The 57,076-nt window shown below is 40.4% G+C and carries 64 protein-coding genes, 5 tRNA genes, 1 rRNA gene and 1 pseudogene (2 of these 71 running past the window's edge); 17 read left to right on the top strand and 54 right to left on the bottom strand.

Features of this window, described 5'->3' with window-relative positions:
- Together ACZ449_RS03260 and ACZ449_RS03255 are read right to left on the bottom strand one after the other, a co-directional pair.
- A protein-coding gene (locus ACZ449_RS03260) for a EutN/CcmL family microcompartment protein (RefSeq protein ID WP_094605010.1) crosses the window boundary here: on the bottom strand, positions 1-146 show its beginning. The gene continues 157 nt to the left of window position 1, outside the view; only the first 146 of its 303 coding nucleotides appear in the window; its start codon is at positions 144-146; its stop codon lies off the left edge, out of view.
- Between the two features lie 158 nt (positions 147-304).
- Complete coding sequence (locus tag ACZ449_RS03255; protein ID WP_464259633.1) at positions 305-1,474, bottom strand: CdaR family transcriptional regulator; 1,170 nt, start codon at positions 1,472-1,474, stop codon at positions 305-307.
- Positions 1,475-1,672: 198 nt separating this feature from the next.
- Between ACZ449_RS03255 and ACZ449_RS03250 the strand changes: the two genes are divergently transcribed.
- Entirely contained in the window at positions 1,673-2,815 is a 1,143-nt protein-coding gene (locus ACZ449_RS03250) for a glycerate kinase (RefSeq protein ID WP_464259632.1), read from the top strand.
- Between the two features lie 54 nt (positions 2,816-2,869).
- On the opposite strand, the gene ACZ449_RS03245 is transcribed toward ACZ449_RS03250, so the two are convergent.
- Both ACZ449_RS03245 and budA read right to left on the bottom strand, forming a co-directional pair.
- The gene (locus tag ACZ449_RS03245; protein ID WP_464259631.1) at positions 2,870-3,007 is read right to left on the bottom strand and encodes a hypothetical protein; all 138 of its coding nucleotides are present in this window, start codon (positions 3,005-3,007) and stop codon (positions 2,870-2,872) included.
- Between the two features lie 104 nt (positions 3,008-3,111).
- Positions 3,112-3,873: an acetolactate decarboxylase gene (budA, locus tag ACZ449_RS03240; RefSeq protein ID WP_464259630.1), complete on the bottom strand. Its 762-nt coding sequence runs from the start codon at positions 3,871-3,873 to the stop codon at positions 3,112-3,114.
- Positions 3,874-4,150: 277 nt separating this feature from the next.
- Between budA and ACZ449_RS03235 the strand changes: the two genes are divergently transcribed.
- Entirely contained in the window at positions 4,151-7,228 is a 3,078-nt protein-coding gene (locus tag ACZ449_RS03235; RefSeq protein ID WP_464259629.1) for a bifunctional diguanylate cyclase/phosphodiesterase, read from the top strand.
- Positions 7,229-7,255: 27 nt separating this feature from the next.
- Positions 7,256-8,278 (top strand): TRAP transporter substrate-binding protein, encoded by a 1,023-nt coding sequence (locus ACZ449_RS03230; protein ID WP_464259628.1) that lies wholly within the window; start codon positions 7,256-7,258, stop codon positions 8,276-8,278.
- A 122-nt stretch (positions 8,279-8,400) separates the two neighbouring features.
- Here ACZ449_RS03230 and ACZ449_RS03225 read toward each other — a convergent pair whose 3' ends face one another.
- On the bottom strand, positions 8,401-8,538 hold the full coding sequence (locus tag ACZ449_RS03225; protein WP_464259627.1) for a hypothetical protein: 138 nt from the start codon (positions 8,536-8,538) through the stop codon (positions 8,401-8,403).
- 268 nt (positions 8,539-8,806) lie between these two features.
- Between ACZ449_RS03225 and ACZ449_RS03220 the strand changes: the two genes are divergently transcribed.
- Complete coding sequence (locus tag ACZ449_RS03220; RefSeq protein ID WP_464259626.1) at positions 8,807-9,073, top strand: hypothetical protein; 267 nt, start codon at positions 8,807-8,809, stop codon at positions 9,071-9,073.
- 314 nt (positions 9,074-9,387) lie between these two features.
- On the opposite strand, the gene ACZ449_RS03215 is transcribed toward ACZ449_RS03220, so the two are convergent.
- The gene (locus ACZ449_RS03215) at positions 9,388-9,921 is read right to left on the bottom strand and encodes a CBO0543 family protein (RefSeq protein WP_464259625.1); all 534 of its coding nucleotides are present in this window, start codon (positions 9,919-9,921) and stop codon (positions 9,388-9,390) included.
- A 373-nt stretch (positions 9,922-10,294) separates the two neighbouring features.
- Between ACZ449_RS03215 and ACZ449_RS03210 the strand changes: the two genes are divergently transcribed.
- From ACZ449_RS03210 to ACZ449_RS03200, 3 genes are all read left to right on the top strand, one after another.
- The gene (locus tag ACZ449_RS03210; protein ID WP_464259624.1) at positions 10,295-11,353 is read left to right on the top strand and encodes a DMT family transporter; all 1,059 of its coding nucleotides are present in this window, start codon (positions 10,295-10,297) and stop codon (positions 11,351-11,353) included.
- 40 nt (positions 11,354-11,393) lie between these two features.
- Entirely contained in the window at positions 11,394-11,840 is a 447-nt protein-coding gene (locus tag ACZ449_RS03205) for a DUF3795 domain-containing protein (RefSeq protein WP_464259623.1), read from the top strand.
- Positions 11,841-12,208: 368 nt separating this feature from the next.
- Positions 12,209-12,592, top strand: coding sequence for a hypothetical protein (locus tag ACZ449_RS03200; RefSeq protein ID WP_464259622.1), 384 nt, complete (start codon positions 12,209-12,211; stop codon positions 12,590-12,592).
- Between the two features lie 236 nt (positions 12,593-12,828).
- On the opposite strand, the gene ACZ449_RS03195 is transcribed toward ACZ449_RS03200, so the two are convergent.
- The 3 genes from ACZ449_RS03195 to ACZ449_RS03185 all read right to left on the bottom strand — a co-directional run bounded on the left by ACZ449_RS03195 (position 12,829) and on the right by ACZ449_RS03185 (position 15,710).
- Complete coding sequence (locus ACZ449_RS03195; protein ID WP_464259621.1) at positions 12,829-14,226, bottom strand: amino acid permease; 1,398 nt, start codon at positions 14,224-14,226, stop codon at positions 12,829-12,831.
- Between the two features lie 408 nt (positions 14,227-14,634).
- On the bottom strand, positions 14,635-14,943 hold the full coding sequence (locus tag ACZ449_RS03190) for an AzlD domain-containing protein (protein WP_464259620.1): 309 nt from the start codon (positions 14,941-14,943) through the stop codon (positions 14,635-14,637).
- Positions 14,940-15,710 (bottom strand): AzlC family ABC transporter permease, encoded by a 771-nt coding sequence (locus tag ACZ449_RS03185; protein WP_464259619.1) that lies wholly within the window; start codon positions 15,708-15,710, stop codon positions 14,940-14,942. The genes ACZ449_RS03190 and ACZ449_RS03185 overlap by 4 nt, the downstream gene beginning before the upstream one ends.
- A gap of 107 nt (positions 15,711-15,817) precedes the next feature.
- Between ACZ449_RS03185 and ACZ449_RS03180 the strand changes: the two genes are divergently transcribed.
- Entirely contained in the window at positions 15,818-16,678 is an 861-nt protein-coding gene (locus ACZ449_RS03180; RefSeq protein WP_464259618.1) for a LysR family transcriptional regulator, read from the top strand.
- Positions 16,679-16,735: 57 nt separating this feature from the next.
- On the opposite strand, the gene ACZ449_RS03175 is transcribed toward ACZ449_RS03180, so the two are convergent.
- The 4 genes from ACZ449_RS03175 to ACZ449_RS03160 form a co-directional block, all read right to left on the bottom strand.
- Positions 16,736-17,548, bottom strand: coding sequence for a nucleotidyltransferase domain-containing protein (locus ACZ449_RS03175; RefSeq protein WP_464259617.1), 813 nt, complete (start codon positions 17,546-17,548; stop codon positions 16,736-16,738).
- Positions 17,549-17,815: 267 nt separating this feature from the next.
- Positions 17,816-18,037 (bottom strand): HPP family protein, encoded by a 222-nt coding sequence (locus ACZ449_RS03170; protein WP_464259616.1) that lies wholly within the window; start codon positions 18,035-18,037, stop codon positions 17,816-17,818.
- A 594-nt stretch (positions 18,038-18,631) separates the two neighbouring features.
- Positions 18,632-19,213 (bottom strand): DUF6036 family nucleotidyltransferase, encoded by a 582-nt coding sequence (locus ACZ449_RS03165; RefSeq protein ID WP_464259615.1) that lies wholly within the window; start codon positions 19,211-19,213, stop codon positions 18,632-18,634.
- Positions 19,201-19,428 carry a hypothetical protein gene (locus ACZ449_RS03160; protein ID WP_464259614.1) on the bottom strand — a complete coding sequence of 76 codons (228 nt, stop codon included), beginning with the start codon at positions 19,426-19,428 and terminating at the stop codon, positions 19,201-19,203. Before ACZ449_RS03160 ends, ACZ449_RS03165 begins: the two co-directional genes overlap by 13 nt.
- A 786-nt stretch (positions 19,429-20,214) precedes the next feature.
- Here ACZ449_RS03160 and ACZ449_RS03155 point away from each other — a divergent pair.
- Positions 20,215-20,400: pseudogene (locus ACZ449_RS03155) on the top strand (DDE-type integrase/transposase/recombinase); the annotation flags it as partial.
- A gap of 83 nt (positions 20,401-20,483) precedes the next feature.
- Here the strand turns inward: ACZ449_RS03155 and ACZ449_RS03150 are convergent.
- From ACZ449_RS03150 to tnpA, 22 genes are all read right to left on the bottom strand, one after another.
- Positions 20,484-20,639, bottom strand: coding sequence for a hypothetical protein (locus ACZ449_RS03150; protein WP_464259613.1), 156 nt, complete (start codon positions 20,637-20,639; stop codon positions 20,484-20,486).
- Between the two features lie 485 nt (positions 20,640-21,124).
- The gene (locus ACZ449_RS03145; protein WP_464259612.1) at positions 21,125-21,760 is read right to left on the bottom strand and encodes a cyclodeaminase/cyclohydrolase family protein; all 636 of its coding nucleotides are present in this window, start codon (positions 21,758-21,760) and stop codon (positions 21,125-21,127) included.
- 347 nt (positions 21,761-22,107) lie between these two features.
- Positions 22,108-22,485, bottom strand: a complete 378-nt coding sequence (locus ACZ449_RS03140; RefSeq protein ID WP_464259611.1) for a desulfoferrodoxin — start codon at positions 22,483-22,485, stop codon at positions 22,108-22,110.
- Between the two features lie 225 nt (positions 22,486-22,710).
- Positions 22,711-23,133 (bottom strand): PPC domain-containing DNA-binding protein, encoded by a 423-nt coding sequence (locus tag ACZ449_RS03135; RefSeq protein ID WP_464259610.1) that lies wholly within the window; start codon positions 23,131-23,133, stop codon positions 22,711-22,713.
- A gap of 37 nt (positions 23,134-23,170) precedes the next feature.
- Positions 23,171-23,737 (bottom strand): NADPH-dependent FMN reductase, encoded by a 567-nt coding sequence (locus ACZ449_RS03130; protein ID WP_464259609.1) that lies wholly within the window; start codon positions 23,735-23,737, stop codon positions 23,171-23,173.
- 382 nt (positions 23,738-24,119) lie between these two features.
- Positions 24,120-24,674, bottom strand: a complete 555-nt coding sequence (locus tag ACZ449_RS03125; protein WP_464259608.1) for a hypothetical protein — start codon at positions 24,672-24,674, stop codon at positions 24,120-24,122.
- Positions 24,675-24,813: 139 nt separating this feature from the next.
- Positions 24,814-25,470, bottom strand: a complete 657-nt coding sequence (locus ACZ449_RS03120; protein ID WP_464259607.1) for a hypothetical protein — start codon at positions 25,468-25,470, stop codon at positions 24,814-24,816.
- A gap of 71 nt (positions 25,471-25,541) precedes the next feature.
- On the bottom strand, positions 25,542-26,354 hold the full coding sequence (locus ACZ449_RS03115) for a hypothetical protein (RefSeq protein WP_464259606.1): 813 nt from the start codon (positions 26,352-26,354) through the stop codon (positions 25,542-25,544).
- Between the two features lie 35 nt (positions 26,355-26,389).
- Positions 26,390-26,866, bottom strand: a complete 477-nt coding sequence (locus tag ACZ449_RS03110; protein ID WP_464259605.1) for a hypothetical protein — start codon at positions 26,864-26,866, stop codon at positions 26,390-26,392.
- A 168-nt stretch (positions 26,867-27,034) separates the two neighbouring features.
- Entirely contained in the window at positions 27,035-28,036 is a 1,002-nt protein-coding gene (locus ACZ449_RS03105; protein ID WP_464259604.1) for a tetratricopeptide repeat protein, read from the bottom strand.
- A 214-nt stretch (positions 28,037-28,250) separates the two neighbouring features.
- Positions 28,251-28,796, bottom strand: coding sequence for a hypothetical protein (locus ACZ449_RS03100; RefSeq protein WP_464259603.1), 546 nt, complete (start codon positions 28,794-28,796; stop codon positions 28,251-28,253).
- Between the two features lie 34 nt (positions 28,797-28,830).
- Positions 28,831-29,382, bottom strand: a complete 552-nt coding sequence (locus ACZ449_RS03095) for a hypothetical protein (RefSeq protein ID WP_464259602.1) — start codon at positions 29,380-29,382, stop codon at positions 28,831-28,833.
- Between the two features lie 44 nt (positions 29,383-29,426).
- Complete coding sequence (locus ACZ449_RS03090; RefSeq protein ID WP_464259601.1) at positions 29,427-29,801, bottom strand: hypothetical protein; 375 nt, start codon at positions 29,799-29,801, stop codon at positions 29,427-29,429.
- A gap of 149 nt (positions 29,802-29,950) precedes the next feature.
- On the bottom strand, positions 29,951-30,367 hold the full coding sequence (locus ACZ449_RS03085; protein ID WP_464259600.1) for a hypothetical protein: 417 nt from the start codon (positions 30,365-30,367) through the stop codon (positions 29,951-29,953).
- A 34-nt stretch (positions 30,368-30,401) separates the two neighbouring features.
- Positions 30,402-30,533, bottom strand: coding sequence for a hypothetical protein (locus tag ACZ449_RS03080; RefSeq protein ID WP_464259599.1), 132 nt, complete (start codon positions 30,531-30,533; stop codon positions 30,402-30,404).
- Between the two features lie 83 nt (positions 30,534-30,616).
- Positions 30,617-31,168: a hypothetical protein gene (locus tag ACZ449_RS03075; protein ID WP_464259598.1), complete on the bottom strand. Its 552-nt coding sequence runs from the start codon at positions 31,166-31,168 to the stop codon at positions 30,617-30,619.
- 114 nt (positions 31,169-31,282) lie between these two features.
- A complete protein-coding gene (locus ACZ449_RS03070; protein ID WP_464259597.1) occupies positions 31,283-31,582 on the bottom strand; it encodes a hypothetical protein in 300 nt (99 codons plus the stop codon).
- Positions 31,583-31,669: 87 nt separating this feature from the next.
- On the bottom strand, positions 31,670-32,149 hold the full coding sequence (locus ACZ449_RS03065; RefSeq protein WP_464259596.1) for a hypothetical protein: 480 nt from the start codon (positions 32,147-32,149) through the stop codon (positions 31,670-31,672).
- A gap of 83 nt (positions 32,150-32,232) precedes the next feature.
- Positions 32,233-33,360: a tetratricopeptide repeat protein gene (locus tag ACZ449_RS03060; protein WP_464259595.1), complete on the bottom strand. Its 1,128-nt coding sequence runs from the start codon at positions 33,358-33,360 to the stop codon at positions 32,233-32,235.
- 568 nt (positions 33,361-33,928) lie between these two features.
- Positions 33,929-35,512: an IS66 family transposase gene (gene tnpC, locus ACZ449_RS03055; RefSeq protein WP_464259594.1), complete on the bottom strand. Its 1,584-nt coding sequence runs from the start codon at positions 35,510-35,512 to the stop codon at positions 33,929-33,931.
- Between the two features lie 89 nt (positions 35,513-35,601).
- The gene (tnpB, locus tag ACZ449_RS03050) at positions 35,602-35,958 is read right to left on the bottom strand and encodes an IS66 family insertion sequence element accessory protein TnpB (protein WP_464256741.1); all 357 of its coding nucleotides are present in this window, start codon (positions 35,956-35,958) and stop codon (positions 35,602-35,604) included.
- Positions 35,952-36,320, bottom strand: a complete 369-nt coding sequence (tnpA, locus tag ACZ449_RS03045; RefSeq protein ID WP_464256740.1) for an IS66 family insertion sequence element accessory protein TnpA — start codon at positions 36,318-36,320, stop codon at positions 35,952-35,954. The genes tnpB and tnpA overlap by 7 nt, the downstream gene beginning before the upstream one ends.
- A gap of 102 nt (positions 36,321-36,422) precedes the next feature.
- Here tnpA and ACZ449_RS03040 point away from each other — a divergent pair, with 102 nt between their 5' ends.
- The 8 genes from ACZ449_RS03040 (at position 36,423) to ACZ449_RS03005 (ending at position 42,565) form a co-directional block, all read left to right on the top strand.
- The gene (locus tag ACZ449_RS03040) at positions 36,423-36,728 is read left to right on the top strand and encodes a hypothetical protein (RefSeq protein WP_464259593.1); all 306 of its coding nucleotides are present in this window, start codon (positions 36,423-36,425) and stop codon (positions 36,726-36,728) included.
- A 122-nt stretch (positions 36,729-36,850) separates the two neighbouring features.
- Positions 36,851-37,840: a DUF4145 domain-containing protein gene (locus tag ACZ449_RS03035; RefSeq protein WP_464259592.1), complete on the top strand. Its 990-nt coding sequence runs from the start codon at positions 36,851-36,853 to the stop codon at positions 37,838-37,840.
- Between the two features lie 76 nt (positions 37,841-37,916).
- Positions 37,917-38,363 carry a DUF3795 domain-containing protein gene (locus ACZ449_RS03030; protein ID WP_464259591.1) on the top strand — a complete coding sequence of 149 codons (447 nt, stop codon included), beginning with the start codon at positions 37,917-37,919 and terminating at the stop codon, positions 38,361-38,363.
- A 168-nt stretch (positions 38,364-38,531) separates the two neighbouring features.
- Positions 38,532-39,125, top strand: coding sequence for a hypothetical protein (locus ACZ449_RS03025; RefSeq protein WP_464259590.1), 594 nt, complete (start codon positions 38,532-38,534; stop codon positions 39,123-39,125).
- Positions 39,126-40,049: 924 nt separating this feature from the next.
- The gene (locus ACZ449_RS03020) at positions 40,050-40,826 is read left to right on the top strand and encodes a YdcF family protein (RefSeq protein ID WP_464259589.1); all 777 of its coding nucleotides are present in this window, start codon (positions 40,050-40,052) and stop codon (positions 40,824-40,826) included.
- Positions 40,827-40,828: 2 nt separating this feature from the next.
- Positions 40,829-41,257, top strand: coding sequence for a CPCC family cysteine-rich protein (locus ACZ449_RS03015; protein WP_464259588.1), 429 nt, complete (start codon positions 40,829-40,831; stop codon positions 41,255-41,257).
- Positions 41,258-41,401: 144 nt separating this feature from the next.
- Complete coding sequence (locus ACZ449_RS03010; RefSeq protein WP_464259587.1) at positions 41,402-41,698, top strand: hypothetical protein; 297 nt, start codon at positions 41,402-41,404, stop codon at positions 41,696-41,698.
- A 36-nt stretch (positions 41,699-41,734) separates the two neighbouring features.
- Complete coding sequence (locus tag ACZ449_RS03005) at positions 41,735-42,565, top strand: hypothetical protein (RefSeq protein WP_464259586.1); 831 nt, start codon at positions 41,735-41,737, stop codon at positions 42,563-42,565.
- Positions 42,566-42,721: 156 nt separating this feature from the next.
- Here ACZ449_RS03005 and ACZ449_RS03000 read toward each other — a convergent pair.
- The 19 genes from ACZ449_RS03000 to ACZ449_RS02910 form a co-directional block, all read right to left on the bottom strand.
- Positions 42,722-42,797 (bottom strand) — tRNA-Arg (locus ACZ449_RS03000).
- A 21-nt stretch (positions 42,798-42,818) separates the two neighbouring features.
- Positions 42,819-42,892 (bottom strand) — tRNA-Gly (locus ACZ449_RS02995).
- A 27-nt stretch (positions 42,893-42,919) separates the two neighbouring features.
- Positions 42,920-42,996 (bottom strand) — tRNA-Pro (locus ACZ449_RS02990).
- A 108-nt stretch (positions 42,997-43,104) separates the two neighbouring features.
- Positions 43,105-43,668, bottom strand: a complete 564-nt coding sequence (locus ACZ449_RS02985) for a Fe-S-containing hydro-lyase (protein WP_464259585.1) — start codon at positions 43,666-43,668, stop codon at positions 43,105-43,107.
- A 13-nt stretch (positions 43,669-43,681) separates the two neighbouring features.
- On the bottom strand, positions 43,682-44,527 hold the full coding sequence (locus ACZ449_RS02980) for a fumarate hydratase (RefSeq protein WP_464259584.1): 846 nt from the start codon (positions 44,525-44,527) through the stop codon (positions 43,682-43,684).
- 14 nt (positions 44,528-44,541) lie between these two features.
- Entirely contained in the window at positions 44,542-45,771 is a 1,230-nt protein-coding gene (locus ACZ449_RS02975) for an NAD(P)-dependent malic enzyme (RefSeq protein ID WP_464259583.1), read from the bottom strand.
- Between the two features lie 107 nt (positions 45,772-45,878).
- Positions 45,879-46,925, bottom strand: a complete 1,047-nt coding sequence (citC, locus tag ACZ449_RS02970; protein ID WP_464259582.1) for a [citrate (pro-3S)-lyase] ligase — start codon at positions 46,923-46,925, stop codon at positions 45,879-45,881.
- 126 nt (positions 46,926-47,051) lie between these two features.
- Positions 47,052-48,599 carry a citrate lyase subunit alpha gene (citF, locus tag ACZ449_RS02965; protein ID WP_464259581.1) on the bottom strand — a complete coding sequence of 516 codons (1,548 nt, stop codon included), beginning with the start codon at positions 48,597-48,599 and terminating at the stop codon, positions 47,052-47,054.
- Between the two features lies 1 nt (position 48,600).
- Positions 48,601-49,470 carry an HpcH/HpaI aldolase/citrate lyase family protein gene (locus ACZ449_RS02960; protein WP_464259580.1) on the bottom strand — a complete coding sequence of 290 codons (870 nt, stop codon included), beginning with the start codon at positions 49,468-49,470 and terminating at the stop codon, positions 48,601-48,603.
- Entirely contained in the window at positions 49,470-49,760 is a 291-nt protein-coding gene (citD, locus tag ACZ449_RS02955; protein WP_464259579.1) for a citrate lyase acyl carrier protein, read from the bottom strand. The genes ACZ449_RS02960 and citD overlap by 1 nt, the downstream gene beginning before the upstream one ends.
- 55 nt (positions 49,761-49,815) lie before the next feature.
- The gene (locus ACZ449_RS02950; RefSeq protein WP_464259578.1) at positions 49,816-50,757 is read right to left on the bottom strand and encodes an alanine-tRNA synthetase second additional domain-containing protein; all 942 of its coding nucleotides are present in this window, start codon (positions 50,755-50,757) and stop codon (positions 49,816-49,818) included.
- A 25-nt stretch (positions 50,758-50,782) separates the two neighbouring features.
- Positions 50,783-52,027: a methylaspartate ammonia-lyase gene (locus tag ACZ449_RS02945; protein WP_464259577.1), complete on the bottom strand. Its 1,245-nt coding sequence runs from the start codon at positions 52,025-52,027 to the stop codon at positions 50,783-50,785.
- 133 nt (positions 52,028-52,160) lie between these two features.
- Entirely contained in the window at positions 52,161-53,612 is a 1,452-nt protein-coding gene (locus tag ACZ449_RS02940) for a methylaspartate mutase subunit E (RefSeq protein ID WP_464259576.1), read from the bottom strand.
- Positions 53,613-53,635: 23 nt separating this feature from the next.
- The gene (gene glmL / locus ACZ449_RS02935) at positions 53,636-55,018 is read right to left on the bottom strand and encodes a methylaspartate mutase accessory protein GlmL (protein ID WP_464259575.1); all 1,383 of its coding nucleotides are present in this window, start codon (positions 55,016-55,018) and stop codon (positions 53,636-53,638) included.
- Positions 55,019-55,033: 15 nt separating this feature from the next.
- Positions 55,034-55,444 carry a methylaspartate mutase subunit S gene (gene glmS / locus ACZ449_RS02930; protein WP_464259574.1) on the bottom strand — a complete coding sequence of 137 codons (411 nt, stop codon included), beginning with the start codon at positions 55,442-55,444 and terminating at the stop codon, positions 55,034-55,036.
- A gap of 5 nt (positions 55,445-55,449) precedes the next feature.
- The gene (locus ACZ449_RS02925) at positions 55,450-56,427 is read right to left on the bottom strand and encodes a GntR family transcriptional regulator (RefSeq protein ID WP_464259573.1); all 978 of its coding nucleotides are present in this window, start codon (positions 56,425-56,427) and stop codon (positions 55,450-55,452) included.
- A 263-nt stretch (positions 56,428-56,690) separates the two neighbouring features.
- Positions 56,691-56,767: transfer RNA gene (locus tag ACZ449_RS02920), tRNA-Met, on the bottom strand.
- A gap of 57 nt (positions 56,768-56,824) precedes the next feature.
- A tRNA-Asn gene (locus tag ACZ449_RS02915) sits at positions 56,825-56,900 on the bottom strand.
- Between the two features lie 107 nt (positions 56,901-57,007).
- A 23S ribosomal RNA gene (locus tag ACZ449_RS02910) occupies positions 57,008-57,076 on the bottom strand; it runs 2,848 nt beyond the window's last position.

The raw sequence follows: 57,076 nt of genomic DNA, 5'->3' as shown, positions 1-57,076 counted from the left end.
GCACCAACAGTATCAACCGCAACCTGGAGACTAATTGTATTCATACCATCGAGATTTAGCGGTTGCACAATCAAGAGTTTACTCCCAATAAGTGTATCATTCTTTGTAGGCGCAACAACAGTTCCAACTACTTTACCAAGCCACATAAAAATCATCTCCTCTGGACAAATTAATTAACTTATACTCTTTGACCAAACCTTACCTATTTCCTATGTGTTTTTTTGTGCTGAAATAGTGGATTATTGCCACGCAAAAAAAAGATGATTTGTAAGTACCGTGCTACAAATCATCTTTGCTTCATTATTTAACCGCTAAACACTATTCTACACAGCATAGCATGATTCAGCGATTGATCCGGACACAGTCCTGTCAATTCCTTTAACTTTCCCAAACGAAAGACCAAAGTATTACGATGAATAAATAAAGCTTTGGCCGTACTAGATACGTTAAGATTAGTATCCAGGAGTGTATTTACAGTATTTTTCATGTCATATTTAAAGTCCAGCTTATGTATTGTTTCTTTTAATCTTTGTAAAGCTAAACAGGTGTGTAGTGCCCCTTGTTCCTTGACCAGAAAAAAAATCAGTGTATCAAAATCATAAATAGAAGCAACGATTGTATTACTACCAGTATGGTTCACTTGGGAAAATAGTGCTTCTCTATAGGATTGCCGCAGCTCAGCTGGCAAAATAGTCAAACTACCTAGCCCCAGACATAAAGCCTTGTGCTCTTGCTCGTGACCAAGCAGTTGGAGTACCTCTAAGCCCCATTGACGAAATTCAGCAGTAGCTGTCCCTAATGGAAAGTGCTTTAAGATAACTAACTCGTCTTCCATAAAAATGAATAGGTCTGTGTGCTCTATAAGAGGAGACGATACGAGCAATTGGGTAAGAGTTTCCCTGGTTCTAGAAGCTACCAGGTCATACGCTCCGTATTGACTGACAGCCGCCTGCAAAATTGCGCCTACATGGACAACCGCGACAAGACGTGGTGCGTTCAGATTAAAGCTTAGCAATTTAGCTGTTTTTTCAAGCTGTGCTGCATTTTCCTGATAATTCCCGGTAAGCAGCAACTGGATAAATTGCGCTCGTAGCTGCAGGTTGGCCTTGAACTCTTCAATAAGATTTTCCCTCTCCAAAATCAATTCTGTTACCATTTTTACCAATTTTGCCGTATTGCGAACACTATCAGGATGTCCTGATATCCCCACTACACCAACCACTTGTTTACCAAGCACAATCGGCCAATTGAGTCCCGGCTGCGCACCTGGAAAACGCTCCAGCTCCTCAGGAAAGATTTCAACCATCTGTCCACTTGTTATCGCCTTGATGGCCCCCTGGTGATAGGTATTAAGGCGATTCTGTTGCCCTGACCCAATAATTAACCCCGAACTATCCATAATATTTATATTTTGCTGAACCAATGGTACGATATTATCAACAATATGCTGGGCTAATGCTGCCGTAATAATCATAGTACCTCCAAGCAAAGTATTTGTTTATATTATACATAGTTACGTCTATTAATAGCAAAATCCCTTTATATTATTGTGCAATTTTACTATTTTTCAAGCTAACATGCAGCTGTTTGTTAGTGATTTCCGCTAATTGAAAAATCCAACAATTACTAGTAAACTGGAGGTAAGAATGTTTACTTTTAGGGGGAAATCGTTATGCGTATTGTTGTAGCACCAGACTCTTACAAAGGCAGCCTATCAGCGGTAGCTGTTGCTGCTGCTATGGAAAAGGGGATACTCTCGGTTTTTCCCCATGCCACAGTAGTCAAGGTACCTATTGCCGACGGTGGCGAAGGAACGGTCGAAGCCTTGGTAACAGCCACAAATGGTCGTATCATCCACCAGGAGGTAGTAGGACCCTTAGGCGAGCCGCACAAAGCGTATTGGGGCCTATTAGGCGACGGCAAGACTGCTGTTATTGAAATGGCTGCTGCTTCCGGCCTTCCGCTTATACCCAAAGGGAAACGTAACCCCAGGCTAGCAACCACTTTTGGTACAGGTCAGCTTATGAAAGCCGCTCTTGATCAGGGTATCCTGAACCTTATTATTGGCATTGGCGGCAGCGCAACCAATGATGGTGGGGTTGGCATGGCGCAGGCCTTGGGAGCCAAATTCTATGATGCGTCAGACAACGAACTGCCTTATGGCGGAGCAGCTCTAGCAAAACTGGCCAGTATCGACCTATCAGGCGTGGATACCAGATTACAAGCGGCTTCTGTTTTAGTAGCCTGTGACGTTGACAATCCGTTATGCGGCCCGCAGGGAGCTTCAGCAGTATATGGGCCACAAAAAGGGGCTACTCCAGCAATAGTAGCCGAATTGGACGCGGCACTCAAACAATTTGCCGTTGTCGCCAAAACAGCAACCGGCAAGGACGTAGCTGAATTGCCAGGTGCCGGTGCTGCGGGCGGCTTAGGCGCCGGTCTATTATTCTTTACAAATGCCCAGCTTAGACCAGGAGTAGAAATCATCTTGGAAACTACCGACTTTGCCGATATTGTTAAAGAAGCCTGTCTCGTCATTACCGGCGAGGGCAACACGGATTTTCAGACAGCATTTGGCAAGGCTCCTGTCGGCGTAGCCAAAATTGCCAAACAGTTTGCTGTTCCCACAGTTTGCCTGTCAGGCGGTCTTGGCAAAGATCACGAACAAGTGCTAGACCATGGTATCGACGGAGTAATGAGCATTGTTCCCCATCCCATGTCACTCGAAGAATGCGTGAACTCTGCAGCACTGCTTGTTGAAGCCGCAACCGCCAGACTATGCCGTTTGATTGGTATCGGCATAAACTTAAAATAAAGTAAAAATTTCTCAAATTCACATTGACACCATTTGCTACAGAACATTTTACAATTATTGCAAACCACTTTTATTCGTAAAATGTTCTGCTTTTTTGCGCACTTCTTCATCAGACATTGGCTTATTTCCTTTTTCATTTTTGATTTCATGCTCAATTCCAAATTTATCAGGCCCCGTTTTTAGTGTAGGCATTTTTATCACCTCCACCTATATTCTTTACCTTATTACAATTTTAAAACCCCCGCCAAACCGGCAGGGGTCAAATATGACTACATCCAATCCTTTTTTATTGTAAACTACGACTTGTAACTATCTGGCTTTTCCAATGGCTTGGTTAGATATGGCGAAAATTCAATATGAAAGTTTGGAGTTTCATCAAGTCTAATATCAGCATCGGTTATAACTAGATCAAGGACATGACCACCTTTTTGGCAGTCGTCCGAAAGAAAGTGCAAATGATAACCAGCAGCATTGGTATTACCCATATAGGCCGGTAACCAAAAGCCCACTAATTTCCCAGATATCTGGGAATACTCAAATACACTCTGTTCCTTTATCGCTTCGGAAAGCAGCGGAAATGGAGGTTCATAGGGACCAACGCTACGCACTTTGATGGATTGAAATTTTCCTTCAATGATAATCGCATACGGCAAATCATTGCGTGTACGCAGTTGATCAAGTTCCGCTTTCAGTGAATCAAGTTTCATCTCAGAAGCTTCAATTTTTTTTGTTATGTCGGCATCAAAAAATGTAACCGCATAAAAGGGACTTTGCACATTACCAGCTTCAACAGTTACCTTGCCATTTTTCGCTGCCTTATAGACTTTTCCATCTAATATAATCATTTCCCCGTCAAGTCCAGCAAACGTCCCCAACCCCAAATTACCCTGCGACTTTATCTTTTCAACAGATGCCACACCATCATAATTTCCTGCCAACAGCGCCTCAATTGTCGAGCCTTGATAAAGCGTATCCCTATCTATCCTCGGATTGGCAAACGCTGCTGAAATAACTAATACACTGAAAAAGAAGCATACCATCACTATCGTTTTTTTCATCAATAACACCCCTCTGTCATTATTTCCACCTGTTATCACCTGCAACATTAAATACTAGGATCTTATTCTTTATTAACTGGATGTTTTTACCATTAAATATCCAAATATGTATAGGAACTGCTATAATATTCCATACTTTTGCGCAAAATCCTCCCTGTTTCGTTTTCACCTCCTAAATTTTTCACTCAAAAAAGGATTCACCTACCAATAAGCAGAATTGTTACACTACTAAACTTATTTGTTATTAATGCGCTCAAGGACGACCAGGAGGTGCGCCGTGTCGCAACGCAAAAGTATGCGCTTTTCCATCCGTGTTATCTTTCTAGGCTTGTTGGCCTTCCTGATCTTTAATACGGTTAATTACTATCTTCTGTCCACATCATATTATAAACGCCTCACCGAAGAAAACCAGGCTTATTCTGAAACAGTTGCTTTGAGCATTTCTTCCTTCCTGGAAATGGCTTATCGCGTCGGCTCAGAAATGTCCCAATCGCAGGAAATAAAAAACATGAATGTTGCGGAACAACAGCAGTTTATCCTAAATCGGTTTTCACAACATGGTTTTTTTGAAAACCTCATCATCCAGCGAGCATCTGACGGCATGCAAACTGGCCGCGTACGCGGCATCCCTGCCTCTCGCCCGGACCGTTGGTGGTTTCGCCAGTTGCTCCAGGAACAGCAGCCTTTCGTCAGTCCTTCCTTTTACTCTTTCAGCAGTGATGTACAAATCCCCTCTACCGTTATTGGTCTCTTCTTCCCAGTTATGCAGGAAGATACCTTAGTCGCCGTCATGGCCGCCCTGCTGCGTGTAGATGAGATTCAGGAACGGGTTGGCTGGTATTACCGTGGTGACGAACGTTACACTTATATTCTCGATGAAACCGGCAACGTCGTTGTTCATCCAGAGTCTCAGCAAATCAAGGAACATTACAATTACATAACCGGTCAAAAAGCGCTTGTAGCCCGCGATGTTACCGGAAAAGTACTCTTAAATAATGCTGACTACCAGCTGGAGTATCGGCCCATCACACTGCCCCAAGGACTTATGCAAGCTTCCGCCCAAGCTCTGAGTGGAGCTCAAGGCAATACCGAATACCAGGACATCGAAGGAAATACCATTGTCTGCAGTTATGCCCCCATCCGCATCCCTGGTTATGCTGCTTCGTGGGCCATCCTAACAGTTCAGAACAAAACACTGGCCTTGGCGCCTTTACGCACTGCCGCGATCATTCACATTCTTCTTTCCTTCCTGATTTTCACTAGTCTTGCAGTACTGCTGCTGCAGCAAAGCCGGGCAGTTGACCAAAGAACACAGCAATTACATGATACTAATACAGCTCTTCAGGTGGAAGTAACCGAAAGACGCCGTGCCGAATTCGAATTGACTGCGGCCAACGAAGAACTGCTCGCTATGAATGAGGAACTGATTGCAGTCACAGATGAGTTGCATCACAGCAATGAACAAATGCAAGAGGAAATACAGGTTCGTCAAACCACAGAAGGAACACTGCGGCTGCGAGAACGGCAGCATCGCGCCATGGTGCAGCTCCTTACCGATAATACGGCTGCTTTGGACATACAAATGCAGACCATGCTGGATAGCACGCTGCAATTAGTCGATGCTGCTGACGGTCATATTGCATATCTGGAAGACGGCCGCATGCAGGTACGCTATGTCCGTGGGTCTCATATACCGCTTCTTGGCCAGTTCCTGCCAACTACCGGCGGTCTTTGCCCTTTAATGCTAGCAACAGGCCGTCTGCAGTATATCGAAGACTATCAATCTTTTCCCGACCGCCTCCATGACATGTGCTGGCAAAACCCCAAAACCGCCATTATGGTTCCCTTAAAGCCAAATGAAACAATTATCGGCTGTTTGTCTTTGACCTGGCAGAATTCTATCCACTCTATGGAGCCAGATGAACTAGAAATGCTGCATCAATACGCCGCTCTAGCCGCTCTAGCCTTTCAATCTGCAAAACTGCAGGAAGATTTACAACTGGAGTTGGTACAACACAAAGAGCTCCATGAGGAAATCAGCCGCATTGCTTTTAAGGATACCTTGACCGGACTGGCCAATCGCGCCAGCCTGATGACCCGCCTGGAAGAAGAAATGCAGCAAGTCGATTCCACCCTACGAAGCGGCACCTTATTTTTCGTCGACTTAGATGACCTCAAAAGTATCAATGACAATTTTGGACACTTTGCTGGCGATACCATCATCATCGCCGCCGGAGAAAAGCTCGTCCAAACAATGGCCGGCTCCAACGCGTTCATCGCCCGGCTAGGAGGCGATGAATTCATCGTACTTTTACCGCAATACAGAGATGTGCAAGAGCTTGCACAAATTGCCGATCATTTAGTAAAAAACCTCTGCCAAGACTATCCCCTTGCCGCAACCACTGTACGCATTTCCGGCAGTATCGGCATTGCTTCCTATCCCCATGATGGTACCACGGTAGAAGAACTAATAAAAAAAGCGGACAATGCCATGTACGCTGCCAAAGAAGCCGGCCGCAACTGCTGGCGCTTCTTCGATCCGGCGATGCTGCGCGACGCCCAAGAAAAAATGTTGTTGACCAACAGCCTCCGGCGCGCATTGGAGAATAACGAGCTGTCCCTTGTCTATCAGCCGCTGCTTTCTCTCAAAGACAACCGCCTTGTTGCCTTTGAAGCACTGCTTCGCTGGCATAGCAACGAACATGGTTCTGTGCCTCCAGGACGTTTTATTCCTCTCGCCGAACAAAGTCAGCTGATTATCCCTATTGGCCAGTGGATTTTGTCCCAAGCCTGCCAGTTCATCCAGACGCTCTCTAATTTAGGCTATGCCGATATACGTATCGCTGTAAATCTATCTCCTAAGCAATTGGCTGACGAGCATTTTGTCAGCATGGTCAGACAGCTTCTCGACACCACACTAATTGATCCAAGTCAACTAGAACTGGAAATTACCGAAAGTGCCCTGTTAACCTCCCTAGATGAAAGCTGCGCCAAACTGCATAAGCTCAAAGACCTAGGAGTCAGCCTAGCCTTGGATGATTTTGGCACCGGCTATTCCTCCCTGACCCATTTACGCCTCTTCCCTGTGGAAACATTAAAAATTGACAAATCCTTTATTGATAACATTCCCGGCGAAGACAACATTCTGGTTGACTCTCTAATCCACTTCGCCCAAAGCCTGCAAATGAATGTCGTTGCCGAAGGAGTGGAGTTCCAGGAGCAACTGGAGTATCTACGCGTCTGCGGCTGCGATCTGGTACAAGGGTATTTCTTCAGCCGTCCGCTGCCCAAGCAGAATGCCATAGAATTCCTTCAGGCTCACTCTACCCGCAATTCCTGCGATGATAACAAGTAGCCAAAGCGATACAAAGGAGGCCCTAAAATGTTAAAGAAAAAAACATGGACCCTTTGTCTGCTCCTACTTCTCTTTCTCTCTTTCCTTGGCGGCTGTACAAACACCAACCAGGCAGGCGGAGCTGCCACCGGAAAAACAGTATTGCGCTTAGGAACAGATACTGCGCCAGATACACCTGAAAGCAGGGGCGCGCAAAAACTGGCTGAACTAGTAAAAGAAAAATCAAAAGACACTGTAGAAATCCAGGTTTATGAAAATGCCAAACTTGGAGCCATGCGTGACCGCAATGAAAGCATGCGCATGGGCACCGTTGACATGGGTACCTCTTCTGTTGGATTTTTAAGCGGATATGAACCGCTTATGGGCATTTTTGATTTGCCTTACCTCTATCAGGACAAAGCCCATGAAATGCGCGTCTTCGACGGACCGATCGGTCAAGAGATCGACCAAAAACTCCAGGCAGAAGGGCTTCGTGTTTTATGTTACTTTGATGCAGGTTCCCGCCAAATCACCAATAATCGCCGACCCATCCGCACGCCCGCCGATCTTAAAGGGCTGCGTCTCCGGGTTCCCCAAAGCGAAGCCAGCATTGAAGGCTTCAAAGCCCTTGGCGCCACACCAACCCCTTTGCCTTTTGGCGAAGTATACACTGCCTTACAGCAAGGTGTAGCAGAGGGGCAAGAGAATCCTATTTCCCTGGTCTTTCACAATAAGTTTTATGAAGTACAAAAATTCCTTTCCCTCACCAATCATCAGCTATTTATCCAGGTACTCCTGATCAGCGAAAAAACCTGGCGAAAACTATCGCCAGACCAGCAGCAGCTCATCATGGAAGCGGCCCAGGAAGCCCAGACTTACGAACGCGATCTGGTCGCCAGAGAAGAAGTCGAACTTCTTACACATCTAAAAGAAAAAAGCATGCAAATCAATGAAATTGACCATCCCGAAGATTTCGCCGCCAAAGCCCTTCCTCTGCGTGAAATCTACAGCAAACGCCTTGGCCAGCAAGCGCGCAACCTCTTCGAAAGGATCGATTTACTGCGCCAGTAGTCTAATACAAGCTAATATAGTTATGGTTCCCAATATAATGAATCCTAAAACGAACAGAAATTTAAATTAACTTCCAGTTCGTTTTAGGCTATTCATTTGCAGTATACATATAATATTAAGTCTTAGGCACACATTGGGTATTTGCTATTTGTCGCATCGTCTATTTTTTCAATCTCAACGATACTATTAGACAGTTCGTCCAGCATATCTTGAAATTCTTTTTCGGTCATATCAAAGTCAATTTTATTGGCGTTTTCCATGCTACGCACCTTCCTTAAAAATAAAAATATGCGAGGTGCATTTATGCAACCTCGCATTTATTAATGTCATTATATATTATTCTGATAATTTTGTCAATATTGACTACATATTATTTTTAAATACACTCTATAGTAAAAGAGGGTAATGAAAACTACAGACGAATTAATAGAGATATTATATATCGTTAATGCAGTGAATTGAAATCTAATAATTCGAATACCCATACTTTATACAACGAAGATAGGCCACTAAGGAGGATTTAAGTTAATGCATCATTTATCTTTTTACGAGTATATTTATTACGGCCTTGTAATCACCATCTTGATTCTTTACCTATCGCTCTATGTAAAAAAACGCCATGAAATTATAGCTGAGCGGCGTAATTCATCCCGCTGGGGGATAGTTATTTCCTTTGCTATTATTGGAATTATTAGCGTAGCGGCTAATCTAGTTACTTGGCTGCCTGCATTAATAACGACCATCATTTCTTGTGCTATTGCTTACTATGTGGTGTTTGTTAAGTACAAAGATTAACGTCTGGATAAGTTGAACTTAGAAGGAAAAATGTGTATGCATAGAAACACATTTTTGTTAAAATAATAGTACAAGTATATATTGGGGGGGAATTCAAATGAGGTCTTCTTTTCTTAACACCATTGAAAAATCCCTAGATACAATGTCCTTTCTATATCGTGCTACTCCAGTTATTATCGGAATTTGCTTTGCCATAGCGGCTCTAGTTTGCTATATATTAATATCTTTCATACTGGGGATTTGAATCTAACCTGGTATATAGTACGATGAACCTGCTTACTAGGCGGGTTCATTTTTTTATGCTTCAAATTTAGTTACTTAAACTCACCACCGATGAAATTAAATAATATAAAGACTAAAAAAGCCACTACTAGATTAGCCCCCCAACCCCATAACGGCTTCAAATAGTGTAAATATATGTTTATAAATATAGCAAAATCAATAGTTAACGAGGCAAAGTATGACCATCCGTTATCATAAGAAATACCCTTAACTATATAGTGATCAATAAATTCTAGACTTCCAAAAATGCAAACCCATAATACTATATAGCCGCATTGATTAAGCTTATTACTGGTCGGAAATCTTGAAAGATAGACAAAAGTAGCTGCTGGTAACATGACAAAACTATTGAGCAACTCGACTGTTGTTGAGGTCTTTACAAAAATATCAGGATTGTAGTACCAGAGACTATGATGATAGGATAAATAACTTGCAAATTGATTTGCAACGATTACAAACAAGACTGTCGGGTAATATCTTTGCCAATTTTTCCACTCCCCCAGTTTTAAGGCAGCTATCAAAAATGAAAGGAGTAGACATACTCTAAAAATTAAAATTAGGTACACTCAGTTTATCCTTCTTTCTTGCTGAATAAGAGCTTGATACTCTATTTGTTACCAAATGGACCAAGGATATTACACTAGACCTTTAGTAAGTTACATTTAGTATGCCTCCATATAAACATATGCAAACAAACCACCCCGAAGAACATTTGCAGGATATGAAAGATGTTATACCAATACAGAGCGCTGCCACATCTTACTTGTTTCAAAGATATTCATTAGGTACGGCCGGCATTGACACCGAACTCCTGTCCAATGTATTGTGCGAAGTGTTATAATATTACCTAAAGATAGAAGTGATATAATGCCAATATTGAACGGGGTAATTATTCCAGAAATCATCTACAATCCCGCTTAAAGGAGAAGCTATTTATAAATGGAAAATTCTATGATGAAACAATCTTGCTACGCGAATTCTGGTGTATTAGCGGCGCTTACATCTGCTTTCTTATTCGGCGCAGGGACACCTTTGGCGAAGCTATTGCTAAGTACCGTTAGCCCATGGTTACTGGCGGGGCTGCTATACCTTGGCTCCGGCATTGGCCTAACCCTATATCGTCGTTTGAACAAAGCCCCTGCCGTGAAACTGCCACGCAATGAGGCGTTGTGGTTTGCTGGTGCGATTATAGCGGGTGGCATTGTCGCCCCAGTCTTGTTGATGTTTGGCCTAACTAAGACACCTGCATCTGGAGCATCTCTATTGTTAAATGCTGAGGGAGTATTTACTGCATTGTTGGCATGGTTCGCCTTCAAGGAAAATTTCGATCGACGCATTGCTCTTGGCATGATCGCCATCGTAGCCGGTGCAGTAGTCTTGAGTTGGCAAGGAGATGCTAGCTTTGCTGGTTTGTGGCCATCTCTGGCACTGTTGGGGGCGTGTTTGGCATGGGGCATTGACAATAATTTCACACGGAAAGTGTCGCTGTCGGATACCACGTGGATTGCCTCAATTAAAGGTCTGATTGCAGGTTCTGTCAATCTAGCCCTGGCCTTTATGCTCGGCGCATCTTTGCCGCCATTACCTAATCTGCTTGGAGCGATGATGGTGGGCTTTCTGTCTTATGGCGTGAGTTTAGCCTTGTTCGTAGTTGGCCTTCGATGCCTTGGCACCGCTCGCACGGGAGCTTACTTCTCTGTTGGCCCGTTCATTGGGGCTGTAATTGCGCTGGCATTTGGAGAACCATTGACGCTGCCGCTGGTGCTAGCAGGGGCGCTGATGGCACTAGGCATCTGGCTTCACTTAACAGAGCACCACGCACACGAGCACACGCACGCAGAGATAGAACATGAACATAAACACATGCATGACGAACATCATCAGCACGAACATGATACTCCAGCTACTGGAATAAGTCACAGTCATAAGCACCAACACTCGGAATTGGAGCATGAACATAACCACTTCCCCGATGCCCATCATCAGCATGAACATTGATATAACTCAGCAGCCATCTTTAAATAAGGAGGAATCCCCCATGACCTATAAAGACATACTCCCTAACCTCTCACCCTGCGGCCTCGACTGTGGGCGGTGCGCCGATCACAGCGCTGGTGAAATAAAGCACCACGCCACTACGCTTCGGGAACTTCTCGGAAACTACGGCCGCCTGGCCAAAATTAAGTCTGCTGTACAGCCAGCATTTAATCATTATCAGGACTTCGAGCATTTGCTCGATTACTTTTCTTCCGCTCACTGTGGCGGCTGCCGAAGTGAAGATTGCCACTGTCCCATAGATTGCACCGTCAAAACCTGCCACAAGGAGCAGGGAGTGGACTTCTGCTTTCAATGCAGCCAGTTTCCTTGTGATAAACGCCTTTTCTCTGAAAACCTTCGCGACCGCTGGTTAAAAACCAATAACCGAATGAAGGAAATTGGCCCGAAGGAGTATTATATTGAGCAAAGTAAGTTACCAAGGTATTAAAATCAATTATGAATTCATTCTATCTCCCGGCCACTTAAGGGCATCACAGGGACGATCTGTTGATTCATAATCGCTGAATAACTTGCTAATTAATCCTTCGAATAATTAGATGGTATATATCCCGCTTTGGCTCTGTTGTCGCGCTTGTCGGGGCATTAGTGATCACCTATATCATTTTACAATTTAATCTTAACGCATCAATAGAACCGTCCCTGTGATGCTCATGAAAAAATAGCACTTTTAGAATAATAGTTTCTTGTATTGGAGAATACTGCATGAAAAAGACTCTGTTTGCGCTCCTAATTGCTGTTGTTACGCTTACAATCATACCCACAACCTCATTTGCCTGAAACTCTAGTTGTGACCCTTTGTATAAGGGTTATAATGAATCGTCACCTGAAGGTTATGTAGCTAAAGAATTTGATAAAATCGCGCCTGAACCTGGATTTGACTGGAGTGGCTTACCAGGTTCTTGGCTAGATCAGGCTTCTCAAGGTAAATGGGTTGTAAAAACAGCGGCAGCAGACGCAAAAGTTGGATCAATAATTATATGGATAGACGAATTAAATAAAGCTAGAGTTGGTATCGTTCGCGACATTAGTGATAAAGGTATTCGATTTGACACACTCAATCAATCAAATAAATCGCTGCAAAAAATAGCTACTCCCGAATCATTGATAAATGATTATAAATTAGTTGGCTATATTTGGCCTGAACGCATCACATCTAGAATGAAGATGATTTTACATTAATTTTTCCGGGATCTTGCTAACTGAATAAGTTAATGGCAACTGAACCACTGAGTTAATGTTTGAGAGCTCCCCTGTTAATCCCTGCTATATCCCGGTTATTCCTTTGCAACAGCCCCTTTTGTCCTGCCCCACCCAACAGCATACTTATTTACTATAAGTACCCTGTTGCTTGATTGAGATCACGCAACAGATCTTGGTAGTCTTCGAGTCCGGCGTGGAAGCGTTTAGAACTTCTCCTATTTTACTGAATCCTTTTCTGCTTGTCCTAAGATGCTGTGCCAATAGCCATAACCAAAATAAATAACTAAACCGATGGCTATCCATATTGAATACCGAATCCAGGTTTGAGTAGGCAGGCTATACATAAGATAGGCACAACATAAAATAGCAGCCGGTGCTACAAAATTGACGGCTGGACAGCGGAAGGGACGATGGGCATTGGGTGCGGTTTTACGCAGAATGAGTACACCAATTGCTGTTGTTAAAAAGGCAAAAAGAGTACCGACATTAACTAGTTCAGCAAGAATATCGACAGGGGTAAGGCCGGCGATAACAGCAACAATAATGCCGGATACGATGGTTACAATATGAGGGGTTCCATATTTAGGATGTACTTTACAGATGCTGGCGGGAATCAAACCATCACGTGACATGGCAAAAAAAACACGGGTCTGACCGTACATAACAGCCATTAGTACAGTAGTAAGACCGGCAATGGCTCCGGTGCCAACAAGGGCCGCCCCCATGTTATACCCTATCTGACGCAAAGCAAATGCTACAGGCTCAGCATTGTTCAGATCTTGATATGGGATTACCCCTGTAAGCACTGCTGCAACCAACACATACAAAATGGCGCATACGATAAGAGAACCAATAATGCCGATAGGCAAATCACGATTAGGATGTTTGCATTCTTCGGCGGCTGTTGCTACACAGTCAAAACCGATATAAGCCAGAAAAATGGTTGCCGCGCCAGTCATTACTCCGGAAAAACCAAAGGGCAAAAAAGGAAACCAATTGGCTGGATTGACTTTCGGACCTGCCAGAAATAAAAAGATAAACACAGCCGTTAGTTTTACCCCTACGAGGATTTTGTTGACAGTGGCGCTTTCTTTTGTGCCTCGTACTAAGAGTACACTTAAGAACAACAAAATCAGCATGGCCGGTACGTTAATCATGCCTCCATCAGCGGCAACAGCGGTAAAGGCTTTGGGAATCTCGAAACCTGCTGACTTAAAAAGTCCGATCGTATAGGCTGACCAGCCGGCAGCTACCATACTGGCAGCCAGAGAATATTCCAGAATAAGGCTCCAGCCTACAAGCCAGGCAAAAACTTCCCCCATTGTTGTATAAGAATAAGTATAAGAGCTTCCGGCAACAGGTACGGTAGAGGCCATTTCGGAGTAGCATAGCGCGCAGAAAGCGCAGGCAACAGCAGACAAAAGTAAAGATATAATAATACCAGGACCGGCGTATTTAGCGGCAACGACGCCTGTAAAGATAAAAATACCTGTACCTATAATGCATCCAACACCCAGAAATACCATATCCAAGGCTCCAAGGTTTTTTTTCAGCTTTTGCTGCTGGCCATCCTCCGTCAAAGAGGAAAGGGGTTTTGTGCGAAAAAGATTCATTTAAGTCCCTTCTTTTCTAGTAAGTTTAGTTGCGACATATTTTAGAGCCATATTTAAAACGCATATCATGAATCGCCCTGAATATCGTTTAACAATATAACACATTTACAGAGTGAAATCAAAGAAAAAGTACATCCTCAAAGGAATATAATATAAAAGTACTCTTGAAAAATACAAATTAGATGCAAACCAACACTCTGCAAAAAATAAACTATCTATACTTCAAAGAACAGTTCACCAAACAGCCGAAAGAAAAAAGCATGAAATAGTGTTTATTTGTGGTGGCTTTTGAAAATGAACGGCACCTTGACATAAATAAAGGGTTTGCGTTGTCCGCAAACCCTTTATTTCTCCGGCACGCCTGGTAGGAATTGAACCTGCGGCCACCGCTTAGATATTTTTATATTTTCAATAGGTTATAAGTTCAATTAAGAAAACCGAAACACATGCTAACAATGAAACGTTAAATAGACTCTGGCCCCGATACGCAAGAATAACCGCAACTATAAATCCACCCAAAGCCGACCATCGATTTGCGGTAGAATCCAGTATAGCAGGAAATATCATAACAGCCAGTGTCACAAAGGGCACATAATATAAAAAGGATTTTATATACTTATTCTTGATTTCTTTTCGTATTAAGGTCAAAGGTATCAGCCTTATCAGATATGTAACTACAGCCATAACCAATATATACAAATAGATATTATTGCTCATTCGGCTCCTCCCTTTTCAAGAGCAGGCGCAACGCACTGTCCAAAGTCTTCCGTCTCCTCTTCATCCTCTTCCTTTATGGGGAATAGCAACGCTGCTATTCCTGCAATCAGTAAAGTCAAAATTATGATTTTAAAACCCGCTGAAACATGGGAAAATACCGGAAGCTTGGCAAACAACAGACTCATCAACATAGATATCAAAATTATACAAGCTAATAGTTTATTGCCTCTAGCCGGGGGAAATATTATTGCTAAAAACATACCATAGATAGCAATGCTCAAAGCACTTATTATTCTTTCCGGCAAAATGCTCCCGGAAAGAACACCAAGCAGTGTACCAAATGTCCAACCTGGGACAGCAGCACTCATTAATCCATAATTATAAAACGGATTTAATGTGCCGGCTTTGCAAACCGACACTCCGAATATTTCATCTGTAACTCCATAAGCAACTAAAAACCTATGTAGAAAGGCTTTTTTTGAATCCAGTTTTTGCGAAATCGAGCACGACATCAGACAATATCTTAAGTTCAAAATTAATTGCGTAACCGCCATTTCAATATAAGTTGAAGATACTCCAATTAATCCAAGCGCGGCAAACTGCCCTGCTGACGTTAGGTTTGTTAATGACATAAAAACGGCTTGGAACGGCGTAAGCCCAGCATTTTTTGCCATAATACCAAAAGTAAATGAAACAGCAAAATAACCAAGACAAATTGGAATGCCGTCTTTAATACCGTTTTTCCAATGTACAATATTATCGTTCATTAGTTTTCTCCTCAATTTTCTACTTATTTTAACACGCATATTGACAATAAGTAAAATGAATACTTATAATCTTTATATAAGATATTCTAATGTATCAGGAGTAAGCAATGAATCGCTATAGCGCATTTATCATTATAATCGAAACCGGCAGCTTTACCAAAGCAGCCGAAAAACTCGGCTATACACAATCAGCCATCAGTCAGATGGTACGTTCCCTAGAACAAGAACTGTCTACTAAGCTTTTGCTTCGCTCGCGCAAAGGCATTGCACTCACATCAGATGGCAAGGAATTATTGCCTTATATTAAAAAATTGCATAATTCTTACTGTGAGCTTATGGAAAAACGTAAAGAAATGCAGGGCCTGCAAAGCGGAATTGTTCGTATGGGAACTTTTACAAGCATTTCCTGCCATTGGCTGCCGAAATTGATGAAAGATTTCAAAGAACAGTATCCATCCGTTAATTTTGAACTTCATCAAGGTGAATACACAAGCATAGCACAATGGATCAAGGAGGGCAGCGTCGATTTCGGATTTGTTAATCCAGATGCTGTTTCTGATCTCACTACAATACCTTTGCGGCAAGATGAAATGCTGGCCATACTACCGAGCAATCACCCTTTAGTTTCCCACGAAAAAGTTTGTTTGGAGGAATTATCCAGTGAACCATTTATCCTTCTCAATGAAGGTGAATTTAGCCAACCATTGGAATTATTCAAACAAAGTAATTTGCAACCAAATATTCAATACCGTGTTATCGATGACTATACCATCATGTCCATGATTGAAAATGAGTTGGGAATTTCTATTTTGCCTAAATTGGTATTAAACAGAGCCAACTATAACATTATCACCAAAGAAATATCGCCTCCTATTGTCCGCACTATCGGGATCGCATTTAAAAATAAAATGACGCTGCCGATAGCAAGTAGGTATTTTATTGATTTTCTTGTACAGCAATTTGAATGAAACCAGTTCATATTCCTCGCCCCCTTCCCATGTCAACTTACCGTCCGCAACTTCAAATTAACTATACTCATTAACCTCTTTATACATTAAGTTCTTCATTATGCCATCTAAATAAATGATAGACTGTTCTTCAGCTGACTTTCGACGTATTAATTCAGGCGTATTGTGATACTCTCTCAGTTGTCGATACAATTCTATCGCATGTCTCAAGGCTAATTCACAACTCATTCTATCGTGAGAGGGTACCGTTTTAATAAACGCCGGCAATTCTTCTTTTGCGTCTCGTTCAATATATCTCACACCTTTTGGCAAGTGACCATTTTTCATTAAAGCAAGCGGTCCTAATACTGTAACCCGCAAAAACGACAAAGTTTCAATGGCTTCGAACAATTCACCGCGTCCAATTTTCGTTGCAATATAATGCACCCATACCCAGAATCGATCCTCAATCCATTGTAAATTGGGAAGCGGATATATAGCTTTTTTCTCACAAAAAACCTTTGTCAACATTCCTTCTCGTTCCCAGAGAATAACTGGGTCTTCTACTCGATTAATAATGTCAGACAACGCCACAAATTTCAAATCAACATGAAGTAATGTTGGCCCGTATAAACAAATAATTAACCGTGGCTCTCCTACATGTTCACCAGTAAAACCCACTAAAAGGTTTCCTAACTTTTCGGCTAGTACGAGTCTTTCGTCCGAAACCTCCCGTTCGTATCTGGCGTCAACAGCAATCATCAAATCTATGTCGGAATACTCGTCCATGGACTTAGTAATCCACGAACCGCCAGCTGTAATACCAAGTATTCTCGAATCTTTCTTAAAAAATTCAATCGCCTTATTTACAAACTCTATATGTAAATTCAATGCTACGCCCTCCTTTAACTACAAGAACTTATTATTTCAAAATAACACATTGCCTAATATTCGTAAATAGTGTGAACTTTAAACTTACACAGCGTCATGTTTTGGAAGACTCACAGTTGAGTAGAGGCGGAACTCACGTTCTAGCCCCCCTCACGGAATCGGACTTACCCTATTAAGGCATCTGGCTCTTCATAGCAGCATTTACTTACATTTAACCATAGATATTCTCATTAATCCTCGCTTTAGCTAGCGGGAATATGCGTTTTGTTATATTCTAGATGAATCAAATCTTTTAATATTGTCAACATAATTGGCCACGTAAAATGAAATTATGCGAAAATATCTATGTTTGGTAATAATTTTGTTAAATAACATTGCAACTAACGTCAGTGTTATGCTACCAATCAGCACCGGTGCTAGAATGATATCTAAGGACACTCCTCCCTCCATCATCACTAACAAGGGGTCAGCCGCTGCCGGCGGATGCAAAATTCACAGCAATTGCATAGCCGCAGTTGCAATGCCAACAGCTAAAGCATAACTCCACCCTCTAAATCGATGGGCAGCATGAGTTGATTCTGGTTATATTCTTTAAGCACTTGTCATTATTGAAGCGTCAAATAAACATGTTCCACAACAATTCCGGTTTTAGCTGGTGGAGGCCTCCTCCCCGCAAACATAAGTGGGGCGTTCGTCGCCACTTCTTTAGCAGCCATAACTAACTTGTTCATAAGCCTGTCTTTTCGTTTTATAGGTCTTTATTAGTGTCTATTTATAATTAACTATCCATATGTTTACATAACAAAAGGCTTCCGATTGCTCGGAAGCCTTGATTTCACTGGCACGCCTGGTAGGAATTGAACCTACGGTCAACCGCTTAGAAGTTGGATTTGGTCTGTATAATCCGTTTTTTCTAATCCTACAAACCCTCATAAATCATGGATTCCAAGAATGCGTTTGATTAGCCAGTCTATCATCTCTATCTAATTTTACGAGGTTTTGGTCCCCTAATTGGTCCCTTACTAAAATTTTTCTCAGCCAAACTACTTATGCTGAGTCATAAATGTCGAACAACAAAGTTCGTTATCTCTCATTAAACGCCTGTCTGTACTTTTCAGCCAATGCCTTAATTTTATTGAATACATCTAAACATACTTCTTCTTCCGCTCGCTTTAAGCAGTAGTCCCAATCGATATCATCATAGTGAGCAGCCATCATATATTGAGACCATTCTTCTGGATCACCCCAATACTTAACGGCTAACAAACGATCTATGATAATATCTTCAATGGAGAGCATATATACAATTTCCCCAGACTCTAGTTCCACTGGTAGCACCTTATCCCACGATCCACCCAGCGGGCTCCGCGGAAAGTCTACGATAATTGTTGGATCTTGTTCACATACCCATGCACTATCACATTTTTTAAATCCTAATGCAGGCATTATTTCATTTGCATAAGAATCACCCGGTATGACCATGTCAATATCCTGAGTAAGATAGCTGGATAATGTATAAAATTCTACAGCTAATCCGCCTACTACGACCGGGGTAAGTTTATACTGTTTAAATGCTTCGCTAATTATCCCGGCAACCGTCATTTGTTTTTGCAATATCTCCTGAATCGCTTTGCACTTACTAAGACGTTCTCTCAGAATTTCCATGACAACGCATATCCTCTATCAGTTTTTTTTAGTCGTCCGGAACGTTTTGCTTCATTAATTGTATGAATAACGGCATGGCACAAAGCAATTTTTTCACTTTCGCTTCGAGGTCGCACACGAACAGTCTTTTCAAGCCGTACACCATTCAATGTAGCCGTAATAACTTTTTTTCTATATTTTTCCATTGTATTATTAAAACTTACCTTAGCTTTCATTTTCTCGTAGCCTCCTTACTCAACACATATTTTATCAGCTAGCGTAGCGTTACTCACTAAACTAATCATTTATACATCTATTATTGCTTATTATGGAAAATTTAAACAATCGAAGCATTAAACAACAACTGCCACATCTTTTACTAAAACTTATTCATACACATATTGTACCATAGAATACACATGCTGCCTAACTGTTATCATCTATGAAATCTGCTCGGTGAAAGTAAAAATTATCCAATCATAATTCAAAATTTTATACAACCTACTTTCAACACTGGACAAAACCTCCGTCCTCGTCTAAGTTAATGGCAACTGAGCCACTGCGTTAATAACCTGAACCCTTGCAAGTAGACACAAATCTCACTTGAGGCGCAATATTCACTTCATCTTCAAATACGAGTTGCTTATTAATCCTTCGAATAATTAGATGGTATATCTCGCTTTGGCTCTGTTGTCGCGTTTGTCGGGGCATTAGTGATCACCTCAATATCATTTTACCATTTAATTTTTAATGCATTAATAGAACCGTCCCTATGATGCAGGCAGTAATTTTTGCTAAGTAAGTGTACTTGTTGCATTGGTTTATAATAATAAAATAGTACGACCGTTAATTATCTGCATTACACGGTAATTAGCAGTCGTACTATTTATCTTACAAGGGATGCCGGAAGCAATGTTGATAACCTAAAAAACTGTTTCAAGGATATATCCAAAAAAGACTAAAGAAGAGGTTGCAGAGGCGAAGAAGGAATTGGCCGAAAGGATGAATTCCGCTGAGGGCGTATTATTGAGCAAGACCATCGGTTTATCAAACGAAAACTAAAGCCAATGCTGGGATTTGACAGCTTTAAAACTGCTGAAAAAACAATTTGTGGAATTGAAGCCATGCATATGATTAGACGGGGCAGGTTGAAGAAATTCAATCTGCCCCGTCTAAGGTTGAGTTCATTAATAAAATTATGGGTATAGCAGCTTGATAGTTTGGTAAATGTTAGAAGAAACTTTAACTTTGTGAAATTTTTGCACCAGATATTATACGAGTTCCCCCTAAGTTATTTCCCAGTACATCCAAACTTTCCGGGTTCTTGAGCCATTGGTACAATAGTTGCATTAGCACCACATTTCGGACAAGTTTCCGGCTTCTTACCATCCTCTTCTAATTCAAGAATCCAACCACATTCTACACATTTATACATTAAGTCAGCCATTAGCAAATCCCTCCAATTATTTTTATACTATAATTATTCTTTGCAAGTTTTAATTATCCTTTTTTCTACATGAATGAATACAATATATATTTTGAATTAAATCAATATGGAGTATTAAATATCATTCGCTATTATTGGGTAATTTTAATAGTTGGCATTGAGTTTTTTGGGAAGGGAATTATATACTGCCCACGTTTTGCTGTGATTTTTCTACTGCTATTAGTTTCAACAACAATTCTGACCTATTCAGTTCGACGCGCCAATAGGTATTTGCTGTTATTATCAAAAGATGATACAACCTATTCAAAGCAGAACCCCCGTATCTCTTGTGCTAGCTTCTAATCTGCTGCTGCCACTTAGAGCACGGGGGTTCTATTATTAATGCTCATGTGTAAGTATTGTGCTACCCTATTACTACTTTTCTGATAGCGAGACATACACCTAGCCGAGTCTTGCCAGCTAAACTTCAAGTATTTGAGATTTTATCATAAGTTTATTACAATACGTTTAGCTACTTCCGAGGTTATTTTTTCTTTTAAAACTTCCGCCTGTTCTTTTATAGGAATGTTAATTGCAAGAATCTCTTGGACAAATAGATGATCGTGAATGGAGGCAAGATTGATTTCAACGGTTGCCAAGGCTGCGTAAACTCCAGCATAAGCAAGTAATCCGCAGGCTAAGGACTCACTGGCTGCGTTCAAGTTACCAGACTGCACAACATCTACTGCAAAATTCATAACTTGAAGGCATTTCTGCCCAACCGACAAAGAAAAACGTGCGGCCTCCTTGGTTGCTTCTTGAACTGCTTTGTTCCTAATTTCAATTTCGTTTTCGTTATTTTTAGGAAGTTTATACGCATTAACAATACTTAAATATGAGTAACCATCTCCATCAATACCTTGTACTAGTTCTTCTTTTAAATGCGTACCTTTCTGCTTAAGTTTATTAATAGATTCGTACATATCTTTATATTTTTCTTTTCCTTCAGTCAAACTACAAACCATTAAACCTAAACCTGCTCCCAATGCACCAGCCAAAGCGGCTACACCTCCGCCTCCTGGCATTGGCGAATCTGAAGCAAGATCATCGACAAAGTCGATTATACTCTTATTGATTAACATAGCATCCACTCCTTGTAATATTGCTTTATTAAAAACCATTGCTAAAATAATACTATGCCTTTACACTTTCAATAATCCCATCAGCCAAAGCATCCAGTTCTTTCTCTTGTTCTACTTTCAGAGAGGCCATTCATACTATTTCTCCTCTAAACCAAATCTGGTCTCACAACTTGCTATGTAAAAGGCTCAACCTGCAGCAATCCACTACAGGTTGAGCCTTTTGTCAGCCTTAATTACAAAATAAACAGTACTATTTTTAAGAATATCAAGCAGCTTTTTGTATCTTTCTTCATGCTCTTTTTCAATGGCCGCTACTGACTCAAATAGAAACGAAATCTCCTTTTTAGTTAAATAGTAGCTTTCCAAAGACCGTGAAGGTTGCAATAAGCATAAATTTCCGCATACTCTTTATCACAGAAGATTGCTTCTGGTTTATCTGATGGAGAAAGAGAAATACGTTGAGTACTTGTACCATCAGCAACGACAATCCATTCGATATAATGTGCTTCAGTCATAGGATGCTCAACACTGCCAACTTTTACATACAACTTTCCATCCTTGCGTTCAGCAACAGGGACATGTTTTTCAACAGCGGCATCAGTGGTATTAGCCTCCAATTTTTCCATTGGTTTGCCACAGCAGACTAATTGTCCTCCGCCATTTTTAATCTGTTCTACAATATTGCCGCAAATACTGCAGCGAAAAAATTTAATGTCTTCCTTCATTTCATCAACCTCACTCTCATCTTTTATTAATTAGTCACAACTACTAACTTATTTGATATATTTGCCTATTTATATAATATATCCTGCAATAATCGTATAAATTTGTCAAAACATATTTTGTTTATTATGGTTCAGTTCACATCAATCATCGATAAGCCGTCCCTGAAGGAATCTATTGCAAATATAATATGCAATTAATCCACATTCTTTGGCGTTATTTATGCTTTATTTAAAATTAAACAGATTAAGCCCAACTTCTTCGCTAAATTTTCTATCAACCTGTCCATCAATTACATCCAGCACTAATTCACAGGTGGGGCCGACCCAAGCTGCATTTAAATGTCCTCCAAAGAGACGATAGGACTCTTCTGCTAAAGCTATATGCAAGTGCGCATATACTTCACCCTGCATTTGCGTAATTGTCCCCATCAGACTCACAATTTCCATGTTGCCGGAAAATTCGCTTGGATGATATTCTTTGGTATCCTGATTAAAAATGCCGATACTTACCTTGTTAACTGCCCCGATGGCCGAAACAGAAGCCAGCTTTATCTTATGCTCTGCACAAAAATTTCTAAGCATGGCAACTATTTCTTCACCTTTGTCTATTCGCATAATAACCTTTGAAGCAAAACGTACATATTCCATGATACAACCGCCTTTAAAACAGCCTATATATTGCCCCTTAATTTTTGGATGAATTTTTCTCAATCCACACAGTGAATGCATTCATAAAATTTTGCAAAAAATCGCGTGTACCATCATTATTCAGCGCACTGCTATCATCAAAGAGAGCGGCAACATTTCCAATATAGGCCTCTGGCTGCTGCATTGTGGGAACATTCAAAAAGACAAGGGATTGTCTTAAATGATGATTTGCCCCAAAGGCACTTAGCCCACCAGGTGACACGCTTACCACTGCCCCAGGTTTGCCATCCCACACATTTTGGCCATATGGCCTTGATCCCACGTCAAGAGCATTCTTTAGCACTGCCGGAACGGATCGGTTATACTCCGGCGTAACGAAGAGAATCGCATCAAACGTCTTCATGCCCCCACGAAAAGCTGTCCATGCCGCAGGTGGAGTGTTTTCGTCATCGAAATCTTGATTGTACATTGCCAATTCACCGATCTCTACTTCCTCAATCTCAAAAGTTGTAGGAGCCATTGCCATCAATATTTTAGCGAGTTTCCTGCTAAATGATTCTTTGCGTAAACTTCCTACCAAAATTCCAATTTTTTTATTTTCCATAAAATTGACCTCCTTCATTATTTTACATACCTAAGAATTAAAATAAAATACTAATTATAATTAGACATTAGACAACAAAATACAATTACCTGCAATACATTATTTTGGAAATTTACTTTTATCTATGTTAATGTATCTGTAGGAATTGAACCTACGGCCAACCGCTTAGAAGGTGTCAATATTGTTTTTGTTTACGTTTGGTTATGTTTGAAAACGCTTGTTTTATAAGGGTTTTGAGGTTTTTCCTTCTTAGAACGTCTGTTCCTTTTTGAGTCCTTTTTTGAAAATAAACGGCAAGTTTACATAGCTGTTATGGTGCGTATTTGTTGGGTTTATGGCATGTCCAAAAATCGAATAAACGGCAAATTCTGTTTTTAGCTTATCACCGTAAACTATAAACCGCCTTCCGTTCAATCAGCTTCCTTTTCATTTCAATTAAAGCATTGATCATTCTACTATATTGGAGATTCTCATTTATTCTGCAGACCTCACTTATAAAAGCCTCTGTTTTAGATATCACTTCATTAACTAGTTCATCAAAACTAATCTGCTCATTTGACCAGTTAGGATAATTAACTTCAGTCAGTTGAAATATTTCTAAATCTGATGAACCATCGACTTTTTCTGCCTCAATTACACTAGCAAAAATTAAATCACCTTTTTTCCTGAATTCGACCCAAATATTATAGGATTCAACATCACTAATTAAAAGATAATCTGAACTGAGTAAAATGAAACATGCCCTTAAAAGCCTTTCAAGCCAGCTCGTAATGGATTCTAAGCCCTTCTCACCATCTTTTAAAATTTTATTATGATAATTACCATATCTGTTTTTATTGAATACCATTTCAAAAAAACCTTCTATATGAAAATCTTCACTCGACAAACTCCTTATCTCTTCGAAAGAATCAGTTATACGGTAATTTATTTTAAACACTTAATTACCTCCAATCCCCTTGGCCATCACATAATAATAAAGCGGGAATTATTTAAGAATTTATCCTTCAAGACATCAATATTTATTTAGAATTTTGTTGGCAAGATCCTACTACGTCTATCCACGAGATCACAGACTGTTAAGAGCCGAGTTCCATTAATCCATTTCTTTCGATAAGCAATACGCCAATGTTACTGACTGCGTCGATTTTGAATGTCTGCTTAAATTTCTGCAAATCCAACTGCTTAGCTGCCTCATTAGAGAAATAGTTCATATCACCTAAATGATCTTCCTCTACAACAAGGTCCTCTGCTGACTCAACAACCCCCGCAACTTCTGTAGCACCGAAGCCATAATAAGGTATAAGACTTGATACAATATTAGTAAAGATATTGCATAGGAGCAATATAATTTTGTCTCTTTGTTTTGTACCATAAGAATCGAGAACATCATACCTATCTACTGAAAACATTACTTCTTTCCATTCATTATGTTTTTCGATGATTGATAGTCTTGCTTCTACAGTTTTCCTGAACCAGTCCGCTCCTAAAGTTATAGAAGGAGAAAAATGGCTTGCTAGATCATTGATAATGGACTCATATTCCTTATTTTCTTTAGCGTAAAGAGTTTTGGAATCGCCAAACATCCAAACCGGCCCATCAATCCAGTACGTATATTCACCTTCATTAGAATGATTAAATGTCCATCCTATTTTGTAAAGAGAATCCAAAACTGCCCTTAAAATATCTCTATTATTTCGATTTGAAAGAAAAACAAATTGTATTTTTGCACCCATTTATCCACCTGCTTCACTAGCACATCTCTGCCGATTTCGATAAAAATTCCTCTGTATCCGCTGACTATCACTTACCATGAAAAATTAAACACTTCAAAGCGTCTAAAGGGATTCAATGGGGATGTTACTAAAATAAGCGGACTCAAAATATCATACAACTTGGATTCTCTAAAAGAATCATATCTTCTTAACGTGATTTTGACCTCTTTATTTTCAGAAAAATGCATTTCACTTATATATTGATTTTTTTTAAATGATAAAACTTTCATCTTATCTTTATTAAATATATTTACTAACTTGAAGTTGTTTTTTTCCATAGTTTTAATGAAGAAATCTTCCATTTCCCTTGTCTGATTTTCAAATATGAAATCTTCTATTTTTTCTATTTTATCATAGCTATTAAAGCTTATACTTTTTGTATTATAGACCTTTCCATAAGCTCTAAAATCTTCTTTGATTTTTGCAATTTCCTGTTCTAATTGTATATTTTTTTGCATTATACTTTCTTTGTTTAAGATGTAGTAACCTGAAATATACATATTTAAAGCAGGACCTATAAACAAAACTATCCCTATAGTATAAACAATGCCTCGAATTAAATTCTTTTCAAATTTTGATTTTGTTATATCATTATTTGAAGCTTTTTTATTCAAACATTGGTAATAAAATTCTTTTATACAACTTATAGGCATTTCTAAAGCTTCGTAAATAGCGTTTGCTTTCGAATTTCTCTGTTCATAATTAGGCGGAGAAGTAATGATTACATATAAAACAAAAAGATACTTTACTACAATTATTGGTAATAAAAGTATTACTAGTAATGATAATAATATTAGTTTTATGCCTTTAAAAAATAAATTCAATATCTTATAAAGAATACCCACTTCAATCTTTTTTCCTTCCTAGCAAAAAAGGCCCTTTATATATTACCAGATTTCTCGCATATTCTTTCACCGTCAACGTCTTCGTGAGTTAGAATTAATGTCCACTGTAATGTTTCATCAAATATATATATATCCTCAGGCAGATATTCTAGATTATCCATCAAGTCTTCAAAAGTTAACTTTAGTACAGTATCTTTACCAAACTTCCAATATTCCGGGATCCAGATTTTTTCCTTTGAATGTATATCCCAAAACGCCAAAACTTCTTTTATCGCAGATCGGTAACTATCAAACTTTTTAAAATTGATGCATTTAGCACCAATCAGGCACTCCCATAAATATCCTGTGTAGCACATTCCATCAGAGAATTGTCTTATAGTCTCAATATATTTCTTATAATGATCGGAATCAATATTTATAAATTTTTTAATATATTCGGCTCTATATTGATTCGCGTCTTTTTCGGGCATCATTTCAACTTTGATTTTAAACTCTTCAAAGGCCAATTTCATCTAATAACCTGCTTTCTTAACCTAATAATTAGCCCAAACCCATTAGGTGTATTCAGAGTAGTAATATGCTTCCACAATTAACCCTCTTTTTTTTGAAATACTAGTATTAATTTAGAAATATACCAATTAACATCGGTAATATTTAATTTTATCTTCATCCTTCCCCTTCTACTTCCTTACTTCGGTGAGCTTTTTTAGAAACTTCTCATTCTTAGGCGCCAACTCCAAAGCCTTCTTAAAATCCTGTATTGCATTGGCCCTTAGTCCTTTATCTAAATATGCATTACCTCGGTCAAAATACAAAACAGATTGCTGCGGTGAGATTTCTATAGCTCGCGAATAGTTTGCGATCGCTAAATCATACTTTTTTAGTGCATAGTAAAGCTGACCTTTATGCTTATAGCCGTCAGACCAATTCGGTTTAAGTTCAATCATCTTATTAAAACAGATTAAGGCTTTTTCGTATTCTTTGAGTTTAGTATATACTTGCCCGAGACATTCATATGAAGCAATGTCATTAGGATCTAACTCAGATGCCTTTTGATAATCCTTAACCGCTAATTGGTACATAGATAGTCTTTTCTCATAAACCGTTCCACGCATTAAATAGTACATACAGCTAGTTGGATCCCGTTGAATAAGAGTACTATAGTCTTCAATAGCCCCATCATAAGATTCAGCTTCTTCATAGGCTTTAGCTCGAAATAAATAATACCAATCGTTAGGTTCAAGTTCAATAGCCTTGCTTAAATCAGTAATAGCTGAAGAATATTTCTTTTGCTTTTCATATATTGTCGCACGCCCTATATACGAACTTGAGTTATAGGGCTCGAGCGATATAACCTTTTCCATATCATTTACTGCTAAGTCAAATCTTTCCTGGCTAGCATACGCTATTCCCCTCTTGTAGAGCGCTTTTATGTAGTTTTCATTTAACTCCAGTGCAGCCGTAAGATCAGAAATTGCCTGCTCTATTTTATTGATTTTAAATAGTAATGTTCCTCGTTCATAATAAGCTTCAGCATCGTTAGGGTTTTCCTCTATTCGCTGGCTATATCGATCAATTAATTGATCGATTTGCGTGGCGCCAAAACAAACTTGCGACACCATTCCCGAAAATAGGATAGATATTAATAACAATATTGGCAGTTTATAGATTAATTTTTTCATATCAAAGCACTCCATTTTTTAGAGTTGTACCATTATGAAAACCGCACTTTCTTCCGCATCTTCCTTATAATAAATCAGCAACTACCTTAATCTACTCTCACTTAACTGTTTATATACGAATTTAGTAGTCACCAATATAGGAACTACCTCATTTCTAAGTCTAGAGTTCTATCTGCCTAACGTAGTATTTTACGAGACCTTAGTGATCGACGTATCATCTTAATTTATTTAACATTAAGTTTTTCACCCTATTGAATGGTTCCCTAACAACTTCAAACTCATATGAAACCGCTATGCATTCGAAAGTTGAATCATGAAAAGACAATACAATATGATGATAATCCTCGAACAGCTTAGGGCTATGATACGGATGAACAGAATTCATATTTTGAAGTCGTCTCAACCATGATGAGTTCTGTATTTCAAAAGATGAATATGGCCTTAACCCTCGTGATGCAAGAGGATGACCGTGAAATGCTTCATCATTGGGCGGACCGAGTACATGTTCATAGCAACGTTTAAAACTTACGATTGCAATTGCCTCATTTTCATTTTCATAATCGATCTCAATCGTTTCTTGCAAATAATATGCAATGATAGTTGTATGTTCATCTGCTAGTATAATTGGCATTGGCGCGCCAACAGACGATTGTGGCAGAGATATTTCTATAACCCGGTCTTTGTCATCTACATCATAAATGCCGCCACATGCATGTCTCTTTTTAAGTCTATTTAGAAATTCATCAATTTTCCTGATCATTAACTTCTACCTCATTATTTAGCTCTAACCATGCTCAATAATTTTCCATTGCAATAAATTCAAATTTTATATCACGAATGTCTATAAATAAAGTTCTTTGTAGAATTGGGTTATTTCCATTATCAGCTACAATCTGCACACTAACTTTCGAAAAAATCATCTTTGATGCTTCTTCATCTGTTATAGGACCAGTTGTAAAATGCTGACCGTCACTAAAACAAATAAAAACGATTTTTTTGTCAGAAAGAAACTCTTCCGAAAACTCAAGCGGTTCCTGAAAATGAGATTCACAGATCAGAGGGTATTTTTTGGGGAGGCATTCAATGTGATTTATAGCAGCGCCTGTTAATATTTCATTTTCATATACATGGCAATTTCCCTTTTCAATCTTTATTCCGTATTTCCATGCAAATGTTTCGAATACTGCAGTGTAATATAGTGGTTCTATTATTGAATCCCAAGAATCATAGCAATGTGCATTAATACGTATCAGATTAGGGTAAATTTTTTCAATCATTTCAAGAAAATTCATCATGATATCTGTATCAGATAAATTTTTAAGTTTATTTTCAATCCCGAAATTCATACTTCTCCTTGTTCTGCCTTCAAGTCTTTACCGTTTAAAATACATTATCCCTTTAAAATATCCTCATTATCATCATGTATCACTTTAATCATTTTATCCATTTCCTCGATAGCAAAAATACCCTTTCTTGCTCCTGCTAAAAAATGAAGTTTTAACCAATAAGCATCCTCAGCAGCATATGATTCTATTGCCTTCCTAACATTCTCATCAGTTAAAGTTTTTACAATAATCATCGGAGGTGCTGCACCTAGATAGTTTAGTCTTTCTTTATCCATATACCATCCTAAATTTTGAGGGGTAGTAACTACTAAGGTATATGTAAAACCATCTTCCAATTCAACAAACACGTCAATATTGTCATTTTCAATATCCTTAATTTGCGAAATAGGTGTTGGATATTCTATCTTTTTAATTTTCATCGTATCACCACTTTGTTTTACCTATATAATTTTTCAGTAAAATAATTAATTCAATCTTGTTACATTATTCCATAAATATGTTAATACAAAAAGAGGTCCGCGGATTTGTAATCCTTTAAATATGCTTTTGCTATAGTCGATCAATTGAATTATTTGGAATAGTAATCATATATATAGAATCCTAAAAACAACAATCCAAAAAATATAAAAGCAGCTAATAAAGCACACGAGGATTGGACAAATGCCCTTCTCTTTTTCGGATCGAAATCGGGACGAATGCTTTTCTGATAGCCGCCAATATAAGTTAACACTAATGTCAATATCAATAATACCGTTGATGTCCATCCTATTACAACCGACCAACACTCAATATAAATGACCTTACCTATAACTAAATTATCTATTGCTACTATACCAAGAAGAATTGCCCACAGCACGCCACTTATCCGAAGTATCATTGGGTCATTACTCGTGGATTTTATTACCAATCTAGACATATAAACCATGCCGAAAATGCCCCACAGTACCCTAAAATACCATGGTGCAGACTTTGCTAAATGCAACATGATTGCTCCTACTTCCTAAATAATTTACTCCTGTTCAATAATCTCTTATCAGTCCAGAATCTGCCCATTCCATCCGTAATGCTCCCAACAAAAAGTCAATCACTTCCTGTACTTGCTCAACATCCTGAGCTACGGTAGGTTTAAAGACACCTTCTACTACAAGCATGATTCAGATTGTTCCTTTTTAGAATTTTCCCTGTTATCTGACACACTCACTCAAACCCACTTAATTCCAAGTTATACGTCTAATTACTGCCTATCTTTATCATGCAGCGACGTCCTTTTCCATGGATACTCATTGAGAAGCTTTATCTCAAAGTTATCATATTCCGAGTTATAGCAATGCACATGTGGACAAGGAATGCTTACTGATTCCTTTTTCAAACCCTTTTTTTCGATAATATGTAGATGCTCATCAGTGAAACCATATAAGTATATAAGATCATGTCGGTCATATACGATAGTTGTATTTGTTTCGGACGAATGTATCCAAATATCATGGCGTGCATCATTTTCAAAGAAGTCCTTAAAGCGATTTAGCAGCGTACTGATTTCATTATAGGCAAGCGCCTCACTCTGGTATCTGCCTTGCTCTTCACCAGTACGAGGAGTATGTAAAACATACAGCATGTAGAACGGCCCGTTAAGTACAGCCGTTAATTCAATAATTGTCTCAATATGGCTCTGTGCCAATCCAATTACTATTCTTTCATAACTACTGTTTTGCTCCACATTATATAAGTCGGAGTAATGATACTCCTGTGATTCGTCGTTGCTGTGGCGACCGAATTTAAACATCATTCTCACTTCCCCGTTCGCAAACTTACTTCTTTTGTTATTTCCATTTTCTTCCTAGAACCTTAAAAACCTTTATAAAAAACAATAGCCTGCACCTGCACAATTAAAGGTTACAGGCTAAATCTTATTACTGTATTCACGGACTTTCTGTCCTTCATACGCATTATAATCACTCATAGTCGTGTATGACTCCCAACGAACGTTATAAGCCACATAAGATGGAAAAGTTACTTCAATGCATATGTTATCTTTAAGGATTGGCTTAACATCATGAATGGTTACACCATTTATAGCCAAATCTTCTGTTTGTTCACTAACTTTACCGACGGTTAAATATATCGTTAGTTCGTTCCCATCGTCGTTTCGGATACTGTTCAAGAATAGATATTTATATTGATTCAGCTCTTTAAATAGCAAGAGTCTCCCTCCTCTATCTAGAAGTTTTATTTCTATAATTAATTCTTGGAAGGTTAATCGCCGTAGTAATAGGTTAATCGACAAAAATCAGTGCCCTCTGATATCAAAATCTGCTGAATATCCACCGTCATAGATTAGCACTATATAATATTTAGAATAATCCTGAGAAGTATTAAGTGTATCAAACGAAATGTTACCATGTTGAAGATACTCAGTTTCTAGTTTATTACCCGTAACATGTAGAACTTGTTTTGCAACTTCATGATTTGCATCATTTTGCGCAGTTCGGAAATTCATTTCATTGTAATATTGTTGTATTTCTTTTAGCGACAAATCAGATTTAACTAATATACATGCTAAAAAATCCATACCGTTACCATTACTATTTAATTTTCCACAGATAGTTTTTGATTCAACCAGCGTAATGGTCTGCGGTAAAGTTTTTAGCTGCTGCGCAAAAGCGAGCAGCCTATAATTATTGATTAATGGGTTAAATATGAAAAGTGACATTATAAATATAAATAAAGATACAACCGTATATGCAATAAGTTTAGCTATCTTTCTCATCTCTAATCTCGTCCCTGTATTTCTCACTTGGAGAAATTATTATCTTTCGGATTTCATCCATCATCATGTAAGCGAAGTCAACATTAGATACCATAAAAATAAAGTTTTTTACCACTAGCTATTGCATCATCAATACAAGAAATTAGGTTTCTGGCAATATCCTTCAATTGCTGCAGCCATTCCGCCCAATTGCTTTTCCAATCATCCAAATACCTAATCAATGTGGATATAAACCGAGTTTCTATAGTATGATCAATGAAATCATTGTACCCGCGAATGTCGTTTAAACCAGTTAAGGACTCCATTAATAAAACTCTGACCCGTATTATATCGCTTAGAGTATATTCAATATCTCCATATATGGAGAAGTTAGGAACGCCAGATGCAAAACAATGATAAAACTCTATAAAAATCGCATCCTCTAAATAACACGAGTCTGAACTCCAATGCTTATGGTCATGCTTATTTGCTGTAAAGTACAATTCAATATATGGCCCCCCACCTTTTTCTTTTTCTAGTGAAATCAGTGGAGTGTGCCTCTGATAAGGTGTATATTTTCTATACCTTTGATAAGCCAGCCGAGCTTCTTCCCATTGGTTTAATTGCATGTAGAGTTCTCCCCGACGGTTATAAAATCGCCAGTCCTCCGGATTTAGAGAGATACCCTTCCCATAATCAGCTAAGGCCTGGCCAAACAGCCTTAAACTTTCAAAGCACTCACCGCGTTCAAGGTAATAATCAGCATTTGCCTCTTCAAACTGAATGGCTATATCATAATATTTAATCGCTGCCTCATATTCCCGTTTTTCCCACTTTAAAATATCAGCCAAGCAGAAGGCCGCTTTTGCATTGGTTGGATCCATCTCGTTGACTTTATTAAGATAGTACCATGCACGTTCGATTGAATGTTCTAGCCGGTGATGCTGACGATAAGTCATGCCTAAATTAAGTAATACTTCCAGATTATCAGGGTTTTGATTTAATTCGTTCTCAAATACTTTTATAGCGGTATCTAAATCTTTATTTTGATTTTCATAATCCTCTAATAATCCATAAACTCGAGCCCGCTTATAATAAGCCTCACCATGGGCGCTATTTTTACCAATAGCCTGGCTATAAAAAACAAGAGCTTTTTCTAAATAAGCCTCTTTATTACATTGGTCATATTCACGCATTGCTTTTTCAGCTTCAAAGTAATCAGCACTTGTCATTTCCAATTTCTTCACCTATAAAATTCATGAAATGGAGTTTCAGGGCGTTTGCTACAAAACGGACAACTCAGATCTCTGCATTTATGCCCTACCCATTCATTACAATTAGGGCAGAAATCGCAGTCATATTTCTCAAAATACACTAAAGGATAATTGCACGTTTCGCATTTTTCCTTCAAAACAACTCCGCCAATTCTCCATTTTCCACATAGTATTACTTCTCTGTTTTTTCTGCTCTCCCAGATTTTCATTTAATCACCGTTGGATTACCAACATACTTATTTTTTCCATTATCTATCTTCTTCCTAAAAATGTACTTTCCCTTTAAATTCAGACATTCGCAACTATAGATACGTTTCGGCAAATGCCTGATGTAATAACCGACGAGGGAATGCATAGAGTGTCGGCCTGGGGTGCGGAACAGGATAAGAATGGCGAAGGATTATCAAATCTACACGTTAAAGATGGCTATGGCTTATTATTAGGCGTCGATATATATAATCTCACTAGCATGCATTATGTTGAAGATAACCGTAAGCGTCAAAAATGTCGTCACCTTGACAACAAGTCATTTGGTAACGGCATTAGTATTACAGTAATCTGGAACAAAACTGGGCATTAGTCGTTGTAGTGCCTCAACATCATTTCGTATATCCCAGTTGGGCGCGTTTTTAAAAATATAAGTCAGGTAGGCATATGGATTGAGCCCATTTTCCTTTGCGGTTTCTATTATGCTGAACACAACTGCGCTGGCTTTAGCTCCTCGCGGTGTGTTGGCAAAGAGAAAATTTTTGCGGTCAATCACAAACGGCTTAATGCTGCGTTCGGCGCGATTGTTACTGATTTCCAGCCTTCCGTCCAGTAGATATCGTTCGAGATATTTCCATTGCTCCAACGTATAGTGCACGGCTCTGCCAAATCCGCTCTTGGTAGATGCCTTTACTGTATGAAGGTACGACAAAAACTCGTCAAGCACTGGTTTTGCCAGTTCCTGACGCTTTTTATAGCGTTCTTCCGGTGTACAATCAGCTAGTTGGCGCTCAGTAGTAAATAGCTTATCGCAATATTGTTTGCTACGTTGCGCCCCAGAGCCTTCCCGGTCTTTTTCCAAAAGGCCTTTTAGCGCCTCGTCAAATTTTCTTCTGGCGTGCGCCCAGCAACCTACAATGATGATTCGCTCCGGCAAGCTATGATACCCGGCATAACCATCCGTATGAAGGTAGCCGCTAAACTCCTGCAAAAATTCTAATGGGTGCTTCGCCTTCCGATCTGGCTGATAATCACACAGCACAATAGGCATACTAGCACACCCGCCAGTTCTATACAGCCACATGTAGCTTTTGCTTTGCGCAGATTTGCCCGGCTCGTGAAGTACCTGTAAAATGGTTTCATCTGCATGGAGCACTGGCTGTATGGAAAGTAGCTCTTTAAAGGCATCATAGATTGGCTCCAGCCAATCTTCAGAACACCGAATCAGCCAGTTAGACATAGTTTGTTTGGAAAGAGCTATGCCCATACGGCTCAAATCTTGCTCCTGGCGATGCAGTGGCATTCCATTTGCAAATTTCTGTGTCATAATATGAGCAACTGCTTCTGGAGAAGCAAAGCTTCCTTTGATTACCGGCTTGTCCATTGGTGCCTTGATAATAGGCACGCTGCATGCATTGACTTCACAGTCGCGGCAGGCATATACATAGTCAATATGTTCTACGATAACTGCCTTGGCCGGGATGATCTTCAATTCGCGGCGGACATTTTTACCCATAATATGCAGTTTTGAACCACATTCCGGGCATTCCTGCTCATGTTCCGGTAAAAAATGTTCTACAACCTCTATTGGTAAATCGGCAGGAATGGTCTCTTTTCTTTCTTTGACATTCTTACGATAATGCTTCTGAACTTCAGTCAATTCAGGCTCGGGCACCCGTTCATCTGCTGTTGCCTCCGCCTCGTTAAAAAGATTAAACTGATCGTATTTGCTTTTTTCACTGGAGGAGCCGAACTGTTTTTGTTTGGAAAGACGCATTTGCTCCATCAGCCACTTGACCTGTTGAGTCAGTTCCTCATTTTGTATTTTTAGTGCCTCATATTCAGTACGAGAAACAAAGATCATTTCTTCTTGTGTATTAGTACCGTTCACTAGAATTTTCATGTAATAATTATACCATATTTTATGGCTTTTTTCCATGGAAATTCCGTTAAATCCATTGATTTTGCAGGATATTTAGGACTTTTAGCAAATTAGACGATTTGTATTTTATCGACTTTTTTATGCGCCCTCGGCTGTTGAATGCTTAACCCTTCCATTAGCCAACGAAACTGTTGTGGCGTAATGTGTTTGACCTCTTTTTCATCTTTGGGCCACTGAAAGCCACCGTTCTCCAGCCGTTTATACAAAAGTACAAAGCCATCTCCATCCCAAAAGAGCGCTTTGATTCGATCACGCCGACGGCCGCAAAACAGGAACAGACTGTTGGAGAACGGATCTAGATGAAAGCATTGCTGTATGGTCGCTGCCAGACCATCAATAGATCTTCTCATATCGGTGTGGCCGCAGGCGAGAAAGATATGTTCGATTTTAGATATATCACCTAACATAAATGTTTCAGTGCCAGAAGCGTAGCCTCCACGGTTACCATATCAGCGCCTTGATAAACATGGATTTGCATATCGTTACGCTCAATCGTAACAGCCAATGTTTCCGCACGATGCTTAGGCATCTTCATTTCTGCAAATACCGAACCCTGTACGGGAACAGCCTCGCTGGAGGCAGGGAGACTTACCGAAATTGCCCGGCAAGTCTCCTGACATACAAGCTTCTGCCAATGATAGTATGTTTTCACGTTAATGTTATTTTCGCTGCACCACGTTTTAATGGTTTTGCCACTGTTGCGGCAAGCCGTAACAATATTGCGCCATTTCTCCAATCGAACTTCATGCGTCACTTTCTGTACGCTCATAAAAGTAGACCTCCTGCGAGTTTCTAAGAATCCAAATGACTCCAACAAACTCTATGTGATTCTCTTAGACCTATTGTCTCATCCGGAGGCCTGGTTGTACATGTGACGATTTATTTGACGCTTACAGATAACCTTCCATCAGAGATCCAAGACATTTTTAGTCCGACAGCAGAAGTTCTACGCTATTACCCAAAAGATCAATGGTATATCGAAATAGGAACTCCACCCGAAAAGGCCTGGTATAAAATACAAGATCAAGCATATGCCAAAGGATATATAAAAGATATCAATATTGGAAAAGCCAAATATATGTTCTTTAAGGTGAATAATGTACTAAATCTTTACAAAAATGGGTTAGTAAATGACGCTCTTGGCTTATATGGAATTAAGAAAAGTTCTCGGCATTAGCCGGGCTTTTTTCCGGTCACAGTGGATAATGTCGGAATTTGCGAAAAGGGAACACCAAGCGATTGACGAATATTGGAAAATAGCAGGCTTTTTCTACCACACTAACTGGGGGAGTTGTTTCTATGGCGGTTTCACCAAAAACAATTGAATACATTAAAGAGGGCATTACAATCGGCAAAGAATTCATAGCTGATCCCGAAAAGATTAATTCACCTGAGTGTGAGGCATGGAAAATAAAATGTCTCTATACATTCAAACGCCTTGTAAATCAAAACAAACCTGATGTAAGTATACTTGAACCAGACTGTTCCCCTCATATTGCATTAGCACATCTAGAGACTTCTTTACAAAGCACAGCTTATTGGCTTGAGCAACAAGAAGCTAAGAAGGATCCTGAAAAGAAACAGGGAAAGGTAATTCTCTGTTTACATTGTGGTAACAAAACATATATGGATGAGGTATCAAAATACAATAAATACTGGTGCGACAACTATAACGATTTTTGGTCAGACGACACGTGGAAATTATATTTTTGCCCCGTATGCTCAAATATAACATTAGAACACTCGCACGTTTTTAGCGAAGACTTTGATATTGACGAATACGGAAATATGGGACCTGCGATAACCATTACTACGCTCTACCCTCATCCGTCTTCAGTAAGTGAAACATGCATTCCAACTAATATCAGAAATTCATTCGAAGCTGCCCAGAAAGTACGGCATATTGACGGTGCTATATGTGCCTTATCATTACGGCGAACTCTAGAAATGGTCTGCAAAGACAAAGGTGAAACAGAAGGTAGCTTATTTAAGAAACTACAGAATCTATCTCAGAGAGGTATATTACCTCCTATTTTGGACCAAATAGCTTCTGTTCTCCGCGAATTAGGTAATGTTGCTGCACATGCTGACGTTGAATACGAATTTCCAAGTAAGCTTGTTCCCGATTTAATTGAGTTTACAGACATAATCCTTAACTATCTGTACGTATTACCTGCAAAAATTGAAGATATACAAAGCAAGATGAACGATAAAAATAACGATGAATTGCAGATCGATTCTACAGATACTTCAATTTTTCCTGAAACTCCAAGCACAGGAGTAGAGTAAAACAAGATGCCGTACACAGTCACAGCTAGGCAATCATAGTACCTAACAACCGCCCTTAACTAAGGAGGAATCACCCATGACCTACGAAACCATACTCCCCAACCTCGCCCCCTGCGGCCTAGACTGTGGCCGGTGCGCCGATCACAGCACCGGGGAGATAAAACAACACGCCGCCAGGCTCCGGGAGCTACTCGGTAACTACGGTCGCCTAGCCAAAATTAAGTCTGCAGCACAGCCAGCATTTAATCATTATCAGGACTTCGAGGAATTGCTCAGCTACTTTTCCTCCGCCCACTGTGGAGGCTGCCGTAGCGAGAACTGCCACTGTCCCATAGATTGCACTGTCAAAACCTGTCATAAGGAGCAGGAAGTAGACTTTTGCTTCCTGTGTGGCCATTTCCCATGTGATAAGCGCCTTTTCTCGGAGAACCTCCGTGAGCGCTGGCTGCGGGCCAATAACCGGATGAAAGAAATTGGACCTGTGGAGTATTACATGGAGCAGGGTAAACTGCCAAGATATTAAGATGTGTTCTGTCCCAACCGCCCACCACTTTTTTCTTATCCAGAGACTGTGAAATATATCGAAATTTACGAAAAGGCATGCCCTGTATTTCGAAGAAAGATAGTAATTATCTAAATAGCTCATATAAAAAGGCTTCCACTTGCTTATCATGAAAGGAAGATACCAACTATGCAAAATATTGATGACCGAGCATACGATAACTTATTAAAAAAATTTGATGTACTTCATAGATCGTTAGACTCACGTATATCAACGAGAACGCAATTATACGCTATCCTTTTTTCCCTTGTTGCTGTGGGCCTTATCGGAGCTTCATCTGAATATATTAACGATAAAATTAGTAGTGCCCTAATGGAATTTGTAACCCAGACTTACTTTGTTATTGCCATATGTATAGGATTTTGCGTTTTGTCAATTCAAACCGAAATAATAAATTTAACTTTAACGTTACGAGATATCCAGAAGTTATTAAATATCCCCATGGGAAAGTATGCGTTTCAATATAATATTTTATATTCCTCCTTTAATCCATTTCCTAAAGAAATTGAAACAACAAATATCTATTCTCTAGCTGGTAAATTATGTTTTATATCTATTCTCTTCTTTATTGCAGTTTTTCTAATTAAAATGGCTTTTCCCAAATACTCATACTTCATTCAGTCTTTGTATATTATTGCTGGGGTTAATCTTTTAAATTCAATAATTTTTGTTATGAGTATATATAGACGCAAAAAATTCATTAGAGATCACCTTAGTAGATAATTAAGCTCGATCCTCACTAACTTTTTCATAGCTAACCGTTTTAATAGAACCCCGCCCTAGTTCACAATTAATAAGATGCGTAACTCGAAATCAGTACCCTATCATGAAATGAATACCTTTTTTATGTATTCAAAGTATGCAGTTTTCAAGTGCAAACAAGTGAGCAACTTACGCCATACCTGACCTAACTATGCCCCAGTTATTACCTCAGCAACAGCCTGTTTCGTCCTGCCCCGCCCAGCCGCGTATTTATTGCAACCGGCCCACCTTTCCCGCCGCGATTACCAAAGGCATTACTATTGTCTTTAGGGCACTTAGATGCCAAAATATAATCCCGCAGATAAAATCTCAAGCCCTCTTTGATGTGACCGATATTTAAACTCCAAACGGTACCATTTTCCCCTTGCCTGCCCCGCCCCGGGTGGGATATAGTCCACAGGAAAGGGCCGGCGAGGAATTTAAGCAATTATTGCCTAGCTTGATCGCATGGAAGCAGGCCAGCAGCCAACTTAAAGCAGTTAAGTAGTGATACCCCGGCTATTGCGCCGGTTATTTTTTTGTCTCTTTGAATTTCGCGTTACCCTTCAATGTAAGGTTTTATCAGTTCCGTGTTACCATTCGCGTGCCCATTCAAAGCCAGGTGATTGCTCGTTTTCCGGTAATAAATCAGGTACCAAAACCTCACAATTACAGGCTAATCCGTCCATTGACAGCAGTATCTACCTGTAAATTATCTACCAAAAAGACACCGAGTTGCCGAATGGCAAGTTACATAAGACGGATTACAGCTTATAACTAATACTACCCTGCTATATCCATAACTACCATTTTCGGGAAGGTTTATATTGATTGTTCGAGGAATAGTATATTAATTAGTATTTAAATATGCTCATCTGTACAAATATGATGAAAGTAGAGTATTTTATGAATTTGAAACTTGTGCTGATTAAGACATCATTAATTTTCCTATTGGGATTAGTTCTGGTGTTGATATGTTATTTGGGATTCACCTATGGAACAGTATTCCTTCTAGGTACATGGATCTCTTTATTTTTAATATATTTTTTCTACTTCTATGCATCAAAATTTCATATCAGTTTAAGTAAAAGTTTTATACTTTTGCGTAAAATAGCCATTAGCGGATTAATTCTATTCTATATTTCTTTTATTGGTATTGAAGCTTTTGTTATACGCGAATGGCAATCTAATACTAACAGTCATGTAGATTATGCAGTAATTCTGGGTGCCGGATTAGATGGCGATAAAATTTCCAATACAGTTAAAACTCGATTAGACACAGGATATGACTATCTTGTCAAAAATGAAACGGTAAAAGTAATAGTTTCAGGTGGCCAAGGAGAAGGAGAGTTGGTTTCAGAAGCTGAAGCCATGGGTAAATATCTAATTCAAAAAGGCATTGATAGTCAAAGAATAATTTATGAAGATAAGTCCATCTCAACAAGGCAGAATTTATTATTTAGCAAGAATATCGCATATTCAAATTCTAAGGATGAGCCAATATTACTAATTATCACAAGCGATTACCATATGTTAAGAACAAAGCTCCTTTGTCACCAACTTAATTTGAACTACTATGGGTTATCAAGTACAAGCCCCCTAATGGTTAGAATTAATTATTCGATACGCGAATATTTTGCCACTATTAAAGATCTGGCAACAACTCCAACCGGAGGGAAATAACTATGACAATCGAAAGATCATTTTGTCCATGTTGTGGGTACCCCACATTGTCTAAAAGAATCGACCCCCGAATGCCTGAATGGGATATTTGCGTCTTATGCAAATGGGAGGATGATGGTCAGACAGATATTGATGCTGATAGGGTACGCGGCGGACCAAACGGAAAATATTCACTGACCCAGGCCAGGGAGAACTACAATAAGTATTTAGTAATGTACTCCCCCGACAATGACACAAGAATTATGCCTGGTAATTGGCCCGGAGAGTTAGAAACTAAACAATTACTAGTTAAACGCTTCGAAGAACTAAAAACGGCAGATGATGAATCAATAAAGCAATCGCTTTGGCAAGAAATCCTTAAGCTCGAAGATCAACTAGACAACATTACCAGCGAAAAAGTCAGAGAATACGAAGCACGGCTTAAACGGTAAAAACATGAATATTGATACGAACATTAATATTAAAAGCCTGCCCTACTACTTTGGCAATAATATACATGTGATTTTAAAAATTAGCAAAATTAAGCCCTCAGAGTTTTAGACTTTTGAAAATGCTCGAATAAATGGGAGAGAATAATGGAAAAGGTACAAGGGTTAGATTATTACTTACAGAGTTTTTCTTGCAGAGATCAGATTTCTGATAAATGCGTATCTTTACTTCAAGCTGATATTTCGGGTGGACGCATCACTAAGTATGATATTGATAAATTAAAGAATTGCCAAGCCACTGAAATTTGGATTACTACCGATATTTACGCCCATATAATACAATCAGCAGAACAACAGACCGCCAATATAATGAGTGACATATTAGCCGACAGCAAAGCTAAAGGTAAAGCGCTATTAGAAAAACAAAAAAAGCAGGCTAAATAGCCTGCTAATATTGCAATAACACTGGGGGGAGAAAAAATGTTAGGAAACATAGGAAATCATACGGTAGCTTTTATGGATGTATTAGGGTTTAAAAAAATGCTTGAAAGTCGTGAGTTAAAAGAGTTTTCCGAGCTATATGAAGTTATATTTGGGTGTATGGGTTCACGATTCACGCATCAGCTATATTATACGTACGGTGATATATATAAAAAGTACCGCAGTATTTTTTATGATACCAAATATAGCGAACCTCTTTGTAAGAAATTCGTCTTCTCCGATAGTATAATATTTATATCCCACGATGATACACCTTTAAATATAACAAAATTGCTTCTGAGTTCGTGGAGGTTTTTACAGACATCAATTGCTTTTGGTTTTCTGATACGTGGCGGAATCGCACACGGTGAATTGTATGTTAACGAGAAAGACAAGATTTTTCTGGGTAAAGCACTTAAGAGTGCCTATGAGTTAGAACAAAAACAAAATTGGGTTGGTGTTAGCGTTGATGATAGCATTATTGATACTCTTCCCTGGATTTCTGAAAAAGCGAAAGACTTACAAACTAACTACTTCGATGCTCTTCTACCGATCTATAATGTTCCTTTTAAAGACGGCACGGCAAAACAGTTGCATACAGTCAACTGGAGATTCCAACTTAGTGTGAAGGAAGGAATTAAAACTCTTTTACCCTTTACGGGGAACCAAGACGAAGATAGAAAAATAAAAAACACTTTAGATTATCTAAAGTATATAAAAAAAGCAAACTTTCGTTATTGCTATGATGACGTACCTTATGAACTCCGTCCAATGTATTTCGGTGTAAAAGGACAGCCTTCTTTAAAATTTGACGAAGATGATGAGTTTTAGTATCCATGATTATCTCATTAAAGAGTGACTAGAAATTAAGACCTGTTTTCTATTTCTTTAGCTTTTATTTGCGGTGTTTTTTTAAAGTAAACACTAAATAAACACTAGTGTTTACATAACAAAAGGCTCCCGATTGCTCGGAAGCCTTGATTTCTCTGGCACGCCTGGTAGGAATTGAACCTACGGCCAACCGCTTAGAAGGCGGTTGCTCTATCCGCTGAGCTACAGGCGCATAATGTAATTAAGCATAAAATGGAGCGGGTGAAGGGAATCGAACCCTCGTGGCTAGCTTGGAAGGCTAGTGCTCTACCATTGAGCTACACCCGCAACAATGACTTTTATCCCAATATTAAGTGGTCGGAGCGGCAGGATTCGAACCTGCGACCCCCTGGTCCCAAGCCAGGTACTCTACCAAACTGAGCCACGCCCCGTAGTCACAAAACATATTATACTGATATTTCATTTGTTTGTCAAGCAACGATTAATTTGTATTTTTTGGATGCCGCCAAGCCTTTACTTTAGCGGCATCCAAAGATTTATTAAGAATTGATAGTACGGTACTTTGCCTGTCCTTCTTCGTAGAAGTTTCGACCTTCGCTGTCAATAACAACAATGGCCGGGAAGTCCTCTACAGTCAAACGTGCCAGTGCCTCTGGCCCAAGATCTTCATAAGCCAAAACTTCATATTTTTTGATGCTTTTGGCAATCAAGGCAGCTGCACCACCGGTGGCAGCAAAATATACTGCACCATTTTTTTTCATCGAGTCAACAACAGCCGGTGAACGGTAGCCCTTGCCAATCATCCCGCGTAAGCCTTCCTCAAGCATACGCGGCGCATAGGCATCCATACGACTACTGGTAGTTGGTCCCGCAGAACCAATTGCCTGGCCGGGTTTAGCAGGTGCTGGCCCAACATAATAGATGATTTGATCTTTAAAGTCAACTGGGAGCTTTTCACCTCTGTCTAAAGCTTCAACCATGCGTTTGTGAGCAGCATCCCTTGAAGTATAAATGGTTCCGGTAATCAGAACAAAATCGCCAGCTTTAAGGTTACGGACTTTATCTTCAGTCAACGGTGTAACAATTTTTATTGTATTTTCCATCTCTAATACCTCTCTATAACTCAATCTCAGCATGACGCGTGGCATGACAATTGATATTGATCGCCACAGGCAAACCAGCGATGTGAGTTGGATAGTATTCAATATTAACAGCCAGTGCGGTTATCTTCCCACCAAGTCCTTGCGCTCCCACTCCTGTTTGATTGACTAGTTCTAGGAATTCTTGTTCAAGTTTAGCATATTCAGGATGGGAATTTCGCTGATTAACAGGACGAATTAAGGCCTTTTTGGCCAAAAAAGCGGCTTTCTCCATCGTACCGCCGATACCCATACCGACAACAATGGGCGGACAGGGATTAGGACCAGCATTAAAGATAGTGTCTACTAGAAACTTCTTAATTGCCGGCAATCCATCGGACGGCTTGTACATTTTGAGTGCGCTCATATTTTCACTGCCAAAGCCTTTAGGAGCCAGGACAATCTTAATTTTATCACCTGGAACGATGGTGGTATGTAACACAGCCGGTGTATTGTCGCCCGTATTTTTACGATTGAACAGCGGCTCTGATACCACTGATTTTCTTAAATAGCCTTCAGTGTAACCCTTGGCTACTCCTGCATTAACGGCATCAAACAAATCGCCGCCAGTAATATGAACCTCTTGGCCAATTTCCATAAATATAACAGCCATACCAGTATCTTGGCAGATAGGAACTTGTTCATCACGGGCAATGCAGGCGTTTTCTACCAACTGTCCAATAATAGCTTTCCCCAGTGGTGACTCCTCTTGCTCTTGGGCCGTCTGTAACGCATTGCGCATATCGTCACCTAAATAATAATTAGCATCAACAGCCAGCTTGGCAACAGCTGCTGTGATTTGCGAGGCATCAATTGTACGCATTCTTTCCTCCTAACTTAACGGTTACGCTTAATCCGTTCAGCTGTTCTTTTACGAATTTCTTCAGGATCAACTTTGATCCGGGCTACACCGGTTTCCATAGCAGCCTTAGCTACAGCGGCAGCAACGGCAGGCGCAACCCGTGGATCGAAGGGATCAGGCACAATATAGTCTTCTCTGAGCTCATTTTCCGGAATTAGATTACTAATCGCATTAACAGCTGCAATCTTCATAGCTTCATTGATTTGACGAGCTCTTACGTCAATCGCTCCCCGGAACACGCCTGGGAACACAGTTACATTATTAACTTGATTGGGAGCATCAGAACGTCCTGTCCCAGCGATTCTGGCACCAGCAGCTCTGGCTTCCTCATAACTTATTTCAGGTATCGGATTAGCCATGGCAATCACAATAGCATCTGAGTTCATACTTTGGATAATCTCTTTGGTAAAGGCTCCGGGAGCCGATACACCAATCAACGCATCAGCATGTTGGGACACAAATTCCAGATTGCCCTCTAGCTTGGTCAAGTTGGTGACCTTAGCTAATTCAGTCTGAATACGATTAAGGCCAGGCATACCCTTGTACAGAACGCCGTGAACATCTACCATAAATACGTTTTTAGCACCGGCATTCACCAGCAGACGCCCGATGGCAGTACCGGCAGCACCAGCACCATTAACAACAATTTTAGCTGTTGCCAGCTCTTTTTTCACAAAACGCAACGCGCCCATAAGCGCAGATACAGCAGCAATAGCTGTTCCATGTTGGTCGTCATGGAAAACCGGAATGTCCATTTGTTCTTTTAACGCATCTTCAATGTCATAGCATTTTGGGGAAGATAAGTCCTCCAAATTAATCCCGGCAAAATTAGGCTGCAAAAGCTTAACTGTTTCAATAATTTTATCAGGATCTTTAGTGTCAAGGCAAATAGGCACAGCATCAACATCGCCAAACACCTTAAATAAAACAGATTTGCCTTCCATTACCGGCAGAGCTGCTTCTGGCCCAATGTCACCCAGACCTAGCACCCGGGTACCATCGGAAACAACGGCAATCATATTGCCACGACAGGTAAGTTCAAAAGACAACTCTTTGTTATTTTTTATTTCCATGCACGGTGTTGCAACCCCTGGCGTGTAAGCCAAACTAAGGTCATGTTTAGAAGATAATGGTACTTTTGAAGTTACTGCCAATTTTCCTTGGTTATCACGGTGAAGTTTTAATGCTGCTTCGCCTATATCCATATTATTATAAGCCCCCTATGCTTTGGTAACAAACTCATGATTTTCTACTAGCGTAAGTCAATTACCAATTTTATATGCTACTATTGTACCTGTCATTGCATTAATTTTCAATGCCGCGAATCCACTGCTTTAATTTTAGCAATCACTGATTGAGCTTCTGGCGAGATTAAATACTTGTATGTAGTTTCAGGAACCAATTCTTTAATCGCAGGCCAATTATCCTGACGGATGAACTCCCTTACCTGTGATGCACTTATAACCTTGCCGTCAACAGCAAGCCGGGGTATAATCTCAAGCCCAAGCCCATATTTCGGTAAAATAGCGGCCAATGCATCATTATAGCTGCAAGTCGTTGCACAATAAGGTTCTTCTCCTACATAGCGCCTGGTAATGGCCAGTGCCGGTGCAATGTAACGGGCAAATATCGTAGCATCAAGGCGTGTCTGCGCGATAATAGTAGCTTCCCCGCGAGTAAAATAACCGGGAAAGGTCGCTGCGGAAATAATGTATTTACCGGCAGGCAACACTACTATATTGTCGAATTCAGCCAGTCCTTCCTGCACTAAGCGCAAACGAACCGAAAAGGGAAACAATGAGCGCTCTTCACTGACAACAAGCACCACCACCGCTTGGTTATCTTTTGCAGCTTTAGCGATTACAGCCCTATGCCCCAAGGTAAATGGATTACAATTGACTACCAGGGCAGCCCGCGAACCCAATGGCAACTTTTCAGCTTTTTGGGTTATTTCCCGGCAATAATCGTCAATTGAGCCTATTCCAGCCTCTAATAGTACTGCATGTGGTTCACTTCGAGCTAACTCCTTAAATCCTAATGCCGTAAACATAGGCGCAGCATTGGGTTTCGTATAAATAAAGTAGTGATAAATACCACGCTGCCCGGCTTGCTGTATAAGGCGACTTACCACATCAGCGGTCAAGCCCTCGCCCTGCAGTTGAGGAGATACAGCAATATTGCGTAGCACTTCCCCTGCAAGTGAACCAGTAGCAACCATCTCATCATCTTGATAAAAGGCAATTGTATAGTCAACATCAGCAGTAAAAGCAAGGTCAAAAGCGGCGAGAAAAGCACGAACATCCTCTACTTCCCGTGAACTATCAAGGTTAATTTCTCGTATATCATAGTTACCCCACATATTATTGCCTCCTTAACCACCAGTGCAAACCATAGTAAAAAACCAAGATTGCCCCGTTTTTCCTCACAATGACGATAGGGGCAGTCATTCAAGGTATATATACGAAGCAATCTCAGTTTACTGCCCTTATTTTGATTGACGCACTACATCAATCACAGTACCGTCGCGATATTCAACAACGGCAACAATTTTTTCGCCAGTAGTAATACTTTCAGGTACACCAGCCATTTTTTCAGCCAGTATTTTAAGTTCTTCTACCGTTTTTAACGGCAAGCCTGCCGCTTTAAATTTTTCATATAGATCAGTACGGTTCGGATTAACGGCTACACCGCGTTCGGTAACCAACACATCGATGGTCTCACCAGGAGTAGTCGCCGTTAAGACTTGACCCTTGATAATTGGCAGACGACCGCGCAATAAATTTGCAACAATAATGGTCATCTTGGCACCAGCAGCCGCATCACTGTGTCCGCCTGAGCCGCCCATTACAACGCCATCTGAGCCTGTGACTACATTTACATTAAAATTCGTATCGATCTCAGTAGCTCCAAGCACCACTACATCCAGCTTATTTACAGCAGCCCCCATGTTAAATGGACTGGCATAAAAATCAGCGCTTACTTCCAAATGTTTAGGATTGGATGCTATAGACCTCACAGCATCAAGATCAAAACCCTGTACATCAATCAGTTTTCTAAAGAGCCCAGCTTCCAGCATTTCTACCATATAGCCAGTTATACCGCCTAAGGCAAAACTACCTGTAACGCCAGCTTCTTCCATCATCTGACGAACATAATAAGCAGCAGCCAGTGACGCACCGCCAGCTCCGGTTTGGAAGGAAAAATCATCTTTAATCAAACCAGCAGCTTTAATTACTTTGGCAGTTGTTTCCGCAATTTTGAGACCAACAGGATCGCGAGTTATTTTTGTCGTACCGGAAACAATACCTTTCGGATCACCAATACAATCTACTTTTACTACATAGTCAACGCGCGTTTGGGGAATAGAAATAGGAGATAGCGGATAAGGCATCAGATGATCCGTAACGGCAACAACATGGTCAGCATACTGGGCATCAGGAATAGCATAACCAAGCGAACCACAGGCCGCAGGACCTTCAACACCATTTACGTTACCATAATCATCCGCCGCCGGAGCAGCAATGAACGCTACGTCAATTTTCAATTGTCCACATTCTATGGCTCGCGCACGACCACCATGAGTCCGCATCACAACCGGACGGGGAAACAAGCCATGTGACACAGCTTGGGCTACCGGACCAGACATATAGTTCGTGTCAAGGCCAACAACTACGCCATTTTTAACATGTTCTACAAGCGGCGCATGCACGGGGAATACAGAGCTTAAAGCAACTGTTAGGTTTTTAATTCCTAGCTTAGCAGCAACAGCCAGCACTAGGTTGACAACCCCATCACCATTTCGTAAATGATGATGAAAAGAGAGTGTCATGCCATCTTTTATGGGAATTTGTTTAAATATCGTTTCAATATCTTCTACCAGTTTTTGCTCACTAGGCAAAGCCCGTTTAACTTTTGGCGCTTGACGTGGCATATCCGGCAGTGTGGCAAAAGCACCGGCAAAAGGCCGTACCTTACCATATCCTTCAATAGATTCCGGTAGGTCACGACCAATAGCATTCGTTAACTGATTCATATTAAGCCTCCTCTGCCAGGCCCAATAAACGGGCCAGATACAATATAAGTTCCGCCCTGGCAACAATAGGAGCATCTACCATCTTGCCGTCAAGCGAAGCTACACCTGCACCTTCGGCTTCAGCCTTGCGGATAGCTTTTATTATCCGTTCAGCCCAATTAATATCTTGCACTGTTGGGTTAAATACTTTATGGATATCATCTATTTGTCGTGGGTTAATGGATAGCTTACCTTTAAAACCAAGTTGTTTAGCAAGCTGGGTGTCTGCTACAAGTCCCTCAATGTCATTAACATCAGTAAACGGGGTATCAATCGACTGAATTCCGGCAGCAGCAGCACTATTCACCACAATTGTTCTGGCAGTAAATATTTCTGTACCTTCCTTAGTACGTTTGGCCCCTAATGACGCCGTATAGTCTTCCGCACCAAAAGCCAATGCAACTACCCGCTTGTCGGCCTTAGCAATGCGATAAGCTTCAGCAATTCCCCGTGGAGTTTCTAAAAGAGCAATGAGTTTCACCTGTGCTTGCCCTGGTTTTTCGGCAACTTCTACTAAGCGAGCTACTTCTTGTATATCTTCTGAACTTTCAACCTTAGGTACCAAGATGGCATCTGGACAACAAGGCACAATGGCCGGGATGTCTATACGTGCAAACGTATCTAGCGGATTAATCCGTACTACCTTTTCACTAGTACCATAGTCAACAGTTTTCAAAGACTGGGCTACTAATAGGCGGGCAGCATCTTTTTCCTGAGGAGCGACAGCATCTTCCAAGTCAAGAATAATGGCATCGGCCCCGAAAACACCACCGTTTTGCAGCATGCCAGGATTATTACCAGGCATAAAAAGCATAGTTCGGCGCAAATCCATTATATCAACTCCTTTTGGAGAATGACGCCCGTCCGGGCAAGGGCAGTTAAGGTACGAGCCTGAATCGTACAATCAAGCGCTCCCCGGTCAACTGCTTTAATATATATATCAGTAACGTTTTGTTCTGCAACAACAGCCGCAATTGTTTGCTTAATCGCCGGGCCGTACTGAGCCAATACAATACTTTCAAGATCAATAATGACACCGCTGCCTTGAGCGCCTGGTGCCATCGTTATCATAATATCGTTAGATTCAAGAGTACCGGCTTGCGCCGGTTTTAGTTCATTCATAGTAACCTCCTTAAGAAAAACAAGACTGATTAAAAGCTATAACAGCAATCAGTCTTTATGCATTAATGGTATGCAAAAGCATAAATCCGTCAAGCGTATTGGACGCAGGACCAACAAGACCAATTATTAGATATGTCCGAGTCTTAGGGTCAAATTTATATTCAGGCACAAGGCGAAAGTTTTCAATTTCATCAGTATTGCGCACATGAGTGCGCGGACCAGAACACATCCAAGTCATCTCGCCAATTTTAATATGCCCTTCATCACAATAGCTAATGTTAACACTTTCGTCAATCAGTCGTTTCACCTTACGTTCTACTTCTGATAACGGTACGGACAATTCCAGTGGATATTCCAGTACAAAGCCGTGGTGAACGTCACGATGACGAAACTCCAAGATAGCACCATATTCTTTAACTAAGATACGGTTAGTAAGGTCTTCTGCCGTATGGGCCATTTTTCGGTACTGCAACGTTTTTACTACAACATCACGTAGTTCCTGCGGCACAGGACCAAATATCGTAGGACGTACAACAATAACCTCGCCACCAACGCCGATGAGTACATCAGCGTTGGTTTTGAGTACAGGGTACAAAAGATCAAAATGTTCCACAATAACCCGTTTATCATGCTCCAGCGCTTGCTGGACGGCTTCCGCCAAAACATGCATTTGTGTAAATGCCAGTTCAAACCGGATATCTACATGATAGGTATGGCTGGAAAAAAAGCCTCTGTCAATATTCTTTAAGAGCGGCAGCGGCCGGATATTGACACCATCATCATCGTTGGTGAGTTCCAAACCAGGGAACATACCTTTTACCAGCGAAGACTTACCGGCCCCGGCATCACCAATGACACCGATTAGCCGATCAAGCGGCGATAAATAGCGTTCGCTTATTTGCTGCCCCAGAATATACATCCGGTTGCGCCCACGCGGCGCGAAATAACTGGAATACATGAGTTGGTCGCCTAGACCCAGAGTAACTGTGGACTTCATCTAACAAATACCCCCAATTCTTACATTACTTCCGTGATTTTCTCACTGCAAGAATACGTTGCATTTCATTATAAACAATCATATAGCCTTCATCTACGCCCATACCTGGTTTAGCCAGCATTTGCACAGGTTTGGTAGCCATAGCCACATGCACACACACTTCTGCCGAACGGTTAGTCTCGTTGCAAGTACCGCCTTGGTAAGCACCAACACCTTTTTTCTGGCAATATAGTACTGCTTCAATAATATTGTTTATGCCACCAAGGTCAGGTGTTTTGATTTGCAGCATGTCGCCTGCACCGTTGTCCGCAAAGTCTTTAATATCTTGGAATGTATTGCACCACTCGTCAGCCACAATTTCAACCTTGATATTTTCTTTATGAAGGCGGGAAGTTATTTCAGCAAGCACCTTAATCTGCAGTTCGCGTTCTTCCACGTCAACGGGACCCTCAATGCGAAGTGTAAAAGGTGCAGCAGCTTTTTCCAACTGACGGAAATATTCCACCATGCGATTAACGTCATTTTTGAATGCCAAGCCAATTGTTCCATACACGTCAATGTGCAGTACCGGAGCATAGTCAGGCGTAGTTTTAAGCTTCATAATACGATCGCGAAGCCAACCAACATATTCTAATAACAGTTCGCCGTTTTCGCCCAGTTTTTCCTTAACATTATTGATAAGGGCATGCGGCAATACTTCAGCATTTTTGATAATCATCTTGTCAACATTATTATACCTGTCATCACCTGACTGCGTAAAGATATCAATTCCTGTTTCACTTACTTGCGTATTATATTCGTCAGCAACAACCTCACACATAAGCTGTTTTTTGGCTTTGGCAACAGCGTCAAGAATAGCTTGGGTCACGCCATAACGCAGTGCAGTATGAATGCGTTTGCCATTTGCATCATTCAGATTGTCGATTTCTTCGGCCAATACTTTGAAAGAAGCCAGCTCGCGGCCAACTAGGCGAGGCTTAATCATTTTCTCAATAACGGGGATAAAATCTTCAGCCAGGAATAATGGATCACGTCCGCCTGCACCACTGTACTGAACAGCTGCGCAATCGCCATAAGCAATTTGGCCGTCTTCTAAAATAATCATAACTGATACAGCTTCACCGGCTTGACGTACTGCTTTGAAACCATCGGTAACCGGTTGTCCAATATAGGTAAAGCCATCATGACCAGCGCCTGCTTTAATGGCTCTTTGATCGTCAAAATAAAAGCCAGTACGTCCTTTTGAACAAACTACATCAACTATTTTCATTATAAAATCTCCCCTTTTATTTATCTTTTTTATTGTATCAGGAAAGCGAGATCTTCTCGTCACGATTGCTCGTAATTACCTAATCTCGCCTTCCTTTCTTTTACATTTCTATATATGACTCATTATTATTGACTTAGCGTGGACGACCTACCAAATGGCCTTTAGAAATGGCGTAAATGTCATCAATAACCATTTGGAAGCTAGGCGCACGTCCTTCAGCTTTAGCCCGTTCTGCCATTTTTTCCTTGTGGAAGGTAACTAGGTCTGGAGTAAATGGCAGGTTACCAACTTCGAACAGACGTACAGCACCGTTATTGTCACGGGCAGGCAAAATTTTATTTAAGCTGAATTTGCTCGGCGCAAATGGTACGTCAAGAACACCAGCTTCGAAAGCACGAACCGAGCCGACTGCGTAATCACCGTTTCCTAATTCAAATACTTTGTCAAGGATGCAACGAGTTTCCGCTTTAATGATATTGATTTCTGTCTGCAGCTCACTGGTCAGCGGGAACGCCTGATCTTTGAGCATATTAATCATTTGTTTGGTAGTTCTAAGACCCATGGCATTGGCCTCTTTGGTAGGAATACCAAGCGCCTCATGGGGAGTCTTAACAATAACCTTGGTGGCTTTAGCCAGTGCTGCTGTTGCTGCACCCCAAGAAATAACGCCAAAAGCTTTGGCTTCATCTTGTGGGAAACCACCCATCCATTGGTGGAATACGGTAGTAAGTACACAATCACCGTAACCATGCTTGGTCATAAATTCTTCTGCAAGCTGTTCGAGAGCTCTAATAGCTGCAATATCTTGGATTAAGTTACCACATTGACCATAACCTAAGGTTATGTTCTTTACGCCTTGCTCAGCAGCAAGAATACCTTCGATGATCGCAATAGCATGAGAAATACTAGGCGGTACCAAGGTGCCTGTCAACGGACCAAACGGCTCGCGGTTAATCTCAATACCATGTTCCGCATACAAACCAACCATTCTGTCGCAATATTGCCAATCGAAAATTGTTTTTTCCAAAGAAACGCTTTTAGCGTAAGGAATATTATAGGAAATACCGCCACCTTCATAAGAAGTATAACCAGCAGCAATAGTAATCTCACCTAAAAGACGGGCATCTGGGGTACCATGACGAACCTGTAATGGAGCATCAACACTTTCAACAACCCGACGTACGCCAGCTACACCATGATTAACGGCTGGAAAACCATTTAATAGCGAGCGTCCAGCTTTAAGACTTTCATCAATGCCTTTTTGACAAGATTCATATTGGTTCTGACGAGTGTAGCTGTCAATAGTGGTTGGCAGCAGGTCGGCTTCCCCTTCATTTTTCAAGAAGTTCAATAGATTTATATGTTCATCAATAAGAGCAACACCGGCGCGCGGTTGTGTGAGCGTTTCACCATTTTTCTTAGCTTTAACCAGACGTTTGGCAAAATGACGCTTGGCGGGAATGTTTTCATGATATTTTACAGCTTCTTCAAAATTAACGTCTTTACCAGTCGGCCATTGGTTGAGAACCTCTTGGCGAATGGCATTAAACTCGTCATGAGTCCACTTTTTGTTTTTAAGTTCCATGTGGCAAAAGCCTCCTCTAATCTCTATTTGTTAACAATATATTTTTTCATCATTCGCACAGCCGTTGCCGGGAATTCTTCCCCGAGCAGTCCCATAGATGCCATGATGTAGTCTTTATCAATAAAAAAACCAGGCTGCCGAGGTTTAAGTGTCTGGGGATTGGTTTCATCAAACACAATACCCTTCAATATTTCCTCAGGCTTATTATGGTTGACAATAACTCCGCCTGTGCCGATCACTATTGCAACTTTGGTCAAATCTTTGCCTGTCTGAACATAACTTGTACCAAACGGTGTAAAATAGGTCTCTAGATGACCAACATGCCTATCTGTACTCAACCGTACACAGGCTTTGCCCATGGCAATCTCGATATTTGCTTCTATATCGGTTTGAGGCAGATAATCAATATCGGCTTCAACCTTGGCAGTATAAGCAGTTGCTTCTTCCGGTGAACTTCCCGCATAGCTGGCAATCATCTCGGCACCGGCTGCTTTTAAGAGTGCCCCCGCACTATAGCGCATACCCAGATCACCCTCAACTGTACGTTTGCCAAACGGCTCAGACAGACCTTTGAGCGACACCCCGCCTACCGTAGGATCACCTTTGGCGATAGAATACACATCGGTAGTAGCTCCACCAATATCCATGACCATCAAATCACCCAGTCCCGGCTCTCCATCTCCGCCTTGACTTAACAATTCAGAGGCTTTGAGAACGGCGGCCGGCGTTGGCATAACCAACCGGTCAACCATCTTATTAGCACGATTTAATCCTTTTGCTTCTGTTATCCGTTTTAAAAAAATATCACGAATAACAATACGGGCTGGTTCAATATTGAGTTCATCCAGCTTAGGCATGACGTTCTCAGTAGGCCGTACTTCTGTATGCTTTTCTGATAGGATCTTGACAACCTTGGGGGTAACCGATTTGTTGCCAGCCACCACCACTGGTACGTCCAAATTCAGTCCGGCAAGCATTTTGGCATTATGCATAATGACCTTCTGATTGCCGCCGTCAGTACCACCAGCAAGAAGAATAATATCAGGCTTTAGTTCTTCAATTTCTTCAATCTCATATTCACTTAGTTCGTGACTAAACACCTTTAGCACTTTAGCGCCCGCACCTAATGCGGCTCGTTTAGCTGCCTCAGCAGTCATCTCCGGTACCAAGCCAACAGCTATCATTTTTAATCCACCCGCAGCGCTTGAGCACCCTAGCACTTTGCCAAATTCAAGCTTACCTGTTTTTGCAAACAAGGCTGTCAGCGCCTGGTTAAGACCATCCATAATATCTGTTTCAACTGTTGTAATACCTCTAGCTGTGCCGAGTACTTTTTCCTGATCAACATCTACTGCTGTAATTTTGGTATAAGTACTGCCAAAATCAATAAGTAAAATGTTATTCAAAGCACAAGACCCCTTTTATTTCAAGTCCTCTTTCATGTCTGCAATCACTACATCAGGCAACGTACCTGGCTCGTACACACGATTATATCCCATTCCAAGGAACTTTTTCTCAACTTCATCAAAATCTGTTTTACCAACAACCAGGTTACCACCAACATAGAGCTTGATATCTTCAATACCGGCTTCGCGGCAACGATCTCTTAGTCCACGACAATCAATTTCGCCATGACCGTAAAGCGAGGCTACCAGTATTGCTTTGGCATCAGTTTCAATAGCTGCATTAACAAATTCTTCCTGCGGAACCAGTACACCTAGATTAATTACTTCATAACCGGCTGCTGCAATAGCGTGGTTGAGGATTTTGTTGCCAACAGCATGACAGTCAGCTCCAATTACGCCTAATACAACCTTTACCTTGTTTGTCATTTTCACTACTCCTTTGCTTTATCAGTCTCTGCAACCAACCGGCTAGCAACCTGTTGGAGCGATCCCTGGTCGATTTCATAATAAAAAGTGATGACATCCTGTGTTGCACTTGCTACTTGACGTACGACATTCTGCAAATCCCAGGCAGTAATAACCACATTAAAATTGGCTATACCTGATCTGATTTGTTCCCTGTCTTCCCCGATACAAGGCGTTAGTTTAACATTGTTACATCCAATCTTAGCAAGAAGCTGCTTCAGCGCATCGATATAACCCTGTGTTTTGGCAATGACAGCCACCTCACTACCCACCGGCAAACGAGCCAGTTTAATTACTGCCTCCAAATTCGGTATAGTAGCTACAGCCATTAACTTGGTACTATTACCAAGAATCTCAACAACTACAGATTGATGATCTAATGTTGTTATCACCAAATCACAAGCCGCAAGAAACTCAGTTCTTACAACACCTGTTGTTAAATCTGATAGAGTAACCGATTCAAAGCGTGCATTAGCTACTTGTCCAAGTTGATCAATAAAACGTTCACCGTATTCTCGTGTACCCTCTACAACTGCCACCCTGAGCTGACGAGTTGCTAGTTCTCGTTCTTTAGCTCGAATGGCCGTAATCGTAGCAAATTGTTCAACAGTAAAACCGAGTTCAACTACCTGTGTCATAGCTGTGTCAATAACCTTGAGCGCCCGCTCAAGTCGACTTCCCGCAACATCAGCACCAACCGTTGTGATATCAGCCGTCTGTTCGCGAACAAAAGTCCCTCGCCCTTGCTCCGAATCAAGAATCCCCTCTAAAAGCAATTCTTTATACGCAGCACTAACAGTGTTACGACTAATACCTAACTGTTCTGACAACTGACGTTCCGCAGGTAGCTTATCACCAGTTTTGTAATAACCCGTTTTTATTCTTTCCAAAATGTACGCCTTTACTTGTAGGTAAATAGGTATGCCAATTTTTTGTACAATCACAGTTATCATTCCATTCAATTGGATTAATGGATTAATCCAATTTTGTTTTACAATATTATTATTACATAGCATGTGCAAAAAAGCAAGAAAATTCTACAAAAATTTCAATAAAAAAATATTGTATACAAAATACCCATCCCTACCTAGAACTAGCTCGGCAATGGTTCCATCAAAGGAATCTGCTACTTTTATAAATTCTGGTAAACTAAAAAAAAGATAGGCCCATACCTCTGTAGGTACAAGCTTATCTTTATTATAAAAATTGGTGGCGGCGCAGGGATTTGAACCCCGGACACTTCGGGTATGAACCGAATGCTCTAGCCAGCTGAGCTACGCCGCCATTACGTATATTTAGACTATAAATGCCAAGCGAGTTGCCCCGTTCGGCATTTATAAATGGCTCCTCGAGTAGGACTCGAACCTACGACAAATCGGTTAACAGCCGATTGCTCTACCAACTGAGCTATCAAGGAATGTTAAATTAGGGAAGCATCCAATGTAGTATGTTCCCTGAAAACTTCACAGAAGAAAGACTGCGCATTAGAATTCATTGATGTTTGCACTTCATGCAAACGAGGTTTAAGTCAAGTCCTCGGCCTATTAGTACCAGTCAGCTGCATGGATTACTCCACTTCCACATCTGGCCTAT

The organism is Desulfosporomusa polytropa (assembly GCF_055380075.1).
Note: the sequence above shows the minus strand (reverse complement) of the source record. Positions and strands in the feature narration are given on the sequence as shown.

Excerpts from the sequence above, each read along its gene's own strand:
- ACZ449_RS03255 (WP_464259633.1), bottom strand. The coding sequence starts at position 1,474 with ATGATTATTACGGCAGCATTAGCCCAGCATATTGTTGATAATATCGTA.
- ACZ449_RS03250 (WP_464259632.1), top strand. The coding sequence starts at position 1,673 with ATGCGTATTGTTGTAGCACCAGACTCTTACAAAGGCAGCCTATCAGCG.
- ACZ449_RS03245 (WP_464259631.1), bottom strand. The coding sequence starts at position 3,007 with ATGCCTACACTAAAAACGGGGCCTGATAAATTTGGAATTGAGCATGAA.
- budA (WP_464259630.1), bottom strand. The coding sequence starts at position 3,873 with ATGAAAAAAACGATAGTGATGGTATGCTTCTTTTTCAGTGTATTAGTT.
- ACZ449_RS03230 (WP_464259628.1), top strand. The coding sequence starts at position 7,256 with ATGTTAAAGAAAAAAACATGGACCCTTTGTCTGCTCCTACTTCTCTTT.
- ACZ449_RS03225 (WP_464259627.1), bottom strand. The coding sequence starts at position 8,538 with ATGGAAAACGCCAATAAAATTGACTTTGATATGACCGAAAAAGAATTT.
- ACZ449_RS03220 (WP_464259626.1), top strand. The coding sequence starts at position 8,807 with ATGCATCATTTATCTTTTTACGAGTATATTTATTACGGCCTTGTAATC.
- ACZ449_RS03210 (WP_464259624.1), top strand. The coding sequence starts at position 10,295 with ATGGAAAATTCTATGATGAAACAATCTTGCTACGCGAATTCTGGTGTA.
- ACZ449_RS03205 (WP_464259623.1), top strand. The coding sequence starts at position 11,394 with ATGACCTATAAAGACATACTCCCTAACCTCTCACCCTGCGGCCTCGAC.
- ACZ449_RS03195 (WP_464259621.1), bottom strand. The coding sequence starts at position 14,226 with ATGAATCTTTTTCGCACAAAACCCCTTTCCTCTTTGACGGAGGATGGC.
- ACZ449_RS03190 (WP_464259620.1), bottom strand. The coding sequence starts at position 14,943 with ATGAGCAATAATATCTATTTGTATATATTGGTTATGGCTGTAGTTACA.
- ACZ449_RS03185 (WP_464259619.1), bottom strand. The coding sequence starts at position 15,710 with ATGAACGATAATATTGTACATTGGAAAAACGGTATTAAAGACGGCATT.
- ACZ449_RS03180 (WP_464259618.1), top strand. The coding sequence starts at position 15,818 with ATGAATCGCTATAGCGCATTTATCATTATAATCGAAACCGGCAGCTTT.
- ACZ449_RS03165 (WP_464259615.1), bottom strand. The coding sequence starts at position 19,213 with ATGGAAATTCTGAGAGAACGTCTTAGTAAGTGCAAAGCGATTCAGGAG.
- ACZ449_RS03160 (WP_464259614.1), bottom strand. The coding sequence starts at position 19,428 with ATGAAAGCTAAGGTAAGTTTTAATAATACAATGGAAAAATATAGAAAA.
- ACZ449_RS03150 (WP_464259613.1), bottom strand. The coding sequence starts at position 20,639 with ATGGCTGACTTAATGTATAAATGTGTAGAATGTGGTTGGATTCTTGAA.
- ACZ449_RS03145 (WP_464259612.1), bottom strand. The coding sequence starts at position 21,760 with ATGTTAATCAATAAGAGTATAATCGACTTTGTCGATGATCTTGCTTCA.
- ACZ449_RS03140 (WP_464259611.1), bottom strand. The coding sequence starts at position 22,485 with ATGAAGGAAGACATTAAATTTTTTCGCTGCAGTATTTGCGGCAATATT.
- ACZ449_RS03135 (WP_464259610.1), bottom strand. The coding sequence starts at position 23,133 with ATGGAATATGTACGTTTTGCTTCAAAGGTTATTATGCGAATAGACAAA.
- ACZ449_RS03130 (WP_464259609.1), bottom strand. The coding sequence starts at position 23,737 with ATGGAAAATAAAAAAATTGGAATTTTGGTAGGAAGTTTACGCAAAGAA.
- ACZ449_RS03120 (WP_464259607.1), bottom strand. The coding sequence starts at position 25,470 with ATGGGTGCAAAAATACAATTTGTTTTTCTTTCAAATCGAAATAATAGA.
- ACZ449_RS03110 (WP_464259605.1), bottom strand. The coding sequence starts at position 26,866 with ATGAAATTGGCCTTTGAAGAGTTTAAAATCAAAGTTGAAATGATGCCC.
- ACZ449_RS03105 (WP_464259604.1), bottom strand. The coding sequence starts at position 28,036 with ATGAAAAAATTAATCTATAAACTGCCAATATTGTTATTAATATCTATC.
- ACZ449_RS03100 (WP_464259603.1), bottom strand. The coding sequence starts at position 28,796 with ATGATCAGGAAAATTGATGAATTTCTAAATAGACTTAAAAAGAGACAT.
- ACZ449_RS03095 (WP_464259602.1), bottom strand. The coding sequence starts at position 29,382 with ATGAATTTCGGGATTGAAAATAAACTTAAAAATTTATCTGATACAGAT.
- ACZ449_RS03090 (WP_464259601.1), bottom strand. The coding sequence starts at position 29,801 with ATGAAAATTAAAAAGATAGAATATCCAACACCTATTTCGCAAATTAAG.
- ACZ449_RS03085 (WP_464259600.1), bottom strand. The coding sequence starts at position 30,367 with ATGTTGCATTTAGCAAAGTCTGCACCATGGTATTTTAGGGTACTGTGG.
- ACZ449_RS03080 (WP_464259599.1), bottom strand. The coding sequence starts at position 30,533 with ATGCTTGTAGTAGAAGGTGTCTTTAAACCTACCGTAGCTCAGGATGTT.
- ACZ449_RS03075 (WP_464259598.1), bottom strand. The coding sequence starts at position 31,168 with ATGATGTTTAAATTCGGTCGCCACAGCAACGACGAATCACAGGAGTAT.
- ACZ449_RS03065 (WP_464259596.1), bottom strand. The coding sequence starts at position 32,149 with ATGAGAAAGATAGCTAAACTTATTGCATATACGGTTGTATCTTTATTT.
- ACZ449_RS03060 (WP_464259595.1), bottom strand. The coding sequence starts at position 33,360 with ATGACAAGTGCTGATTACTTTGAAGCTGAAAAAGCAATGCGTGAATAT.
- tnpC (WP_464259594.1), bottom strand. The coding sequence starts at position 35,512 with ATGAAAATTCTAGTGAACGGTACTAATACACAAGAAGAAATGATCTTT.
- tnpB (WP_464256741.1), bottom strand. The coding sequence starts at position 35,958 with ATGTTAGGTGATATATCTAAAATCGAACATATCTTTCTCGCCTGCGGC.
- tnpA (WP_464256740.1), bottom strand. The coding sequence starts at position 36,320 with ATGAGCGTACAGAAAGTGACGCATGAAGTTCGATTGGAGAAATGGCGC.
- ACZ449_RS03035 (WP_464259592.1), top strand. The coding sequence starts at position 36,851 with ATGGCGGTTTCACCAAAAACAATTGAATACATTAAAGAGGGCATTACA.
- ACZ449_RS03030 (WP_464259591.1), top strand. The coding sequence starts at position 37,917 with ATGACCTACGAAACCATACTCCCCAACCTCGCCCCCTGCGGCCTAGAC.
- ACZ449_RS03025 (WP_464259590.1), top strand. The coding sequence starts at position 38,532 with ATGCAAAATATTGATGACCGAGCATACGATAACTTATTAAAAAAATTT.
- ACZ449_RS03020 (WP_464259589.1), top strand. The coding sequence starts at position 40,050 with ATGAATTTGAAACTTGTGCTGATTAAGACATCATTAATTTTCCTATTG.
- ACZ449_RS03015 (WP_464259588.1), top strand. The coding sequence starts at position 40,829 with ATGACAATCGAAAGATCATTTTGTCCATGTTGTGGGTACCCCACATTG.
- ACZ449_RS03010 (WP_464259587.1), top strand. The coding sequence starts at position 41,402 with ATGGAAAAGGTACAAGGGTTAGATTATTACTTACAGAGTTTTTCTTGC.
- ACZ449_RS03005 (WP_464259586.1), top strand. The coding sequence starts at position 41,735 with ATGTTAGGAAACATAGGAAATCATACGGTAGCTTTTATGGATGTATTA.
- ACZ449_RS02985 (WP_464259585.1), bottom strand. The coding sequence starts at position 43,668 with ATGGAAAATACAATAAAAATTGTTACACCGTTGACTGAAGATAAAGTC.
- ACZ449_RS02980 (WP_464259584.1), bottom strand. The coding sequence starts at position 44,527 with ATGCGTACAATTGATGCCTCGCAAATCACAGCAGCTGTTGCCAAGCTG.
- ACZ449_RS02975 (WP_464259583.1), bottom strand. The coding sequence starts at position 45,771 with ATGGATATAGGCGAAGCAGCATTAAAACTTCACCGTGATAACCAAGGA.
- citC (WP_464259582.1), bottom strand. The coding sequence starts at position 46,925 with ATGTGGGGTAACTATGATATACGAGAAATTAACCTTGATAGTTCACGG.
- citF (WP_464259581.1), bottom strand. The coding sequence starts at position 48,599 with ATGAATCAGTTAACGAATGCTATTGGTCGTGACCTACCGGAATCTATT.
- ACZ449_RS02960 (WP_464259580.1), bottom strand. The coding sequence starts at position 49,470 with ATGGATTTGCGCCGAACTATGCTTTTTATGCCTGGTAATAATCCTGGC.
- citD (WP_464259579.1), bottom strand. The coding sequence starts at position 49,760 with ATGAATGAACTAAAACCGGCGCAAGCCGGTACTCTTGAATCTAACGAT.
- ACZ449_RS02950 (WP_464259578.1), bottom strand. The coding sequence starts at position 50,757 with ATGAAGTCCACAGTTACTCTGGGTCTAGGCGACCAACTCATGTATTCC.
- ACZ449_RS02945 (WP_464259577.1), bottom strand. The coding sequence starts at position 52,027 with ATGAAAATAGTTGATGTAGTTTGTTCAAAAGGACGTACTGGCTTTTAT.
- ACZ449_RS02940 (WP_464259576.1), bottom strand. The coding sequence starts at position 53,612 with ATGGAACTTAAAAACAAAAAGTGGACTCATGACGAGTTTAATGCCATT.
- glmS (WP_464259574.1), bottom strand. The coding sequence starts at position 55,444 with ATGACAAACAAGGTAAAGGTTGTATTAGGCGTAATTGGAGCTGACTGT.